The organism is Inquilinus limosus (genome assembly GCF_051487185.1).
In the GTDB taxonomy this organism is placed as follows: domain Bacteria; phylum Pseudomonadota; class Alphaproteobacteria; order DSM-16000; family Inquilinaceae; genus Inquilinus; species Inquilinus limosus_F.
The window spans coordinates 112,169-167,687 of sequence record NZ_JAHVDK010000006.1; the positions used below are offsets into that span (position 1 = coordinate 112,169).

Consider the following 55,519-nt stretch of genomic DNA (forward strand, 5'->3'; position numbering starts at 1 on the left):
GGCTACCGCGGACGATCTCGAAGCTGTCGAGCAGGACGTCGCCTTCGGCGGACCCGCCGTGGTTGACGCCGGTGGTCAGGTCGACCGAGACGCCGGCATCGCTGTCGCCGTAGTTGAGGGTGTCGATCCCCGCCCCACCGCTCAGCGTGTCGGCGCCGGAGCCCCCATAGAGATTGTCGTCGCCGTCGCCGCCCTCGAGCCGGTCGTCGCCGCCCAGGCCGCGCAGCAGGTCGTCGCCGTCGAGGCCATGAAGGCTGTCGTCGCCGTCGCCGCCGAACAGCCGGTCGTCATCCTCGGTGCCGATGAGAATGGCCATCTTGCCCTCCAAATGCGTCGGACTATGCCGGTCGAACTTCAATCCGCTGCATGAAATCTATTTTTGGCGGGCAGTTTAGAGATTCCGGTAGGGAGAAGTCCATGGCGCCTCCATGAAATCTACTCCGGCGCCACCCGGGAGCCTGCGGGCTGGGTGACCGGGCGGCGCCGTCCGCATCAGATGTTTGGCGGATGCCCGCGGACGGTCCGGGAGGGTAGCATCGACGCCGGGAACGCCGCGAAGCGGTGTCGACCAGGGGGCGCTTCTATGGGCAACATCTACGGCGACGACAACCCAAACACCCTGTCCGGCACGGCCGCGGCCGATTCCGTGTACGGACGGGGCGGCAACGACACGCTGATCGCGGTCGACGGCTATGACGAACTCTACGGCGAGGCCGGCGACGACATCCTGTTCAGCGGCGGCAGCAACAATGATCTCTATGGCGGGGACGGCAACGACACCGTCGACTACAGCCATGCCGGTCTCCTCGAGGGAGGCGCGCGTGCCAGGATCGGCATGCAGGTCGCCGGCAGTGGAGCCTCACATGCCGACACGATCGGAACCGATGTGGAGAATCTCACCGGAACGCTGTTCAGCGATTGGCTGATGGGATCCGCTGCGGACAACATCCTCAAGGGCGATGAAGGCCTCAACGCCTCAGGCTCCGGCGACGAGCTCTACGGCGAGGACGGCAACGACACGCTCTATGGCTATCGCGGCGACGATAAGCTCTATGGTGGTGCCGGCGCCGATATTCTGTATGCCGGCCCGGAGGACGACAGACTCTACGGTGACGCCGGTGCCGATGGCCTGAGCGGCGAGGAGGGCGACGATGTCCTGCGTGGCGGCGACGGCGACGACGGGCTGGAAGGCGGTGCGGGGGCCGACATCCTGCTGGGCGGCGCCGGTTTCGACACCGCCCGCTACTCGACCAGCCTCGTCGGCGTGGCCGTGACGATCGGGGCGTATGGGGTCGGCGGCGACGCCGAGGGGGATTTCGTCGGGCCGGATGTGGAGAATATCGGCGGATCGAACCACGCGGATGTGCTGGTCGGCTCCGCCGCCGACAACCGTCTCGATGGCGAACCGTCCCGCACCCGCACGGGCGGGAACGACAGGCTTTCCGGGCTCGGCGGCAACGATACGCTTTCCGGCGGGCTGAGCGACGATGTCCTTTACGGCGGCGCCGGGGCCGACCGGCTCGACGGCGGCGACGGTATCGACACCGCCAGCTACTTCACCGGCACCACCGGGGTCGCGGTCAATCTCGTCAGCGGCACCGGTGTCGGCGGCGAGGCCCAGGGCGACACACTGACTGGGATCGAGAATCTCTCCGGCGGTCAGGCCAACGACAGCCTGGTCGGGAACACCCTCGCCAATGTGCTGCAGGGCTGGAACGGCAACGACGTGCTCGCCGGGGCCGGCGGGAGGGACGTGCTCACCGGCGGCGCCGGGGCCGACCGCTTCGTCTACGGCAGCGCGGCGCAGAGCGCGGTCGGGGCCGATGCCGACCGGATCACCGATTTCAGCCATGCCCAGGGCGATCGGATCGACCTCTCCGCCATCGATGCCAGCACCGCCGCGGCCGGCAACCAGGCTTTCAGCTTCATCGGTGGCGCCCTCTACACCGGCGTCGCCGGCCAGCTGCGCTATGCCGTCACCAACGGCGTCACCACCATCGCCGGCGACCTCAACGGCGACAAGGTCTCGGATTTCCACATCCAGCTCACCGGCAGCATCGGTCTCGTCACCGGCGACTTCGTGCTGTAGGGCCTAGAGAGGGATGAAACGAGGTAGGGTCACGTCAGGCATTCGCGCAGGGCTGAGAAAATGTCGAGCGTCTTCGCATTGCCTCTCCCGCCGGACGCGGGAGAGGTCGGACGTCCGTAGGACGGCCGGGTGAGGGCTGGTCCCGGCCTCGACGAAATCCCCTCACCCGGAGCCGCTTCGCGTCTCCGACCTCTCCCGCAAGCGGGAGAGGCAAAAAATAGTACTTTCGTCAATGGGATGACCGATCCGGCCTGAACTCATCCCGCTCTAGCTCAGCTTGCGCAGCAACTCGATCAGCGTCGCCCGTTCGGCCTCGCTCAGCGGCGCCAGGGTCTCCTCGGTGATGCGGCGGGCGTTCGGCACGGTGCGCTCGGCCAGGGCCTGGCCGGCGGGGGTCAGGGCGACCTCGAGGCGCCGCCCGTCCTCCGGGTCCGGGCGGGTCTCGATCAGGCCGCGCTTGCCCAGCCGGTCGACCACGCCCTTGATCGTCGCCGCGTCCATGGCGGTGCGGCGGCCGAGGCGGTTCTGCGAGCAGGGCCCGCGCTCCAGCAGCTTGGCCAGCACCGCCCATTGCGTCGCGGTCAGGTCGTCGTCGCCGATGCCGGCGGCGAAGATCGCGGCATGGCGCTGGCTGACCTGGCGCAGGATGAAGCCGACCTGGTCGTCGAGAATGTAGGGGCCGTTCTCGGCCTCGGGCCCGCGCGTAGCGGAAACGATGATGCTCATGATCGCTTCCTATCACACCGCGAGATAGGCGTCGCGGATCTCCGGTTGCGCCTCCAGCTCCGCCATCGTGCCGCTGAAGCGGATGCGGCCGGTCTCGATGATATAGGCGCGGTCGGAGATCAGCCGCGCGAAATGCAGGTTCTGCTCCGACAGCAGCACGCTGAGGCCTTCGCGCTTCATCGCCAGGATGGCGTCGGCCATCTGCTCGACGATCTTCGGCGCCAGCCCCTCCGACGGCTCATCCAGCAGCACCAGGGACGGGTTGCCCGCCAACGTGCGGGCGATGGTCAGCATCTGCTGCTCGCCGCCGCTCATCCGCCCGCCGGGGCGGCGCCGCATCTCGGCCAGGTTCGGGAACAGGGCATAGAGCCGATCCGGCGTCCAGCTGGGCGCGCCCGGCCGTGCCGGCTGATGGCCGACCGCCAGGTTCTCCTCCACCGTCAGGTCGGTGAAGATGCGCCGGTCCTCCGGCACATAGCCGAGGCCGGCGCGGGCGATCTCATGCGTCGGCCGGGCGGCGATGTCGGCGCCGCGGAACAGGATTCGGCCCTCCCGCCGCGGCACCAGCCCCATCAGCGCGCGGAAGGTGGTCGACTTGCCGGCGCCGTTGCGGCCGAGAAAGGCGACGACCTCTCCCGCGCCGACCTCGAAACCGACATCGAACAGGATCTGGGCCGGGCCGTAATGGGCGCTGAGGCCGGAGACCGTAAGCGTCATGCGGGCACCCCTTCCCGATGCCGGGCGTCGTAGACCAGGCCCTCGCCGAGATAGACGGCGCGCACCTGCGGGTCGCGGCGCACCGCCTCGGGCGCGCCCTCGGCGATCAGCGCGCCGCGGTTCAGCACCATGATCCGGTCGGCATGCTCGAACACCACATCCATATCGTGCTCGGTGAACAGCACGCCGATCCGCCGCTCCCGCGCCACCTGCGCGGTCAGGCGCATCAGCGCCGCCCGTTCCTTCGGCGCCATGCCGGCGGTCGGCTCGTCCATCAGCAGCAGCTTCGGCGCATTGGCCAGGGCGATCGACAGCTCCAGCCGCTTGACGTCGCCATAGGCCAGCTCGCCGCAGGCCCGCTCCGCCGCGTCGCCGAGCCCGACGAGGTCGAGCAAGGCATCGGCCTCTTCCCGATATGCGCGGCCGGCGAAGCCCAGGCCCCCAATACTTATCTTGGCCCGGCGGTGGTGCGACAGCAGCGCCACCTGCACGTTTTCGCGCACCGTCATCGAGGCGAAGGTGGCGGCGATCTGGAAGGTGCGGCCGACGCCCAGGCGCCAGACCCGGCGCGGGGCCAGGCCGGTGATGTCGTGCCCCTCCAGCCGAACGCGGCCGGCATCGGGCCGGATCTGGCCGTTCAGCATGTTGAAGCAGGTGCTCTTGCCGGCGCCGTTCGGGCCGATCAGGGCCAGGATGCCGCCGGCCTCGAGCGTGAAGTCGACGCCGCGCACCGCCTGCACGCCGGCATAGGATTTGGCCAGGCCCTCGACCTGCAGCAGCGGCCCCATCACTGGTTGAGACGTCATTCCGCGGCCTCCATCCGGGATGCCGCGGCCGAGACCGATGTCGCAGGCTTTCGCCGTCTCCCGCGGACCTCCTCGACGAAGCCGACGAGGCCCTTGGGGAAGGCCACCACCAGCAGCACGATGATGCCGCCCAGCACCAGCTTCGACAGGTCGGTCTGGCTGACCAGCCAGATCGCCAGCGCCTTGTAGACGATGGCACCGACCACGGCGCCAGAGGCGGTCTCGATCCCGCCCAGCAGCACCATGACGAGGCCGTCGATCGACAGCGGGATGCCGAGGTTGTCCGGGAACACGCTGCCCTTGAGGAAGGCAAACATCGCCCCGGCCAGCCCGGCCGTGGTGCCGGCGACCAGGAAGGCGGTCCATTGCACGCCCGCCCGGCCGATGCCGATCGCCTCCGCCCGCTGGGTCGAATCCCGCACCCCGCGCAGGGCGTAGCCGAAGGGCGAGAAGGTCAGGATGCGCAGCAGCGCGATGCCGGCCGCGGCGACCGCCAGCGCCAGCCAGTAGAAACCGGCCGGATTGGCGGCCCAGGCGGAGGGCCAGATCCCCAGCATGCCGTTGTCGCCGCCGGTCAGCTCGACCCATTGCGTCGCCACCGACCAGGTGATCTGGGCGAAGGCGAGCGTCAGCATGGCGAAATAGACGCCGGAGAGGCGCACGCAGAAGGCGCCGAACAGCGCCGCCCCGGCCAGCCCGAACAGCGGCCCGGCCAGCAGCGCCACCTCCATCGGCAGCCCGGCGGCCTGGACCGCGAAGGCGGCGCCATAGGTGCCGAGGCCGAAATAGGCGGCATGGCCGAAGGAGGCGAGGCCGCCGGTGGTCATCAGAAACTGCAGGCTGGCGGCGAACAGGGCGAAGATCGCGATCTCGGCCGCCACCGCCAGGGCATAGCCGCCGGCGACGGCCGGCAGCAGCGCCGCGGCCGCCAGGGCGACGAGCAGGGCGATGCGCTCACCCGTGCCGAAGGGCCGCCAGGGCCGGATGGCGATGCCGATGGTGGGTCGTGCCGGCCCCTCCGGCCTGCCCAGCAGGCCCCAGGGCCGCACCACCAGCACGCAGGCCATCACCAGGAACACCAGCACCAGCGAGATGGTGGGGAAGACCAGGATGCCGAAGGCGTTCAGCTCCGACACCAGCACCGCGGCGATGAAGGCGCCGGGGACGCTGCCCAGCCCGCCGATCACCACCACGACGAAGACCTCGACGATGATCCTGAGGTCCATGGTGTGGGTGACCGCGTCGCGCGGGATCTGCAGCGCCCCGCCGAGGCCGGCGAGGAACACGCCGAGCGCGAAGACGCTGGTGAACAGCCATTTCTGGTTCACGCCCAGCGCCGCCACCATGTCGCGGTCCTGCGTCGCCGCCCGCACCAGCACGCCCCAGCGGGTGCGGCGGAACAGGAGCCACAGAAGGCCGAGCACCACGGGGCCGAGGACGATCAGGAACAGGTCGTAGAGCGGCAGCCTCTGGCCCAGGATCTCGACCGCGCCGCGCAGCCCCGGTGCGCGGCGGCCGACCAGGTCCTCCGGCCCCCAGATCAGGACCGCGAGGTCTTGGACCATCAGGGTTACGCCGAAGGTGGCCAGCAGTTGGAACAGCTCCGGCGCCCGGTAGATCCGGCGCAGCAGCACGATCTCCAGGAGGGCGCCGAACGTCGCCACGATCAGGGCCGCGGCCACCAGCCCGCCCCAGAAGCCGAGGGCGCCGGAGAAGCGCTCGGTCAGGGTGTAGGCGAGATACGCGCCCAGCATGTAGAAGGCGCCGTGCGCGAAGTTCACGATCCGCGTCACGCCGAAGATGATCGACAGGCCCGACGCCACCAGGAACAGCGAGGCGGCGCTGGCGAGTCCGGTCAGGAACTGGGCGACGAGGAAATCCACCAAGCCTCTCCTGTTATTTGTTCTAGTCCCCCCTCCCCTCGCGGGAGGGGGGACGAGTGAGGCGTTATTCCGCCGGCCGCAGCTTGGCGACCTCGGCGTCGCTCGGCAGGTAATTGGCGCCGTCGCGGTAGTGGAAGTCGACCATCACCCCCTTGCCGTCCTCGACCGCGGTCTTGCCGACGAAGGCGCCGAGGGTCGACTGGTGGTCGATCTTGCGAAAGGTGATCGGGCCGAAGGGGCTGTCGACGCCGATGCCCTCGGCCGCCGCGATCAGCTTGTCGGTGTCGGTCGACCCGGCCTTGGCCAGGATCGCCGCGATCGATTTCATCGTGGTGTAGCCGACGATCGAGCCGAGGCGGGGATAGTCGTCGTACTTTGCCTGATAGGCCTTCAGGAAGGCGTCGTGCTCCGGCGTCTTGATCGCGTACCAGGGATAGCCGGTGACGATCCAGCCCTCCGGCGTCTCGTCCTTCAGCGGGTCGAGATATTCCGGCTCGCCGGTCAGGAAGCTGACCACCGAGCGGTCTTCGAACAGGCCGCGGGTGTTGCCCTCGCGCACGAACTTCACCAGGTCGGCGCCGAAGGTGACGTTCAGGATCGCCTCCGGCTCCGTCGCGGCCAGGGCCTGCACCACCGCGCCGGCGTCGATCTTGCCCTGCGGCGGCCACTGCTCGTTGACCCATTCGATATCCGGCCGCTTGGCCGAGAGCAGCTGCTTGAACACGGAAACGGCCGACTGGCCGTATTCATAGTTCGGCGCCACCGTCGCCCAGCGCTTCGCCGGCAGCTTCGCCGCCTCCTCGGCCAGCATCGCCGCCTGCATGTAGTTCGACGGGCGCAGCCGGAAGGTGTAGCGGTTGCCATTGGCCCAGGTGACGGCGTCGGTCAGCGGCTCCGCCGCCAGGAAGAACACCTTCTTCTGCTTGGCGAAGTCGGAGACGGCGAGGCCGATATTGGAGAAGAAGGTGCCGGCCAGGAGCGCCACGCCCTCGCCCGAGACCAGCTCGTTCGCCGCGGTCACGGCGTCGGCCGGCTTGCCGCCGTCGTCCTTGGAGATGACAACCAGCTTCTGCCCGTTCACCCCGCCGGCGGCGTTGATCTCCTCGACCGCCAGCTGCCAGCCCTTGCGGTAGGGCTCGGTGAAGGCCGGCAGGCCGGAATAGCTGTTGATCTCCCCGATCTTGATCTCCTGCGCCCCGGCCGCCGCCGGGCCGCAGAGGGCGGCGGCCAGCGCCAGGACCGCCGCGACGTGAAACCCTGCCTTCATCCCTGTCTCCTTCGTGTCCCGGCCCGTTCAGCCATTCCCTGTTTTCTTACCACCACCGTTCCGCCCCCTCACCCTCCCGCCGCCCTCGGCGTCGGGCCCCTCCCTCTCCCCAAGGAGAGGGGCGGGTCACCTCTCCTTGGGGAGAGGTCGGAATCGCGTCAGCGATTCCGGGTGAGGGGGCGGCGCAGGCCTCGCCGTTCTTGCGGCGTACCCGTCAGCGCAACCCGTCCTCTCCCTTGATCTGGTCCTTGGTCAGGCCGCCGACCCGGGGCAGGGGGCGGCCGCTGTCGGTCACCGCCACCGCGACCATGATCTCGCCGGCCCGCGGCGCATCGGCGATGCGCACCTCCATGCCATCGAAATGGCTGCGCACATAGGCCGCGTCCTTGTGGCCCAGCGGGATGTCCAGCGGAACGCCGGGGCCGCCTCGCTTCTTCGAGGACGGGATCAGCGCCGCGCCCTTGCCCAGCACCCTGCGCACCGGCGTGCCCAGCTTCGGATGCAAGATGGCGGCGGCATGCTCCAGCTCGCCATTCTCGCCCACCGCCGCGGCCTTGCCGTAGCTCTCCGCCGCCGGCCCCTCGATGCCCAGCGCCGCGACGGCCTTTTGGGCCAGCAGGCCGCCCAGCTCCTCGCCGATCTCCATCAGCTCGGTCAGGTCGTCGACATAGCGGCCGGCGAAGGGGTTCTCGATCACCGCCACCGCGGCGGCACGGCGGGTCGGCGCGGTGACCGGCCGGCCCATCTCGGTCACCGTCTCCTCGACCACAGTGACGATCTTGCGGATCTTCGCACTCATCGGAGGCCGTCCTCGCCCTTGATCTCGCTGGCCTTCAACCCGCCGACGCGGGCATGGATGCGCGGGCCGGTGGTCATCACCAGCACCAGTGCCATCTCATCCGCCTTCGGCCCGTCCGGCACGCCCACCTCCATTGCGTCGAAATGGCTGCGGACATAGGAGGCGTCGATGTGGGTGACCGGCACGTCCAGCCGCGCGCCGGGCCCGCCGACCTTCTTGGCCGAGGGCACGATCGCCTTGGCGCCGCCCAGCGCCTCGCGCATGGCGTAGCCGCCGGGCACGTGCCACAGCGCGCCGTGCTCCAGCTCGCCGGCGGCGCCGACGATGGCGCCCTTGCCGTAGCCCTCGATCGCCTTCGGGTCGCCGCCCAGCGCCCGGATCAGCTGCTGCGCCATGGCGAGGCCCAGCGGCTTCAGGTCGTCCATGAAGCCCGCGATCTCCTCGACATAGCGGCCAGCGAAGGGGTTGCGGATCACAGTGACGATCGCCCCGCGCCGCAGCGGCGTCGCGGCCGGCGGCCCGCCCTCGTGGAAGATCTCCTCGACGGTCACCAGGCGTTTGCGGATCTCGACCTCAGGCATGGATCAGGCTCTCTGCTTGCGGAGATGTACGCGCATCCAGCCCCACCGTCCGCGTCTCGCCCGCCAGATGCAAGGCGGCGGCGCGGATCAGGCCGCGGGCGATCAGGGCCTCGGCCCGGGCGGCGCCGGCGGAGAGGGCGGCGTCGATCTCGGCCGGCGCCAGCGGGCCGACGCCGCGGGTCACCGGGCGGTCGCCCAGGTCGCTGTCGGGCTGCAGCTCACGCGCCGGAACGCGCTGGATCGCGGGATGGCCGGGCAGGTCGACGGCATTGGCCACCACCGTGGCCGCGGCGTCGGCATCCGCGGCCCCGGCCGCCAGGATTGTCACCGCATCGGCGATGCCGAGCGAGAAGCTGCGGCCGCGCCAGCCGCTGGTGGCGATGCCGCGGATCCCGTCCCCGGCCGCGAGCACGGTGGTGCCGAACAGGCCGGGGCGGCCATGGTCAAGTTGATCGGGCCGGTCGACCAGGCCGACGGTGAAGCTCTGCCCCGGCGTCAGGTGCAGGGCGATGTCGCCGCCGTTGTTGACATAGGCGCGGGCCAGGGGCGCCGCCGTGGTCATCGCCGCCAGCACCGCCTCCGCCACCGCGCCGGCCACCGCGGCCATCGGGGTGATGAAGGTCTCGCCGGCATAGGGTGCCACCGCCTGGTGCATGCGGCGGGCGACCGGGCCCTCGAGCGGGCAATGGTCCGGCCGCGCTGGCGCGCGCAGTAACGTGAGCTCGTCGCACAGCTCGTCCAAGAGGCCGGTGAAGCGCCGCGCCGCCGCCTCATAGGCCGCCCGCACCGAATCCGCCCCCCCGGCCGCCTCGACGATCAGGTCGATCGGCCCGTCCTGCAGGTGCAGGCGCCGTCCGTCGGGCAGCAGGGCGATCTGTGGGCGGCGGGTCATCGGCGGATATCAGCCGTGCGACCGCTTCGCACCCTGCGGCGCGAAGGGCCAGGGGTTGTCGCGATAGGGCGCCACCGGCCGCCGCGCCGTGTCGACGCCGAGGGAGGAGAGGGGGCGGACATACTCCATATGCCCCTCCAGCGCCTCGTAGTCGGACAGGCGCAGGGTGAACTCGATCGGCGCCACCAGGGCCGGGGTGGGGACGTAGCCGAAGGCGTTCTCCGGCACCCGGGTGACGTCGACCATGAAGGTGATGCCGCCGCCAGGCCAGACATAGACCGGGGCGCCGCCGCAGGTGACATAGGTCAGCGCCTCCTTGACCGACCGGGTCAGCCGCACCGGGTTCTCGGTGACGCCGGCGCGCAGCGACCCGCCGGCGCCGCCCATGAACAGCACGGTGCACAGCGCCGGCTCGCAATTCTCCTCGATCCGAGCGATCGACTGCTGCAGTGCCACCGGCAGCTCCTGCTGCACCGGCCGCAGCTCCTGGTCCAGCACGTAATAGGCGTGGTGCTCGCCGGTGGTGCTGACCATCAGCATGGTCAGGCCGGGCCGCGCCTTCTTCGGGTCGAACGGACCCAGGATCGACAGCGGGTCGGAGATGTCGGTACCGCCCCAGCCGGTGCCGGGCTGCGCCACCTGGAAGTAGCGGCCGGGGGTGGAGCGCCGGCCCTTCACATGGATGCCGGTGTCGGGGATGCCCAGGACCTTGCCGGCCTGGTGCTCCGACAGCACGCCCGTGATGTGGTCGTCGACCACCACCACCTCGTCGACCTTGCCCTGCCATTGCTTGGCGAACATGCCGATGGTGGCGGAGCCGCAGCCAACCCGCATCCGTTCCTCCACCGCGCCATTGACGATCGGCGGTTGGCCGGCCTGCACGATCACGGTGACGCCGTCGTCGATGGTCAGCTCGACCGCGCGGCCGTTGCTCAGCTCCAGCAGGGTGTCGCAGGTGACGCGGCCTTCCTTCTTGCTGCCGCCGGTCAGGTGGTGCACGCCGCCCAGCGACAGCATCTGCGACCCGTATTCGCCGGTGGTGACGTGGCCGACCGGCTCGCCCTGGGCCCGCACCAGGCTGCGCTCCGGCCCCAGATGGCGGTCGGTGTCGATCTTCACCTTGACGCCGCAGTAGCTGAAGATGCCCTCGGTCACCACCGTGACCATGTCGACGCCGTCGACCTCGGCCGAGACGATGAAGGGCGCCGGCTTGTAGTCCGGATAGGTGGTGCCGGCGCCGATCGCGGTGACGAAGGTCTCCGGCCCGCGCACCAGCTTGCCGTCCCAGTCGCCGCCGCCGCGGCTGAACGGCACCACGCTGCCACCCTGGGCCAGGGTGCGGTCCAGCACCACATGCGGGTCGACCCGGACCAGCGTGCCGTCGTGGTTGGCGTAGCGGTCGCAGGCCCCGGCGGCGCCGGGCTTGATGTAGCACATCACCGGGCAGGCATCGCAGCGGATGCGGCCGTCTTCGGTTTTTTCGGTCGGCTGGGACATGTCAGTCTTTCTGTCCGGCCGCCAGGATCGCGGCGCGGACGCGGTCCGGCGTCGCCGGCACCCGGCGGATGCGCACGCCGGTGGCGTCGTGGATGGCGTTCAGGATGGCGGGGGCGGTCGGGATCAGCGCCTGCTCGCCGATGCCTTTGGCGCCGAAGGGGCCGACCGGGGCGGCGTCCTCGATCAGGATCGATTCCACCGGCGGCATGTCGCCGGCCGAGGGGATCAGGTAGTCGTGCAGATTCTCGCCGCGGCCGGGATGGAATTCCTCCATCAGCGCCAGGCCCAGCCCCTGGGCTGCGCCGCCCTCGATCTGGCCCTCGACCAGGGTCGGGTTGATCGCCCGGCCGACGTCGTGCGCCGCGGTGATCTTCAGCACGCGGACGGTGCCGAGCTCGATGTCGACCTCGACCTCCGCCATATGGGCGCCGAAGCCGTAGACGGCGTAGGGCACGCCCTGGCCGTCCGCGTCCAGCGGGCTGGTCGGCGGGTCGAAGGTGGCCTCCGCCGCCAGGACATAGCCGCGCTCGTCCTGCGGCAGCACCGCCAGGTCCAGGCTGCGGGCGTGCTCGCCCTCGGTCACGGTCACCCGGCCATCGGCGAAGGCGATCGCGGCGCCCTCGCCGGCATTGGCCAGGCGCAGCAGGGCGCGGCGCAGGTCGCGGCCGGCCAGCTCCGCCGCCTTGCCGGTGACGAAGGTCTGGCGCGAGGCCGAGGTCTTGCCGCAGTCCGGCGTCAGGTCGGTGTCGGCGGAGACCAGGTCGAAGCGCTCGATCGGCGCGCCCAGCGCATCGGCGCAGATCTGGGTGACGACAGTGTTGGAGCCCTGGCCGATATCGACCGCGCCCTGATGCAGCGCGATCCGCCCGTCCGGCTTCAGCCCGATGCGGATGGTGGACGGGTTGGGCAGCGAGGTGTTGCCGCAGCCATACCACATGCCGGCGACGCCGACGCCGCGCCGCAGTGGACCGGTGGCGCTCTTGTTGAACGCCGCCGCCTCCTCCCGCGCCCGCCGCCAATGCGGCCGCAGCGATTCCAGACAGGCGCGGATGCCGGTGCCTTCGCCCAGCACCTGGCCGGTGACGGTCGGCTGGTCGGGGCGCAGGGCGTTGGCGATGCGGAACTCCAGCCGGTCCATGCCGAGGCGGTCGGCCAGCTCGTCATAGAGCTGCTCCTGCGCCACCCCGGCCTGCGGCACGCCGAAGCCGCGGAAGGCGCCGGCCGGCACCAGATGAGTGTGCACGGCCCGGGTCAGGGCCCGGTAATGCGGCACGAAATAGGGGCCGGAGGCGTGCACCGGCACCCGGTTCGCCACGGTCGGGCCCCAGGAGGAATAGGCGCCGGTGTTGAAGTCGGCGGCGAAGTCCATCGCCACGAGCCTGCCGTCCTTCGTGGCCCCGACCCGGGCGCGCATCCGCGCGGGATGGCGCTTGGTCGTGGTCATAATGGATTCGGTGCGGGAATAGACCATCCGCACCGGCCGCCTCAGGTGCCAGGCCGCGATCGCGATGAAAGGCTGGATCGACAGGTCGAGCTTGGAGCCGAAACCGCCGCCGACCGCGGTCGGGATGATCCGCACCGCCTCCGGCGCGATGCCCAGGATCTTTGCGACGTCGTCGCGATCCATGTACGGCGCCTGGGTGCAGGCCTGGATCTCGATCCGGTCGCCGACCCGGCGGGCGAAGCCGGCCTCGGGCTCGATATAGGCGTGCTCGACGAAGCCGGTCTCGAACTCGCCCTCGACCACGACGTCGGCCGCGTCCAGCGCCGCCTCGGCATCGCCGCGAACGACGCGGCCGCGCACCAGGATGTTGCCGGCGCGGTCGGCATGGACCAGATCGGCCCCCGATGCCAGCGCGTCATCGATGGTGGTGTGGCCCGGCAGCGGTTCCCAGGTGACCGGGAAATCGGAGAGGTCGAGCGACTCGATCGCCCAGCTCTCGCCGACCACCGCCGCCACCGCCTCGCCGCGGAACCGGGCCTCGGCCTCGGCGAAGGCCGGCTGGTCGGCGAAGGGGCCGATCACGCCGAAGCGGTTCTCGCCGGGCACGTCCTTCGCCGTGAACACGCGGACGATGCCGGGGTGGGCGGCGACGAAGCCGTCGATGTCGCCGAAGGCGAAGCGGGCGCGGTGGTGCGGGCTGCGGATCGCGCGCAGCGACAGGGCGCCGGACGGCGTCTCGTCGGCGCCGAACACGTCGCGGCCCTCGACCTTGCGGCGGCCGTCCAGCCGGTCGATCCGGGCGCCGACGGCGCGGCCGGCCGCCGGCCCTTCCGCCATGGTGGGCTCGGTGCGGGCATCCAGCACGGCGGCGACGATCTTGCGGTAGCCGGTGCAGCGGCACAGCACCCCGCCGATCGCGTCCATCACCTCGGCCTCACCCGGCTCCGGAGTGCCTTCCAGGAGGGCGGCGGCGGCCACCAGCATGCCGGGGGTGCAGATGCCGCACTGGGCGGCGCCATGGCGCAGGAACGCGGATTGCAGCCGGGCGGCGACGGGCGTGTGCGCCGGCAGCCCTTCGATGGTGGTGACCCGGCGGCCTTCGACCTGGCCGGCGGCCACCAGGCAGCCGCAGACCGGGGCGTCGTCCAGCAGCACGGTGCAGGCGCCGCAATCGCCGGCGTCGCAGCCGACCTTGGTGCCGGTCAGGCCCAGATCGTCGCGCAGCAGCCGCGTCAGCCGGCCGGACGGATCGGCCGGCACCTGCACCGGGCGGCCGTTCAGGGTGAAGCCGAGCACGGGACGGGCATCCAGCATCTCAGGCCTCCGCCGCGCAGGCGTCCAGCGCGCGGCGCACCAGGGTCAGGGCCGCGTCCAGGCGGTAGGCGGCGCTGGCCCGGACATCATCGATCGGCGACAGCGGCGCCAGATGCCCCGGCCGGGCCAGCGCGCCGAGGCCGGGCCGCGCCGGGGCGCCGACGAGGTCCTGCTCCAGCGTGGTCAGCCGTTGCGCGACGGCGGAACAGGCGCCGACCGCGATCCGGGCCTGCCGGACACGGCCGTCGGCGCCGGCCTCGACCACCGCCGCCATCATGGCGATCGAGATCACGAGATAGCGGCGGGCGCCGAGCTTGAGGAAGGCCGAGGCGCCGGCATCGATCGTCCGCGGCACGATCACCGCGGTCACGATCTCGTCGTCGCGGCGGGCGGTGCGGCGATTGCCGGTGATGAAATCGGACAGCGGCAGGGTGCGGGTGCCGGCGCAGGAGCGTAGCTCCACCTCGGCGTCCAGCGCCAGCAGCGGCGGCACGCCGTCGGCGGCGGGGGAGGCGTTGCACAGATTGCCGGCGATGGTGCCGGCGTTCTGGATCTGGATCGAGCCAACCTCCCGCGCGGCTGCCTTCAGCGCGTCCAAGCAGCGCGGCAGCGGCGTGGCGATGATGGTGCTCCAGCTGGTGCGGGCGCCGATGCGGATGCGGTCGTCACCGAGAACGATGCCGTCCAGCTCCGCCAGCCGGGAGATGTCGATAACCGGTCCGGTCAGCGGCCGCTCGCCCGCCGCCGGAAAGAGGTCCGTTCCGCCCGCCAGGATGCGCCCGCCCGGCGCCGCAAGCGCCGCGACCGCCTCATCCAGCGTGCCTGGCCGGAGGTACATGCCTGATCTCCCTGGCCCCGATCCTGTTCGAAAATCCCGCCGCTGTCCGGCAGTTATTTCATTCGTATACAAACGATCTTCATCCGCGCCGATGGGGCTGTCAAGGCGGGATCCCATTTCAGCGGAATCCCGACGGCCGGATGACATCCGACGGATTGACCGATTCACCAATGCGAGGCAGCTTACGGCATATTTCACATGGAGCATTTTGATGAATGCCAGTTCTGCGATGCCTTGGGGGGCAGAGGCGAAGGGCGACGGATGCCGGGTGTGCAAATCCAAGTTCGGATTGATCCTGTTGCTTGCTGCGGCTCTGGGAGGCTGCTCGACTTACGCCGCCCAGCGCTATTCCATTTCGGCCGATAACGTCATGGCGCTGCGGTCGCTGAACGGGCAGACCATCGCGGTCGGTTCCTTCAACTCCGCTCAGCCGCCCGCGACGGAGATCGGCTGCCGGGCCGTCGGCCCGATCAAGACGCCGGACGGCGAGACGTTCTCCGAGTACGTCCGGAAGGCATTCATCGACGAGCTGAAGATCGCCAATGCCTATTCCGAGGCGTCGCCGGTGGTACTCACAGGCGTCCTCGATCAGGCGAATTTCTCGTCGATGAACGGTGCCTGGGATCTCGGGCTGACGCTGAAATCGTCGAACGGCCGGTCCCTGGCGGTGAAGGAGCACTATCCGTTCACGAGCAGCTTCTACGGCGAGACCGCCTGCAACCAGACTGCCCAGGCGATGATGCCGGCCGTCCAGAACCTGATCGGGAAGGCGGTCAAATCGCCTCAGTTCAGGGATCTCGTGCGGCAGTAATCCTCGGCGCATTTCTCCGTCTAGCATTGGACGACGCGGGGCATCTCTATCGGATTCGCGGAGACGCAAGCTCGGCCTGCGATCGCTGGATCGGCGGGCTCCAGCCGGGCTTACGACACGGTGTCCAAGTCGGTGCCGCGGAACTCGTCATCGGTGGCGAGGATGGGGACCCGATGATATTTGGCGCAGGCGTAGTGCAGGCAGTCGCCCAGATTCAGGCCGCGACGTCCCGCCCTGTAACGATGTGCCGCCGACAGGGCGAGCCTTGTGGTCTCCTTGGCCGGCGGCATATCGCGGATGTCGATGCCGCGCTCGTCGAGGAATTCCAGGACGATCGGCTCGACGGCGTCGATCGGCAGGCCGAATTTGTCCGGCCGAGCAAGCGAGATTGTGGTTTCCAGCACGGCGACCGGAGATGTGAAGGGCGCCTCCGCCGCCATCAGCGAATCCGAAATGCGGGCGGCTTCCGGCTCGTCGGACAGCACCGCGATGATCGCGGACGCGTCCACGAACATCAGCGTTCGCCCCACATGTCGTCGAAGGCCTTCTTCGGCAGGGGCTGCCGTGCCGTGTCGCTGATACTTATTCCATGCTTCCGGCGTAGGCGGGCGGCCGTCTGCATCGGCGTCTCAGCCATCCGACGGCGCTCGATCGCCTCCTTCATGGCGATAACGATGGCCTCTGTGATGCTGACACCCTCCAGCTTGGCGAACTTCCGGGTCAACTCGTCGGCTTCCGGATTGTTGACATTGATCGCCATAGGGATATCGCAGTGTAGATGACTACATGAAGAGATGTAGTCAGCTTTATCTATGCAGGCAACAGCTCGATCCGCTTCTCCGCCGCTTGCTCCACCGCCGCGCGGCTGTAGAGCAGCGGCACCTGCTCGCCGCGGGCCCAGAGGGGGGCGAGGTCGCGGTAGTGCGGGGAGCGCGGGTCGCCGGACTGGCCGGGGGTGTTGATGCAGGTGCTGCGGTCCCAGTCGCCGACATCCATGACGATGCGGACCGAGGCGCCGGTGATCACCCGGAAGTCGTCCGGCCGGTAGGCGGCGTGCATGACGGTGGAACCGCTGCCGCCCTTCGGCAGCGGACCGACATCCAGCTCGGCGCGGCGTTCGGGGGCGACGGCGCTGGCCGGATGCTCGAAATAGCCGTGGTGCAGGTCGCCCCAGCGCCAGGCCGACGGGTCGTCGCCCAGGCGGCGTCTCGCATCCCTCATCGCCGCGGCCAGCGTCTCGATCAGTAGAAAATCCCGCGCGGCGGCGGGATCGGCGCCGAAACGGGCGTCCGGCTCCTCCAGCGCCGCCAGGATGCCGGCAACGTCGCCCGGCGCCAGCAGCCGCCGGATCGCAGGGTCGGGCACGAGGCGGGCGAACAGCACCGGCTTCAGGTGCCTGGTCCACCACAGCTCGAACAGCGCCGCGGCGGCGGAGCCAGCATCGAGCCGGGCGTTCCAGGTGCGCAGCATATCGAGGCCTAGCGCCGCTTCCGCGTCGCGCGCCTCGAGCGGCGCTAATCGGCGCTGCATCCGCTGCGCCGGAACCGACAGCGCATCGGCCTGCAGCGCCTGGGAATCGGCCAGGGTGTGGCGGCCCTGGCCGGCCAGGACTTCGCGGATGCGCACGGCCCGGCTGTTCTCCAGCCATTCGAAGCCGACCGGGATCCGGTCGTGAGGCCAGTCCGGCGGCAGGTTCATCTCGTTGGCGGTGGCGACGAAGCCCTCCGGCGGGTTGGCCCGCAGCGGCATCAGCGCCGGGTCGACCATGCCGTCCCATTCATGGCTGCCGTCGCCCGGCACTGGCGCCAGGCCGCGCCAGTTCGGCCGCCGCGGCACGTAGCCCGCGGGCAGCCAGGCGATGGTGCCGGAGGTGTCGGCATAGACCTGGTTCACCGAAGGCGCGCCCCAGCGCCGCATCGCCGCGCGGAACTCGTCGAGGCTGCGGCTGCGCATACCGGAGAGGCTGGCGAGATAGGCGGCCGAGCCCGGCTCGAACCAGACTGAGCGGATCGCCACGGCGCCGCGCCGCACCGGATCGGCATGGACCACGGGGCCGTGCCGGGTGAAGAGCAGCGTCCTCACCTGCTCCGGCGCGCCTTTGATCGAGAAGCGCTCCTCGACCCGCAGCATCCGCTCCCAGCCTTCGCCATAGCGATAGGATTCCGGATCGTCCGACCGGGTCTCGTAGAGATACACATCCTCCTGGTCGGCGCCGAAGATGGTCAGGCTGAAGGCGGCGGTGCCGTTGTGGCCCATCATGATGCCGGGCACGCAGGGCTCGCCGGCGCCGATCGCGTCGAAGCCCGGTGCGGTCAGGTGGACCAGGTAGCGCAGCGACGGCACGGCATGGGTGCGGTGCGGGTCGGTGGCCAGGATCGGCCGGCCGGTCGCGGTGCGGCTGCCATGCACCGCCCAGTTGTTCGACCCCTCCTGCGCCCGCAGCACCTCGCCGAGATCGGTGACCTCTCGCCACAAATGCGCCTCGTCCAGCGTCGCCGCCAGGCGCTCCGGCGGGAAGGTCACCGGCGCCATGGCTAGACGGAACAGAAGCAGCGCGTCGGGCGGCACCGCCGCGGGGTCGAAGCCCGGCACCGGCTCCACCTCGACCGGCGGCTCGATCGCCTTGCGCAGCCGGTCGGTGGCGGCGTCGGCCCCGGCCAGGACATGGGCGCGCGCCAGCTCCGACAGCGCGTTACGGGTCAGGCCGTGGCTGCGGATGCGGACCACATCCTCCGGCTGCCACCGCGCCGGCTTGGTGCCGAACAGCCGGAACTCCTCCGGCAGCCGTTCGGGCTCGCGTTCGGTCAGCGCGACATAGGCGTTGATGCCGGCGGTGAAGCGGGTGCAGATCGCCTCCGCATCCTCGGCGTAGCTGGCCCATTCCACCGCCATGTCGCCGCGGTAGAGGAAGTGCCGGCTGGCGATGTCCTGGGCCAGGTAGCCGGGGCCGAAATCGGCCGCCAGCAGGCCGAGCCCGCGCTTGCGCCACAGGTCGATCTGCCACAACCGGTCGCGGGCGGCATTGAAGCCCTGCAGGAAGAACAGGTCGTCCAGGCTCTCCGCGGTCAGATGCGGGATGCCCCAGCGGTCGACCAGGATCTCGGCCGGGGCGGTCAGGCCCGGAACGGCGATGCGGTCGGTCATGTCGTTCCGGGCTCCTCTCATTCCGCGGCTTCGAGCAGCTTGCGGCCGGGCCAGGTCCTGGCGCCGGCCCGGGCGTATTGCAGCGGCAGGGCCAGCTCGGCGCCCAGGGCCTCGGCTGCGTGCCAGCCCCAGCGTGGGTCGTCCAGCACGGCGCGGGCCAGCGCCACCTGGTCGGCGTCGCGGCGGGCGACGATGTCCTCCGCCTGATGCGGGTCGACGATCAGCCCGACGGCGCGGGTGATCAGTCCGCTCTTCTGCTTGATCTCACGGGCCAGCGGCACCTGATAGCCGGCGCTGACCGGAACGCGGGCATGAGCGGCGTTGCCGCCGGAGCTGGCGCAGATGAAGTCGAAGCCGAGGGCCTTCAGCTCGACCGCCAGCACCGCGGCGTCCTCGACCCCGAAGCCGCCGTCGACCCATTCCGAGGCGCTGACGCGGACACCCAGCGCGATGCCGGCCGGCACGACGTCGCGCACCGCCTGCGCCACCGCCAACGGGAAGGCACGCCGCCGCTCGGCGTCGCCGCCCCAGCGGTCGTCGCGCCGGTTCGACAGTGGCGACAGGAAGCTGTGCAGCAGATAGCCATGGGCCATGTGCAGCTCGATGGCATCGAAGCCCAGCCGCACGGCGCGTTCGCTGGCCGCGACGAAAGCGGTCTTCACCCGCTCCAGCCCGGCCTCGTCCAGCGCCTCGGGCGTATGCCAGCCGGAGTCGAAGGGCAGGGCGGAGGGGCCGACGGTCGGCCAGGGATCCTGGTCGGGCATCAGGGCGCGGCCGCCCTCCCAGGGGCGCTGGGCCGACGCCTTGCGGCCGGCATGGGCCAGCTGGATGCCGAAGCGGGTGCCGGGCAGGGCGACGGCACGGGCCGCGGCCAGGGTCCGGGCGATCGACCGCTCATTGGCGTCGGAATAGAGGCCGAGGCAGCCATGGGTGATGCGGCCGCGGCGCTCGACGCCAGTCGCCTCCACCACCACCAGCGCGGCGCCGGACATGGCGAGGGTCATCCAGTGCTGCAGATGCCAGTCGGTGGCGCTGCCGTCATCGGCCGAATACTGGCACATCGGCGCGATCACGATCCGGTTGGGCAGCGTGATCGGGCCGAGGGTGAGCGGGGAGAAGAGGGCGGACATGGGGATAGCTCGATCGGTTACGGGGCGTGAACGTCGACGGCGTCGGACCGGATGTTATGTCAGATCTTTCGATCCGCACCAGCCATCGGCGCAGGGCAGATCCGACCGGATCGCGGTCAATTGGGCCTCGCCCGCTGCGCCAGGGCGGGCGGCGGCGGGGCGGCCGGGCCGAAGGCGCGCAGGAAGGTGCGCACGGCGCCGGCCACGCCGGTGTCGATCTCCGCCTCCGTCGGCCTGGTGCCGAGCATGTGGGGGATGTGGAAATCGGCATGGATCAGGGCCAGGAACTGGCGCGCCGCCAGATCCGGATCCTCGATCTGTAGATATCCTGCGTGGGCCAGCTTGGCGAAGCGCGCGGCGATCGCGGCCCAGGCGGTGCCCGGCCCGTGCTCCCGCCAGGCGGCGAACAGCGCCGGGTAGCGCTCGCCCTCCGCCTGGATCAGCTTGCGCAGCGCCGCCCCCTCGCGGTTGTACAGGCAATTGCGCACCAGCCGCCCGGCGAAGGCGGCCAGCTCCGCCTCCAGGTCCTGCGGATGGTCGGGGAAGGTGGCGAGGGTGGCGAACAGCCCGGCATTGCAGCGCTCGGTCATCTCCCGCACCACGGCGATGAACAGCGCCTCCTTGTCGCCATGATGGTTGTAGACGGTCTGGCGCGACACGCCGGCCTCCGCCGCGATCAGGTCGATGCTGGCGCCGGCGAAGCCGTCGCGGCAGAACACGGCCGTGGCCGCATCCAGCACCGAGGCGTGCTTGGCCGCCTGGCCGCGCCGGGGCGGCAGCGGCCGCCCGATCTCCTCCAACTCCCGCATGCCGCCACCATAAGGAGGCTTGACGATTTGGACAATACTGTCCAAAGTTTTGGACAGAGAGTCGCGGCGATCCTCCGGAAAGGCGGCGCGCGTCTCCGTCATCGCCATTCCGGAAAGCCGCCATGTCCTCGTCGCTGCTGCGCTATGCGATCGTGCTCGGCCTGCTCACCGCCATGGGGCCGTTCGCGATCGACATGTACCTGCCGGCCCTGCCCGAGATCGGCCGCAGCCTCGGAGCCGGCACCGAGGCGGTGCAGGCCAGCCTGATGGCCTTCTTCGTCTCGCTCGGCGTCGGCCAGCTGGTCTTCGGGCCGCTCTCCGACATGTTCGGGCGCAAGCTGCCGCTCTATCTCGGCCTCGGCGTGTTCCTCCTCGGCAGCATCGGCTGCGTCTTCGCGCCGGATATCGAGACGCTGGTCGCCTTCCGCTTCGTGCAGGGGCTCGGCGCCTGCGCCGGCATGGTGATCCCGCGCGCCGTGGTGCGCGACCTGCACACCGGGACCGAGGCGGCGCGGCTGATGTCGCTGCTGATGCTGGTGTTCAGCGTCTCGCCGATCCTGGCGCCCTTGGCCGGCAGCTTCGTGATCGAGGCGGCGGGTTGGCGCGGCGTGTTCTGGGTGGTGACGATCCTCGCCGTGCTCGGCATCCTGCTGCTGGCGCTGTTCCTGGGCGAAACGCGGCCGCGGCACCACCGCGTGGACAGCAGCATTCTTGGCGCGCTGCGGGCTTACCGGTCACTGCTGACCGATTGGCGCTTCCTCGGCCTCACCTTCATCGGCGCCTTCGGCATCGCCAGCTTCTTCGCCTATCTCGCCAACTCCTCCTTCGTGCTGATCGAGCATTACGACCTGTCGCCGCGGCTCTACAGCGTGTTCTTCTCGATCAACGCCGTGTCTTTCATCGGTGTGTCGCAGAGCACGGCCTGGCTGGCCTCGCGCTTCGGCCTGGGCCGGATCGTGCGGGTCGCGGTCACCGGCTACGCCGCCGCGATGGTGCTGTTGCTGGCCGTCACCCTGACCGGCGTCGACCGGCTGGACGTGCTGGCGGCGCTGCTGTTCGTCGGCTACGGCTTCCTCGGCCTCGTCATCCCCACCACCTCGGTGCTGGCGCTGGAGGAGCACGGCAAGATCGCCGGCACGGCCTCGGCCCTGATGGGCACGCTGCAATTCGTCACCGGCGCCGTGGTGATCGCGGTGATCGGCCCGTTCTTCGACGGCACCGCGCTGCCGATGGTGGCGGGCATCACCACCTGCGCCGTCATCGCCTTCGTCCTGGCCCAGGCGACGCTGGGCCGCCGGCGGCCGGTCGAGGTGCCGGCGGAATAGCTGCCGCCGTCTGCATTTTCCTACCGCCTCCTTGAAACGGGCGACGAACGAAACCAGATCATTATAGACTTCGTGCAGTCGCACGAAGCGTTGTGGCTCGGTTGATCTTCATTCGTGGAGGTTGGTCATGGCTGCTACAACGACAGAAGGCAGGAAGCCGCAGGACTGGGCCAATCTGGTCTTGGCGGTCGTCCTGTTCATCTCTCCCTGGGTGATCGGCTTCGTGGGCGAGACCGCGCCCGCCTGGAACGCCTGGATCATCGCCGTGGTGCTCGGCGTCATCGCGATCGCGGCGCTCTCGATCTTCGCCGAATGGGAGGAATGGGTGAACCTGGTGCTCGGCGTCTGGCTGATCATCGCCCCCTGGGCGCTCGGCTTCGCCGCCAGCATGAACGCCATGTGGACCCATGTGGTCCTCGGCGTGCTGACGGTGGCCATGTCGGCCTGGGCGCTGTGGGACTGGCGTCACACCCCGCATGCCCACGCCTGAGGCGTGTGATTGCTTCCTCGTGAGACCCGCTGCCGCAAGGCAGCGGGTCTTTTCAGTTCTGGGATTACGCGTTCACGCCGCCGTCCACGGCGATCGACGCCCCGGTCACCCAGCGCCCGCCGTCGCCGGCCAGATGGGCGACCATGGCGGCGATGTCCGAGGCTTCGCCGTAATGGCCGAGGGCGATGCCCTGGCGCTGCCCATCCGCGCCCGGCCCGTCCGCCGGGTTCATGTCGGTGTCGGTCGGGCCGGGATGGATGATGTTGGCGGTGATGCCGCGCGGGCCGAGATCCCGCGCCAGGCCGCGGGTCAGGCCGGTCAGCGCCGCCTTGGTCATGACGTAGAGGGTCATGTTCGGCCCGCCGGCATAGTCGGCGAGGCAGGAGCCGATCGAGATGATCCGCCCGCCGCGGCCCATGTGCCGGGCGGCCGCCTGCGCCGCCAGGAAGCTGGAGCGGACATGGATCGCCAGCACGCGGTCCAGCTCTTCCTCGCTGACCTCCTCGATCGGGCCGTAGGGGAAGACCCCGGCATTGTTGACCAGGATGTCGATCCGCCCGAGCTCGGCCACGGTCCGCTCCACCGCCGCCTGCACCGCCTTGCCGTCGGTGGCGTCGGCCGCGATCGCCAGGCCGCGCCGGCCCGCCGCCTCGATCCTCCCGACCACGGCTCGTGCCTTGTCGGGCGAGGCGGCGTAGGTCAGGGCCACATCGGCGCCGTCCCGCGCCAGCCGCTCCGCGATCGCGGCGCCGATGCCGCGGCTGCCGCCGGTGACCAGCGCGACCTTTCCGGACAGTCCGGACATGGGTCTCTCCATTTCTGTGTTGATCGACACATAAATCCGTATCCAGCTTGCCGCCGTCTGTCCAGTGAATTATGTGTTGATCGATATAGAAAGGAGCCGCCATGGCCGAACGTGGGCGTCCCCGCAGCTTCGACCGCGCCGCCGCCCTGCGTCGGGCGATGGAGGTGTTCTGGGCGCGCGGCTATGACGGCACGTCGATGACCGACCTCACCGCCGCCATGGCCATCAACTCGCCCAGCCTCTACGCCGCCTTCGGCTGCAAGGAGGCGCTGTTCCGCGAGGCGCTGGACCTTTACGCGGCAGGCGAGGGGGGCACCGCATCCCGAACCCTGCAGGAGGCGCCGACGGCGCGGGCGGGGGTCGAGGCGATGCTGCGCGAGCACGCCGTCGCCTACACCGCGCCGGGCCAGCCGCCCGGCTGCATGATCGTGCTGGCCTCGGCCGTCGGCGTTCCGGCCAGCCTGGAGATCCGTGACTATCTGCTGGAGGCCGGGCGCCAGTCGGTGGCGCGGCTTAAGGCACGCCTCGACCGCGGCGTGGCCGGGGGCGACGTGCCGGAAGGGACCGACACCGCGGCGGTCGCCGCCTATTACGTCACCGTGCTGAACGGGCTGTCCATCCAGGCCCGCAACGGCGCCGACTGCGCCGCGCTGCAGGCGGTCGTCGACTGCGCCATGGCCGGCTGGGACGCGCTGGTGGCGCCGCGCGCCGCGGCCGTAAAGGCCGAAGCGCCCTGACCATGACCGTGCTGCTGGACCGCGAAGCGCCGCGGACCCTCGAGGCGCTGCTGCGCGACCTGTCGCGCGACCATCGCGGCGCGGTGGTCGAGGCCTGGCTGTTCGAGGACGGGGAGGCGCGGCGCACGGCCGAAGAGGAGTTGGCCGCGGCCGGCGTCTCGGCCCGGCTGCGCAGCGGCTACAAGCCGCTGCTGCACGCCTTCCTGGAGGAGATCGAGACGGAGGGGCTGGCGGCGGCGACCATCCGATATCCGGTGCACCCCGCCGCCGTGCCGGACCGCTTCCTCCTGGAGGCCTATCCGGTGGCGGCGCTGCTGGACGGCGTCGATCTGCGCTTCGAGCCGGGCGACGAAACGCTGCGCTACCGCGTGACTCTGGCCTATCGAGACGGCCGCGTCCTGACCACCGAGGTCTTCGCGCCGAACCATCTGGCCCTCGATCACCTCGGTGTTGCCAGCCTGTCGCCGACCGGCTGGCTGCGCGTCACCGGACGGTTCGGCGGCCTGCCGGACCTGGACGAGCGGCTGGAGACCGAGGTCGAGGCGCTGTTCCGCGCCGCGGTCGACGCGGTCCAGGCCCGTCCCTGGGGCAGCGACGAACCCTATTTCGAGCGGCTGTCGGTCGCGGTCGAGGCGCCGGCGGTCGAGCGGACGCTGCCCTTCCACGAAGAGGGCGTCAGCCTGCACGAGGCGCTGCACGAGGACCTCTACTTCACGCTGCTCGAGGTGTTCCAGCGCCATTCCGGCCGACCGGTCGGCGACCGCGGGCTGCAGCCGGGCCAGATCGTGCCGGAGATCCGGACGGCCTCCGCGGCGCCGCGGGTGCGGGTCGAGACCGTGCCCTTCGGCGATCTGGCCGACGAGGCCGGCGACTGGCCGGAGCAGCCGCTGGAAACGGCGGCGGCGCCGCCCTCGATCGCCCAGGTGCATCGCGAGCTGGCGGCACTCGGCGGTCAGCCGATCCTGGCCCGGTCGCGGCAGGGCCGGGCGGTGCCGGGGCTGATCCGGCCGGGCTCGCGCCCGGCGGTCGTGATCACCGGCGGTCAGCACGCCAACGAGACCACCGGCGTGGTCGGCGCTCTGCGCGCCGCCCGGGTGCTGCTGCAGGATCCCGAGCTGCATCTGGCGCTGATCCCGCTGGAGAACCCGGACGGCTACGCGCTGCACCGGCGCCTGTGCCGGGACAATCCGCGGCACATGCATCACGCCGCGCGCTACACCGCGCTGGGCGACGACCTGGAATACCGCACCGGCGCGGAGCTGTATGAGCGCGCGGCGCGGCAGCAGGCGATCGAGCGCACCGGGGCGCAGCTGCACATCAACCTGCACGGCTACCCGGCGCATGAATGGACCCGGCCCTTCACCGGCTACCTGCCGCGCGGCTTCGAGATGTGGACCATCCCGAAGGGTTTCTTCCTGATCCTGCGCCACCATCCGGGCTGGGAAGAGCCGGGCATGGCGCTGATCCGGGCGATCACGCGCCGTCTCGCCCGGATCGAGCCGCTTCTGAAGCTGAACCGGGCGCAGCTGGCCGCCTATGGGGCCCATGCCGGCGCCGGGCCCTTCACCGTGATCGACGGCATCCCCTGCCTGATCGGCCCGGACGAGCGCCACGCACCACCTCTGACGCTGATCACCGAATATCCGGACGAAACGATCTACGGCGACGGCTTCGTCCTGGGCCATACGGTCCAGATGGCGACGGTGCTGGCGGCCGTGGAGCACCACGCGGCGGTGATGGCGTGAGGCTCAGGTCCGCGTGATCGACACCCCGCCATCGACCAGCAGGGCGCTGCCGGTGGTGAAGCTGGAAGCGTCGGAGGCGAGATAGAGCGCCGACCGCGCCATCTCCTCCGGGGTGGCAAGGCGTTTCATAGGATAAAGGCCGGTGATGAACTCCCGCGCCTCCTGCGTCTGCGCGAACTCGCGATACATCGAGGTGTCGGTGCCGCCCGGCAGCAAGGCGTTGACGCGGATGTTCTGTCCCCCGAACTCGACCGCCAGCGCCTGCACCAGGCCGATCAGCCCGGATTTGCTGGCGGCATAGGCGGCGACGCCGGGGAAGCCGACGGTGTGGCCGACGAAGGTCGAGGTGAAGATCAGCGATCCGCCGCCCCGCCGCAGCATCGCCGGGATCTGGTGCCGGGCGGCCAGGAACGCGCTGGTCAGGTTGGTCTCGACCGTCTCGCGCCACGCCGCCGGCGTCACCTCCGGGGTCGGGGCCATCGGCCCGACCATGCCGGCAGTGTTGAAGGCGATGTCCAGGCCGCCGAACCGCTCCTCGGCCAGCGCCACCAGCGCGGCGGCATAGCCCTCGTCGGTGACGGTGCCGGCCAGCGCCGCGGCCCGGCCGCCGGCGGCCTCGATCTCCCCGACCAGCGCGTCGAGCTCCGCCTGCCGCCGGGCCCCGGCCACCACGGCCGCGCCTTCGCGCGCGAACAGCACCGCCGCGGCCCGGCCGATGCCGGAGCTGGCCCCGGCGACGATCGCCACCTTGCCCGCCAATGCACCCATCTCGTCTCTCCAAGCGTTTGTTCGATGCGACGGAGGATGGCTGTGGTGAGCGGCGGCCTCACTCCGCTTCTTGCCGCGGAATGACAGATGGGAGACCTGCGTCTCGGCCGCCCGGATGGCGGGTCTGAACGGCTTCTCGATACGGAGGTGCCCGGATGCGAGCTATCGCGGTTCTTCTCGATCGTCGCTGCGGATCGGCCATGCTCGGCGCGATCCTGTTATCGGCGGTGCTGCTCCTGTCGCATCCGGCCGCGGCGTGGATGCGCGTCGGGCACGAGGCCACCGGGGCGCTCGCCTACGACGTGCTGGAGCAGCGCGACCCGGAGGCGATCGCCGCCATTCTCCGGCTGATGCGGGCGCATCCGGAACGGTCCTACTTCGACGCCCAGCTCGGCGACCTGGCCGGCCGCACCCGCGATCGCCGGATCTTCGAGCTGATGGCGGTCTGGCCGGACGCTGCGCGGGGCGGTCCGTATGATCGCCCGGACTGGCACCAGAGCCCGCGGATCGTATCCTCGATGCGCGCCCTGATCCCCATCGCCTTCGGCAGCGCCCAGTGGGCGTTCGGGCACAATCTCGCGATTGCGCGCGACGCCACCGCCTCCGAAGCGGACCGGGCCGTGGCGCTCTGCTGGGTCCTGCACATCGTTGGCGACATGCACCAGCCGCTGCACACGGCGCTCTGGATGTCGTGGCGGTTCCCGTTCACCGACGCCGGTGGGCAGTGGTCCTGGGTCCGCGCCTCGCCGGATGCGGCCCCCGAGCGTCTCGGGCGGTTCTGGGACGCCGCGGGGCATCCGGGCGAGCTCGCCCTGGCGCAGTCGGGCGCGGTCGAGGCCGGGCTGTCGGAAGATCCCCCGCCCGATGCGGAGACGCTGGCGCCGGATCCGCAGACCGCCTTCGCCCGCTGGGTGGCGCACAGCCGGGAGCTCGCCTACGAGGTCGTCTATCGGCGTGGGGCCTTGAGGGTGGGCACCTCACCGGACTCCGCCCCCGTGCTGCCGCACAGCTATGTCGAACAGGCCCGGGCAGTGAGCCGCGACCAGATCACGGCGGCCGGACACCGGATCGGGGCGCTGCTCCTGGGCCTGCGCTGACGGGCCATAGCCGAACTCAGATATGCCTCGGGTATAGTGGTTGCTGGGAATCGGGCTGACGCCGGGGCGGAACAGCCGGGCGTCTTCCGCACGAAAGGGTGGGCAAGCCAGCATGCGCATCGTCGACGTCGTCGAGGTCACCAAGCCGATCGCCTCTCCGATCCGCAACGCCTATATCGACTTCTCCAAGATGACGGCCAGCCTGGTGGCCGTGGTGACCGACGTCGTGCGCGACGGCCGCCGGGTCGTCGGCTACGGCTTCAACTCGAACGGCCGCTACGGCCAGGGCGGGCTGATCCGCGAGCGCTTCCGCGACCGGATCCTGGCGGCGAACCCGGCCAGCCTGCTCGACGACGAAGGCGGCAATCTCGACCCGCACCGGATCTGGGCGGCGATGATGGCGAATGAGAAGCCCGGCGGTCACGGCGAGCGCTCGGTTGCCGTCGGCACGCTCGACATGGCCGTGTGGGACGCCGTCGCCAAGATCGCCGGCAAGCCGCTGTTCCGCCTGCTGGCGGAGCGGAAGGGCCGCGAGGCCAAGCCCCGCGTGTTCGTTTACGCCGCCGGCGGCTACTACTACCCCGGCAAGGACAACGCGGCGCTGCGGGCGGAGATGCGCGGCTATCTCGACCGCGGCTACACCGTGGTCAAGATGAAGATCGGCGGGGCCCCGATCGACGAGGACCGCGGCCGCATCGAGGCCGTGCTGACGGAGATCGGCAGCGAGGCGCGGCTGGCGGTCGACGCCAACGGCCGCTTCGACCTCGAGACCGCCATCGCCTACGCCAAGATGCTGCGGGACTATCCGCTGTTCTGGTACGAGGAGGCCGGGGACCCGCTGGACTACGCTCTGCAGGCGGCCCTGTCCGAGTTCTATCCCGGGCCGATGGCGACCGGCGAGAACCTGTTCTCACACCAGGACGCGCGCAACCTGCTGCGCTATGGCGGGATGCGGCCGGACCGCGACTGGCTGCAGTTCGACTGCGCCCTGTCCTACGGGCTGGTGGAGTATCTGCGCACCCTCGACGTGCTGGCGCAGTTCGGCTGGTCGCCGTCGCGCTGCATCCCGCATGGCGGGCACCAGATGTCGCTGAACATCGCCGCCGGCCTCGGCCTCGGCGGCAATGAGAGCTACCCGGACCTGTTCCAGCCCTATGGCGGCTTCCCGGACGGCGTGCGCGTCGAGGACGGCCACATCGTGATGCCCGACCTGCCGGGCATCGGCTTCGAGGGCAAGTCCGACCTGATCAAGGTGATGCGCGCGCTGGCAGAGTAGGGCCGGGGGCGCCTGCTCCCGTTCCGTACGGGAGCAGGCGCTTCCAATACCTACCGCCCCGCGGCGTAGGCCTGCATCAGCCGCGGCGTGGCGGCGGCGCGCAGCAGGCCGTCGGGGTCGCGGGATGCCGCCACCAGGCGGCCGACGGTCCATTCCGGCGCTTCCTCCAGATCATGGCCGCGGCGGCGCAGCTCGGCCAGCACCTCCGGCCCGAAGCTCTCCTCGGCCAGCAGATGGCCGGGCTTGCGCTCGCGCGGGTAGAAGGAGCTCGGGAAATGCGCCGTGTGGAACATCGGCTGCTCGATCGCCTCCTGCAGGTTCAGCCCGTGATGGACATGGCGCAGGAACAGCTGCAGCTGCCACTGCTCCTGCTGGTCGCCGCCGGGCGAGCCGAAGGCCATGTACGGCTTGCCGTCGCGCAGCGCGAGCGAGGGGGTCAAGGTGGTGCGCGGCCGCTTGCCCGGCTCCAGGCTGGCCGGCAGGCCCGGCTCCAGCCAGAACATCTGGGCCCGGGTATTCAGCATGAAGCCGAGCTCCGGCACCACCGGCGAGGATTGCAGCCAGCCGCCGGAGGGCATCGCCGCCACCATGTTGCCCCAGCGGTCGACCGCGTCGATATGGACCGTGTCGCCGCGGCGGGCCGACAGCATGTCGGCCATCGTCGGCTCGTTCGCCGCCAGATCCTTCAGGGCGGTGCCGCTGACCTTGGACAGCCGCGTCAGCGCCGCCGTCACCCGCCCGACCTGGGCCTCGTAGCCCGGCACCAGGCCCGGCCGCAGCTCGCGTGAGGCGGCGGCGCCGATCAGGTCCCGGCGGGCGTCGTTGTAGGCGTCGGACAGCAGCGCCTCGACCGGCACATCGACGAAATCCGGGTCGCCGTAATAGGCCTCGCGATCGGCGAAGGCGAGCTTCATGGCCTCTGCCACCGTGTGCACGAACTCGGCGCTGGCCGGGCCCATCGCGGCGAGGTCGATGCCCTTCAGCAGCGCGAGCGTCTGCAGGAACACCGGCCCCTGGCCCCAGGGCCGGATCTTGGCCAGGGTATGGCCGTGATAATCGTAGGTCAGCGGCGCCTCGTAGCGCGGCGCCCAGCCGGCCAGGTCGTCGCCGGTGATGACGCCGCGGTGGCGCCGGCCGCTCTCGTCCATCACCTCGGTCGTGCGGGCGAAGCGGTCGATCGCCTCGGCCACGAAGCCGCGGTAGAAGGCGGCGTAGGCCGCCTCGATCTGGCGCTCGCGGCCGCCGGCCGCGGCTTCGGATTCACGAATGATCCGCTTCCAGGTCTCGGCCAGGGCCGGGTTGCGGAACAGCTGCTTCGCCTTCGGCGCCGACCCGCCCGGCAGGAACACGGCGGCGGAGGTGGGCCACTCGGTCTCGAAGAAGTCCTTCAGGCCGGCGATGGTGTCGGCGACGCGCGGCAGCACCGGGTGGCCGCCCTCGAGATAATGGATCGCCGGCTCCAGCACCTCGCGCACGGTCAGCGTGCCGTAATCGCGCAGCAGCACCATCCAGGCGCCAAAGGAGCCGGGGACGACGGTGGCCAGCAGCCCGTTGCCGGGGATCAGGCTCAGCCCCTCGGCCCTGTACCGCTCGATGGTTGCGCCGGCCGGAGCCGGCCCCTGGCCGCACAGCACCTCGGTCCGGCCGGTCGTCGCCGAATGGAACACCACCGGCACGTCGCCGCCGGGGCCGACCAGATGCGGCTCCACCACCTGCAGCACGAAGGCGGTGGCGACGCAGGCGTCGAAGGCGTTGCCGCCGCGCTCCAGCATCGCCATGCCGGCGGCGCTGCCCAGCCAGTGGGTCGAGGTGACCATGCCGAAGGTGCCGAGCAGCTCGGGGCGGGTGGTGAACATGCGTGTCTCTCAGCTTTCGCGGGGGTCGAGGGCGTCGCGCAGTCCGTCGCCCAGCAGGTTGAAGCCCAGCACGACCAGGAAGATCGCGCCGCCCGGGAAGATCGACATCCAGGGCGCCTGGCTCATGAAGTTCTTGGCGGTGTTCAGCATCGAGCCCCAGGACGGGCTCGGCGGCTGCTGGCCGAGGCCGAGGAAGGACAGGCTGGCCTCGGCGATGATGGCGGTGGCGATGGTCAGCGTCGCCTGCACGATCAGGGGCGGCAGCACGTTCGGCAGGATGTAGCGCAGGATGATCCAGCGGTCGGGCAGGCCGATGGAGCGCGCGCCCTCGACATAGTCCTCGGTCTTCACGCTCAGCACCTGGCCGCGGGTCAGGCGGATGAAGAGCGGCATGGCCGACAGGCCGATCGCGATCATGGCGTTGGTCAGGCTGGGGCCGAGGAAGGCGGCCAGCGCGATCGCCAGGATCAGGAAGGGGATGGCCAGCATCGCCTCGGTGGCGCGGGAGATGGCGCCATCGATCAGCCCGCCGTAATAGCCGGCGATCAGGCCGAAGGGCACACCGACGGCGAGCGCGATGGCGACCGAGATCACCCCGGCCATGAGGGAGGCGCGGGCGCCGTAGGCCAGGCGGGTGAAGATGTCGCGGCCGAGCTCGTCGGTGCCCAGCCAGTGGGTGGCCGAGGGCGGCTTGCGGATGGACAGGAAGCTGGTCTGCATCGGGTCCTGCGGCGTGACCAGCGGCGCCAGCACGGCCAGCAGCACGAAGGCCAGCACCAGTACGGCGCCGACCACGGCGCTCCGGTTGCGCAGGAACTTCTCCAGGCCGCGGCTGCGCCGCTTCGGCGCGACGGCTTCGTGGCCGAGAGCGGTCGCGGTCATGACGGGTGCCTCAGCCGCGGATTGATCAGGATGTACAGGATGTCGGCCAAGAGGTTCATGGCGATGAAGCCGATGGCGGTGCACAGCACCACGCCCTGGACCACCGCGTAGTCGCGGTTGAACACGGCGTCGACGATCAGCTTGCCGAAGCCCGGGATGGTGAAGACCTGCTCGGTCAGCACGGCGCCGGCCAGGAGCTCGCCGAACAGCAGCGTCACCAGGGTGACGATCGGCACCAGCGCGTTGCGGAAGCCGTGCTTCAGCACCACGGCGGGGCCGAGCAGCCCTTTGGCCCGGGCGGTGCGGATGTAGTCCGACTGCAGCACGCCGAGCATGGCCGAGCGGGTGTGCCGCATCAGCGTGGCGGCCAGCGCGGTGCCCAGCACGAAGGCCGGCATCAGCATGGTCTTGAGGCTGAGCCACGGATCCTCCGACAGCGGCACGTAGCCGGAGGCGGGCAGCAGCCGCCATTGCACCGAGACCAGCAGGATCAGCATGATGCCGAGCCAGAAGTTCGGGATCGACAGGCCGGACAGGGCGAAGACATTGGCGCCGTAGTCGACCGCCGAGCCCTTGCGCACCGCGGCCAGGATGCCGGCCGGGATGCCGATCAGGAGCGCGATCACCATGGCGAAGCTGGCCAGCTGGATCGTCACCGGCAGCTTCTGGGCGATCAGCGTGGTCACCGGCGCGTCGGTGCGCAGCGAGATTCCGAAATCGCCCTGCACCACCTGGCCGACCCAGGCCAGGTACTGCATCGGGATCGGATCGTTCAGCCGATACTTGTCGCGCAGATACTCCAGGACCGCCGGGTCGCGCTCCTCCCCCGCCATGGCCAGCACCGGATCGCCCGGCAGCAGCTTCTGCAGCGTGAAGACCAGCAGCGACACCAGGACCAGGGTCGGCAGCGCGATGATGAGGCGGCGCAGGATGATGCTGGTCATGGGCGCATCCTCCCCGACGCAAACCCGTCTGAGTCCCCCCTCCCCCTAACCCCCTCCCGCGAGGGGAGGGGGGACTCGATTGGAAGCGGTCGGGCGGGAGAGAGCACCAGCATCCCTCAGCCCTCGACGCTCATGCCCTTCAGGCGGATCATGCCGTCTGGATAGGCGACGAAGCCCTTCACCTTCTTCGACAGCACGAAGGGCCAGGGCTGGTAGTAGGTGTAGATGATCGGCAGATCGTCCTCGAGGATGGCCTGGGCCTGCTCGTACAGCTCCTTGCGCTTGGCCTGGTCCGGCGTCTGCCGGGCGGCGTTCAAGAGCTCGTCGACCTTGGGGTTGCAGTATTTGCCGTCGTTCAGGTTGCCCTGGCAGGTGACGAAGGCGTGGATGTTGCCGTCCGGATCGACGCGGCCGGACCAGCCGACCTGCTCGGCCTCGAAATTGCCTGAAGCCCCCTCCTTCATCATCGCCGCGAACTCGGTGGCGCGCAGCTTGATGTCGAAGCCGGCTTCCGACGCCATCGCCTGGATCAGCTCGGCGATCTGCTGCGCCGTGGTGCCGGTGCCGAAGACCAGCTCGAACGACACCCGCTCGTGCCCCGCCTCCTTCAGCAGCTGCTTGGCCTTCTCCAGGTCGCGGGCCCGCACCGGGAACTTGTCGCTGAAATAGGGGCTGGCCTTGGGGAAGGGCTGCTGCGCCGGCGGGTAGATGCCGGCCCCGACCACCTGGTTGATCGCCTCGCGGTCGATCGCCAGCTCCAGCGCCTGGCGCACCCGCTTGTCCTGGCCCAGCGGGTTCTTCGACCGGTCGCCGTTGTTGGTGTTGATGGTGATGCCCTGATAGCCGATGCCGGTGACCGGCACGAACACCAGCTCCGAATCCGCCTTCACCGCCTCGACGTCGGACGGCGCCAGCCGCTCCAGCATGTCGAGGTCGCCGGCCTTGAGATTGGCCAGGCGCACGGTGGTGTCGGGGATCGGCTGGAACACGACCTTGTCGATCTTGTAGTCGGCCGCGTCCCAGTAGCCCGGATACTTCTCCAGCACGATGCGGTCGTTCTGCACCCGCTCGACGAAGCGGTAGGGGCCGGAGCAGACCGGCTTCTGGCCGAAGTCGCCGGCGGCGAAGGACTTCGGCGCCAGCATCATGCCGGCGCGGTCGGAGAGCTGGGCGAGAAGGGTGGCGTCGGGGCGGGACAGCTTGATCGCCACCGTCTTCGGGTCGACCGCCATGACCTCGGCGACCGAGGCCAGCTCGCTCTTGCGCAGGCTGTCCGGCAGGGTGCGGGCGCGGTCGAGATTGGCCTTCACCGCAGCGGCGTCGATCGGCTCGCCGTCCTGGAAGGTGATGCCGTCGCGCAGGGTGAAGGTCAGGGTCAGGTTGTCGTCGCTCCAGGCCCAACTGGTCGCCAGCTTCGGCACGAAGCCGAGCTCAGGGTTGATGTCGATCAGCTTGTCGCAGAGCGAGGCGAAGACGATGCGGCCGACGAAGGTGCGGGCCCGGTGCGGGTCCAGGACATCGGGGTCCTCGTTCAGGCCGATCCGGAGCGTGGTCTGGCCGTAGGCCGTGCCGCTGAGCAGCAGGCCGGCGAGGAGGGCAAGGACGGGGCGTGCGCGCATGGGGTGAGCCTCCTGTTCGGTTCTTATGGACGGGCCGCCGCGGCCTGGGCCTGGCGGGCGCGGTAAAGCGACAGCCGCGCGGCCAGCCGCGGTGGCGTGGGCGGCGCGGCCAGGGCGCCGGCCCCGGCGTCCCGGATCTCGCGCCAGAAATGGCAGGCGACGCTGCGCCCCGGCTCCGCCTCCTCGGCCGGCGGCCGGATCTGGCTGCAGATCGGCTTGGCGTGCGGGCAGCGGGTGTGAAAGCGGCAGCCGGGCGGCGGCGCGGTCGGGCTGGGCACGTCGCCCTGCAGCAGGGTCTTGGGGCGGCGCCCGGCCGGGCTGGGCACCGGTATCGCCCGCATCAGCGCCTGGGTGTAGGGGTGCAGGGGGGCGTCGAACAGCGCGTCGACCGGCGCCTGCTCCACGATCTCGCCGAGATACATCACCGCCACTCGGTCGCTCATGTGCCGGATCACAGCCAGGTCGTGGGCGACGATCATCAGCGTCAGGCCGAAGCGCTCCTTCAGCTCCTCCAGCAGATTGATCACCTGCGCCTGGATCGAGACGTCGAGCGCCGAGACCGGCTCGTCGCCGACGATCAGCACCGGCTGGCCGGCGAGGGCCCGGGCGATACCGATGCGCTGGCGCTGGCCGCCGGAGAACTCGTGCGGATAGCGGCCGGCGTGCTCGGGCAAAAGGCCGACGGTGCGCAGCAGCTCCGCCACCCGCTCGCGCTGCTCCGCTCCCCGCGCCAGGCCGTGCAGCCAGATCGGCTCGCCGACGATGTCGCCGACCGTCATCCGCGGGTTCAGCGAAGCGTAAGGATCCTGGAACACTATCTGCAACTCGCGCCTGAGGGCCCGCATCTCTTTGGGCGGCAGCGCGGTCAGGTCGCGGCCGCGATAGATCACCTGGCCGGCGGTGGGCTCGATCAGCCGCAGCAGCAGCCGGCCCAGGGTCGACTTGCCGCAGCCGGATTCGCCGACCACGGCGAAGGTCTCGCCCGGCCGGATCGCCAGCGATACGCCGTCGACCGCATGCACCACCGGCGAGCCGCCGAACAGGCTGCGGCCGCCGCCGAAGCGCTTGACCAGGCCTTTGCCTTCTAGGAGAGCGGCCTCGGTCATGCGGCGCCTCCTCGAAATGCCATCCCATCACCGTCATTGCGAGGAGGCGAAGCCGACGAAGCAATCCAGGGGCCAGGGCGAGCGGCCCTGGATTGCTTCGCTGCGCTCGCAATGACGATGGGGGGAGTTGCGAAGAACGCTCTCATCCCGTACCCCCTTCATGCTGCTCCAGCGGGGCGAACCAGCAGGCGGCGCGGTGGTCGGGTCCGACCGACATGTCGGGCGGCGTTTCGGCCACGCAGCGCGGCGCGGCGAAGGGGCAGCGCGGGGCGAAGCGGCAGCCCGGCGGCATGCGGTCGGCGGGCGGCACCGTGCCGGGGATGGTGGCCAGGCGCCCCTCGCGCCGGCCGAGCGACGGCACCGACCCCATCAGCCCGATGGTGTAGGGGTGCTGCGGGTCCTCGAAGATGGCCTCGACCGGGCCGGATTCGACGATCCGGCCGGCATACATCACCGCGACATGGTCGGCGACCTCCGCCACCACGCCGAGGTCGTGGGTGATCAGGATCATGGCGGTGCCGGTCTCGTCCTGCAGCCGCCGCACCAGCGCCAGGATCTGCGCCTGGATGGTGACGTCCAGCGCCGTGGTCGGCTCGTCGGCGATCAGCAACTGCGGGTCGTTGGCCAGCGCCATGGCGATCATGGCGCGCTGGCGCATGCCGCCCGACAGCTGATGCGGATAGGCGTCCAGCCGCTTCTCCGGCGCCGGGATGCGCACCCGGCGCAGCATCTCCAGCGCCCGGTCGCGCGCCTCGGCCTTGCTCACGGCCTTATGCCGGCGGATGCCCTCGGCGATCTGGTCGCCGATGGTGAAGGCCGGGTTCAGGCTGGTCATCGGCTCCTGGAAGATCATCGCCATGCGGCTGCCGCGCAGGTCGGCGCGCTCGCGGTCGGTCAGGCGGAACAGGTCGCGGCTTTCGAACCGGGCGCTGCCCGCGGTGATGCGCGCGACCGGCGGCAGCAATCCCATCAGCCCCAGCGCCGTGATGCTCTTGCCGCAGCCGGATTCGCCGACGATGCACAGCGTCTCGCCGCGGGCGACGGAGAAGGAGACACCCTCGACCAGGTTGCGGCCAGGCGACAGCGACAGGGCGAAATCCTGCACCTCCAGCACGGCCTCGCGCGCCGGCTCCGGCGCGGCGGCGGGGGCGCGGACGATGTGGGCGTCAGAGACCGAGGCCATCGGCCGCCTCCGCGGTGTCGCCGTGACGGGCGGTGCGGTCCTGCGCCGCGTCCTGCGGCGCCGGCTCGCCGTGCATCGCAGCCTCGAGATTGGCCTGCAGCGCCAGCAGGTGGCGCCGCATCGCCGCCTCGGCCCCGGCGCCGTCGTGCCGGGCGATCGCGGCGACGATCTCGCCATGCTGGCTGGTATAGGCGCGCAGTCGGATGCGGTTGCGCGCCGCCTCGCGCAGCCGGCGCCAGGAGGGCGACTGGCGGATCCGGTCGATGCAGTCGAACAGCGCCAGCAGCAGGCCGTTACCGGCGGTCTCGGCGATGTGGCGGTGGAAGGCGCTGTCCCACAGCTCGTGGCCGTCGCTGTCCATGCTGGCCGCGGTCTTGCGCTCGATCCGGCGCAGCGCGGCGATATCGTCGGGCGAGGCCTTCAGCGCCGCCAGCCGGGCCAGCGCCGGCTCGATCTGCAGCCGCGCCTCCATCACCTCCAGCGGGTTGGTGCGGTCGGCCAGGGAGGCGATCAGATGCGGCTGCACCGCCGGACGCCTGCCGGCGAAGGTGCCCTTGCCCTGATGGCGCCAGATCCGGCCCTCGGCCTCCAGCACCTCCAGCGCCCGGCGCACGGCGCGGCGGCCGACCCCAATCCGGCCGGCCAGGTCGCGCTCGGTCGGCAGCTTCCATTCGGCGCGGTCGCCCTCGGCGTCCAGGAGGGCACGCAGCCGCTCCAGCGCCACGCTGGAATTCGACACGCCTCGTGATGGGGATGAAACCACCTCAGCCATTGGTCTCCCAAAGGCTGCGTCCGCCGTTCCGGCTCCGAGCCATCTGCCAGTCCCTGCTTTGCGTGAGGGCATCCGGCCCGTCGGCCCTGAGGACCGATCATGACGCGCGACGCCGCTTCGTCTTGCCGAACAGCCAAGCGCAAAGGGAACCAATTTGCAAATGGTTTCCTGGGAGGTCGCGTCGGTTCGTGTATGCCGGGCGGGTTGGTGCACGCGTGCCCATTCACTCTCCCCCTCCCCCCGCGGGCTATGGCGTTCACACTTCGATCGGCGACACCGACGGCGGGCCTGAGAACAGATTGCCTCTCCCGCTTGCGGGAGAGGTCGGGCTCGCGAAGCGAGGCCGGGTGAGGGGGCGTCGCGGTCTCGCCGAGAAAGCGGCCTTGCCGCAAGCGAGCGGATGATCCGCGCACGATTCTGATATCGTGGTTCCTGGGATCGCGGCCGCTGCCCTCACCCGGAGCCGCTGGCGCGGCTCCGACCTCTCCCGCAAGCGGGAGAGGCAATCGGAGTGTGCCGGAGAGATGTGTGAATCCCGTAGCCCCCTGCGGGAGGGGGAGGATGGAAAGGGCGCTGCGGTGTGGTTCGCCCTACGGCTGATCCCGCTTCAGGTCCAGCCAGTCGCGCTCCGCCTCGGTCAGGGTGACCGACAGGCCTTCGATGTTGCGCCGGCTCTCCTCGACGGTGCGCGGGCCGGAGAGGGCGAAGGTGGCGAAGGGTTGGGACAGCACCCAGGCCATGGCGATCTGCACCGGGCTGGTGCCGTTGGCCTCGGCCAGGGCGATGGCCCGGCGGCGGCGCTCGAAGTTGTCTTCGGCGTGCCAGCAGCGCGCGATCTCCGGCTCCTCCTCCCGGCGGGACGGGTCGCCGCGTTCGGTGAAGAAGCCGCGGGCGGTCGAAGACCAGGCGAACAGCGCCGTGCCGCTCTCCTCCAGATAGCGCAGCCATTCCGGGTCGCGGGCGGAGACGCAGCCGCCCCAGACCGGCTCGACCATCCGGGCCAGGGCCAGGTTGTTGCTCAGCACCGTGAAGCCGGCCTTGCCGGTGCGGCGGGCGTAGTCGTTGGCCGCGCGGAACCGCTCCAGGCTCCAGTTCGAGCCGCCGAACACGCCGATCCGGCCCTCGCGGTGCAGCGCGTCGAGCACGTCGACAAACTCGCCGACCGGCACCTCGGGGTTGTCGCGGTGCAGGAAATAGATGTCGGCGCGGTCGGTGTGCAGCGCCTCCAGGCTCTGCTCCAGCTGGTTCCGCGCCGCCTCCGGCGTGCAGTTCGGCGTGTGCGCGCCTTTGCAGATCAGGACGATGTCGTCGCGCACCCCGCGGCTCGCCAGGTATTCGCCGAACAGCGCCTCGCAGCGGCCGCGCAGATAGATCCGCGCGGTGTCGAAGCAGTTGCCACCGCGCTCGATATAGTCGTCGAACAGCGGCGCCGCCGTGGCCAGCTCCTCCTGGTTGTCGACGCCCATCACCATGCGGGCGACCGGCCTGGCCACGCCCGGGATCGTACCGTAGATCATCGTTTCCCCTTCCGCTCGCGCCTTACTCCGCCCGCCAGCAGGCCACGCCCTGCGGCGGCACCACCGGTCCGCCCAGCAGATAGCGGCCAGCATCCTTCACCGGCGCGGCCCAATCGATCTCGCCGTAGTTGAAGGCGAAGGTCAGGTTGCCGCGGCGGCGCAGCCGCACCGCCTCCGGCAGCTCGGTCAGCGTCAGCCCGACGCTGCCCAGAAGGTCGGCCATGACGCCGCGCAGCAGCGCCGCGTCCGGCCAGCCGGCCAGGTAGAAGCGGTTGCCGTCGCCGACCAGGGCCGGGGTGCCGTCGGCGAAGCTGGCCTGCACCGGCAGGTCGGTCTCCAGCCATTCGCGCCAGCGGCGGACGGATCCCGACAGGCCGGGGCCTTCGACGGGCTCCGCCAGGTTCGGGCGCAGCGAGGCGATCTGGGTCACCTTCAGCGGCAGCAGCTCCTGCAGCAGGCCCGGCGGCAGCTCGTCCGGGATGCTGAAGTCGCGGGTCTTGGACCCGGTGCGCGGGCCGAACAGGATGATCGCGTCGGTGGCGGCGAAGGCCTGCAGCGCCGCCTCCGAGACATGCGCCAGGCACGGCACCACCACCGCCTTGTAGCCGGTCAAGGGCGCGCCGGGGCGGACGATATCGACATCCAGGCCGAGGCGGCGGATCGCCTCGTACCAGCGGAACGCCAGGTCGGTGTAGCGGAAGTCGCGGCCCTGCGGCTGGATCCGGGTGATCCAGGAGGTCTCGTAGTCGAAGACGAGCGCCACCGGGGCGGGGGCGGAGGTGGGCAGGGCGCCGATCCGGGCCAGCTCCTGCCCCACCTGCGTCGCCTCCGCGCCGCCCGGGGAGAGCTTGCGGTCGGGCCGGTTCAGCCCGGCATGCATCTGCTCCTGCGCGAAGGGGCACTGCCGCCAGCGGAAATAGCTGACCACCTCGGCGCCATGGGCCAGCGCCTCCCAGGTCCACAGCCGGACCATGCCGGGCTTCGGCACCGGGTTCCAGGAGGCCCAGTTCACCGGCCCCGGCTGCTGCTCCATCACCCACCAGCGGCCGCGGCCCACGGCGCGGTACAGGTCGTGGTTGAACGGCGCCAGGTCGGGATGCGAGGTGCGGGCCCAGCGCGCCCGCTCGTCGTCGTCGGCCGCGATCTTCTCCAGCGTGCCCAGCGGATAGCTGTCCCAGGACGCGATGTCGAGGTCCTCGCCCAGCGGCCAGTGGTCGAACTCCTGGAAGAAGCCCATGAAGTTGTGGGTGACGAAGCGGCCCGGCGAATGCTTGCGGATGATCTCGACCTGCATGCGGTTGTAGGCCGCGACCTGGTCCGAGGCGAAGCGCCAATAGTCCAGCCGCGCCGCCGGGTTGGTCTCGGTCACCGCATTGACCGGGGCCTCGATCTCGTCGAAGCCGCCCACCTCCATCGACCAGAAGACGTTGCCCCAGGCCTGGTTCAGCGCCTCTGGCGTCTGGTAGCGGTGGCGCAGCCAGGTGCGGAAGGCGGCGACATCCTCCCGCCCGTAGGACAGCACGGTGTCGTGGCAGCCGAACTCGTTGTCGGTCTGCCAGCCGGCGACCGCGTCATGGCTGCCGTAGCGCCGCGCCACCTCCTCGGTGATGCGGGCGCTCTCGCGCAGCCATGTGCGGCTGGAGAAGCTGGTGTGCCGGCGCGAGCCGAAGCCGCGGGTACCGCCATATTCGTTCACCGGCAGGATGTCGGGGTGGCGGTCGACCAGCCATTTCGGCGGCGTCGCCGTCGGCGTGCACATCACCACCTTCAGCCCGGCGGCGCCGAGCGTGTCGACGGCGCGGTCGAGCCAGGCCCAGTCGAACCGCCCCGGCTCCGGCTCGATCCGCGACCAGGCGAATTCGGCGATGCGGACGAAGGTGATGCCGACCTCGCGCATCCGGCGGGCATCGTCCTCCCACCACTCTTCGGGCCAATGTTCCGGGTAATAGCAGACGCCGAGCATGAAACAGCCTCGTCAGGAGCGAAGGGTGGGGCGCTACTTCACCGCGCCGGCGGTGATGCCGGCCACGAAATAGCGCTGCAGGAAGATGAAGACGACCAGCATGGGCAGGGTCAGCAGCATGGCCCCGACCATCAGCGCCCCCCAGGGCACGACGTTGAGCCCGATCAGGCTGCCCAGCGCCACCGGCGCGGTGCGGGCCCCGGACTCGGTCGCGACCAGCAGCGGCCACAGGTAGTTGTTCCAGGAGGCGAGGAACAGGATGATCGCCAGCGCCGCCATGCTGGGCCGCACCAGCGGCAGGGCGATGGTGAAGAAAATCCGGCCCTCGCGCGCGCCGTCGATGCGGGCAGCGTCCAAGAGCTCCTGCGGCAGCGACAGGAAGGTCTGGCGCATGAACAGCACGCCGATCGAGTTGAACAGCGGCGGCACGATCACCGCGATCCAGGTGTTGGACAGGCCCAGGTCGCGCGCCACCAGCACATATTGCGGCACGATCACCACGGCATAGGGCACGGTCAGGGTCGCGACCAGCAGGCTGAAGGCCGCCTGCTTGCCGACGAACTGGAAGCGGGCGAAGGCGTAGCCAGCCATGCTGGTCAGCAACAGCGAGAGCAGGGCCGAGACGGTGGCGATGCCGATCGAGTTCAGCATCGCCCGGCTGAACTTGGCCGTGCCGTCGAGGAAGCCCCAATTCTCCAGCAGGTTGCCGCCCGGTGTCAGCGGCAGTTCCGGCGAGAAGATGGCGTAGTCCGGCAGGGTGGCGAACACCGCCATCAGGTACAGGGGCGCCAGCCACAGCAGCGCCACGGGCGCCATGCCCCCGGTCAGGAGCAGGGTGCCCCAGCGCCGGCGCGAGTCCATGGAGCGGAGCATCGCCATCCTCCTCAGGCCTTCCGGCCGCGGGTGAGCATCAGGTTGAGCGCCGCCATCACCGCCGCCATGGCGGCGATGGTGTAGGCGATCGCCGCGGCGTAGCCGAAGTTCAGGCTGACGAAGCCCTGCTTGTAGAGATAGGTGCCGAGCGTTTCGGTGGCGCCGCCGGGCCCGCCGCGCTCGGTGATCAGCCAGGGTTCGGTGAACAGCTGCATGGTGCCGATGATCGACAGCACCAGGCAGAAGATCAGGATCGGCTTCAGCAGCGGCAGGGTGATGCGGAAGAAGCGGTCGGCCGGCGACGCGCCGTCGATCGCCGCCGCCTCGTACAGGTCGCGCGGGATCGACTGCAGCCCGGCCAGGAGGATGATGGCGTTGTAGCCGGTCCAGCGCCAGGTCACCGCCACCATGATCGTGGCCATCGCCGCGTTCGGATCGTGCAGCCAGTCGATCGGCGCCAGGCCCAAGGCGGCGAGGCCGTGGTTGACGGCGCCGAACTGGCCGTTGAACAGCAGCCGGAACACCACCGAATAGGCGACGTCGCTGACCACGACCGGGGCGAAGAAGGCGAAGCGGTAGATCGGCCTCAGCCTGAGGAGCGGCGAGTTCAGGGCCACGGCCAGCAGCGTGGCCAGGATCAGCATCACCGGCACCTGGATCGCCAGGATGATCAGCGTGTTCTTCAGCGCCCCCTGGAAGGCGCGGTCGACCAGGAGACGCCGCCAGTTGATGCCGATGTTCCAGGCCCAGGGATTGACCCGCGTGTTCTGCAGCGACAGCAGCGCCGAATCGATGATCGGCCAGCACCAGAACACGGCGAAGACGAGGAAGAAGGGCAGGAGGAACCAGTACGGCGCCAGGGCATGCCGCCGGCGCCGCCACCTGATGCTGGCCTCTGACGGCGCGGCGGCTGGGGCCCCGCGTGTCCGCGGGGCCTGGAGGCCGGCTCGGGTAGCGGTTCCCATCACGCGGCCCCCGTCACTCGGCGACGGGGAGGCCGGTGGCGGCGGAGATCTGCTCGGCCGCCTCGTCCAGGGTCTCCTTGGCCGATTTGCCGTTGCCCTTCAGGAAGGCCAGCAGGATGCCGTCGGCGATGTTGTCGGCCTCGGCGAAGTACTGGGTGCCGCGCGCCGGCTTGATCTGCGGCAGGGTGGACAGCACCACCTCCCAGACCTTCTGGCCGCCCCAGTAAGGCAGCGGCTGCTGGACAAAGGGATCCTGGATCGCCTCCGGCAGGGTCGGCACCAGGCCCGAGGCCTTGAGCTGGGTGATCTGGCTGTCCGGCCGGCCGTTCGCGAAGTTGATGAAGGCCAGGGCCGCCTGCGGGTTCTTCGACGAGGCCGGGATGGCGAGCGAGGAGCCGCCGATATTGGCGGCGCGGTTGCCGCCGGATTCGAACGCCGGCAGCTGGAAGACGCCCCATTTGCCGCTCAGCTCCGGCGCGTTGCCGCGGATCGAGCCCTCGTACCAGGCGCCGAAGACCGAGCTGGCCAGCCGGTTGGCCTTGATCGCCTGCAGGCTGCCGTCCCAGTCGCCCTGCATGAACAGGCCGGCGTCGGTGATCTTCTTAACCGTCTCCAGCGCCCGGACGCAGCCGGGCTGATTGACCGTGATGTTCTCGCCGCCGTCGTCGAAGAAGGCACAGCCGGCCTGGTTGGCCAGGATGCGGAACCAGGCCGTGTTGGTCGCTCCGCTGTTGGTGGAGACGAACTTCACATCGGGGCCGGCCTTGGCCAGCACCGCCTTGCCGGCGGCGATGAAGTCGTCCCAGGTCTGGATCTTGGCCGGGTCGACGCCCGCAGCCTCGTACATGTCGCGGCGGTAGAACACCACGGCCGGGCCGGAATCCCAGGGCATGGCGTAGATCTTGTCGCCGACGGTCAGCTCCGTGAGCTTGAATTTCGGGAATTTGGCGAGGAGGTCGGCCTCCTTCGGGTCCAGTGACTTCAGGTCCAGGAAGCAGTCGGGAAAGCGGGCCCAGAACACTTCGGATTCGTGGTTCTCGACCGAATAGACGTCCGGCATGTTGATGCCGCCGGCGGAGCAGCCGGCGAGGCCGCGGTCGTAGACCGGCTGATTGCCCAGATCCTCGACCGTCACCTTGACGTTCGGATAGGCCTTGTTGAATTCGGGGACAACGGCCTTCAGCGCCGTCGCCGCCACGTTCCAGCTCCAGACCTTGATCTCGCCCTTCAGATCCGACTGCGCCATCGCCGGCGCGGTCAGGGCTAAGACGGCTGCGCCGGCCATGCCGGACATCATGCCGGCGATCCTGCCAAGTCTGCTCATCAGGGTCCTCCCTCTGTTTGGCTCGTGTCTGGGTCCGGCGGACGGGTCCAGCCTGCCACAGGCGGGACCCGCTTCGCGGAGCTTATCGTCGCCTTGTGCGGGGAGTATGAATCCGATGGTTTCCGCATGTCGTCCCGTCCAGGGACGAATTTTTCCGGGATTCTAAGGTCGACGATGAGCCGAGCCTCGACTGCACGCATACCGAGACTGCCGGGCCTGTCCGAGCGCATCGTCGGTGCCGACGCGCGGCGCGAGGTCCTGGTGATGCGGCGGGCGCACCAGCACAGCCAGATCGAGCTGAACTTCATGCTGGAAGGCGCCACAACCTATCTGTTCAACGGCAGGCGGGTGACGATCGGGGCCGGCGACTTCGTGTTCTTCTGGGGCGCCATCCCGCACCAGACGATCGAGGTGTCGAGCCCGGCCAGCTTCGTCTGCCTTTATCTGCCGATCGAGATGTTCCTCAGCGCCGCGCTGGGATCGCGGCTGAAGAGCGCGGTGCTGGGCGGCGGCATGATCGGCGACCGGGCGCCGCTGCCCTTCGACGCCGCCCAGTTCGAGCATTGGCACGCCGAGTTGAACCGCGGCGACGATCGGATCACCGCCCTGGTGCGGCAGGAGATCGAGCAGCGGCTGCGGCGCACCGACCTGTGCGGCTGGGAGGTGCTGAGCGACACCGGCGATGGCGCCGCCGCCTCCGAGGGCCGGCACGCCAAGGTCTGGGCCATGGCCGGCTTCATCGCCGCGCATGCGACAGAGCCGATCTCGGTCTCCGACGTGGCCGCCTCGGTCTGCCTGCACCCGAACTACGCCATGGCGATCTTCCGCGAGGCGCTGGGCCTGAGCATCGGCGGCTATCTGACGCGCCAGCGCCTCTATGTGGCGCAGGCGCTGCTGCTGTCGACCGACACCGACATCGTCACGATCGCCTTCGAGTCCGGCTTCGGCTCGGTGTCGCGTTTCTACGAGGCCTTCAGCCGCCACTTCGCCATGCCGCCGCGCCAGTTCCGCATCCTCTACCGCGGCGGTGGATGAGGGGGCGGGGGCAGGCCAGTCGGATCCCGTACAGTCCCCTTCATCGTCATGGCGAGCCCCGCAGGGGCGTGGCCATCCAGGTTGGTCGGACCTGTTCCGGCTGCGGACTGGATGGCCACGCTTCGCTCGCCATGACGGTGTGGGGGCAGGTGTCGGCTCTCTAGATCAAATCGGGATACAGGTCCCGCCAGTCCGGATTCATGGCTTCGATCAGAGCCAGCTTCTTCTTTCGCGACCCGCTTTGGATCTGCTTCTCGCGGGCGATGGCGTCGATCATCGACGCGTGCGGCTCGTACCAGACCAAGAGCTTACAGCCGTATCGGGACGTGAAACCTGGGATGAGCCCCTCTCGATGCTCGTAGGCGCGGCGCTGGAGGCTGGATGTCACGCCGGTGTAGAGCGTGCCGTTGCGCCTGCTCGCCATGATGTAGACGACGGGCTGCATGGGCGCCCCACGGTCGTATCGATCGGTCTCATCCTATCCGAACTCGTCATGGCGAGCGAAGCGTGGCCATCCAGTCCTTCAGCCTCAGCGAAAGGCGGGATAAGTCTGGATGGCCACGCCCCTGCGGGGCTCGCCATGACGAGAGGGGACAGGCTTCGGGTCGACCCGGCACCATCAGCCTACAGCCCATCCCCCAAGCTCCAGTGCTGTCCCCAGCGCGGATCGGCCTCGTCGCGCACATCCTGGAAACGGATGTCGGCCGACAGGCGCATGGTCCCGTCCGGGTCGTCGTTGCGGGTGGCGGCGTGGATCATGTAGGGGCTGTGGAGCACCACGTCGCCGGCGGCGTAGTCGGCGGCCAGCCAGCGCGCGCCGAAGCGCTCCGCCATCGCCGGCAGGTCCTTCGAAATCCAGCCGGTCTCCGTCATGTTGCGGTTGTAGGCGCTGATCCGCTCCTCCGGCGGCAGGTCGGCGTTCTTGCGACTGAACTCCGCCTCCATCTGGCGGCCGAGGCGGTGCGACCCTTCGAGATACAGCAGCCCGCCCATCCGCACCGGCACGTCGCCGATCGGGATCCAGGCCGTCACCAGCCGGTCGGTGCCGGCGCGCAGATAGATCAGGTCGTAATGGGCGCCGGTGGCGGCCGGGTCGCCAGGCCGGGTGAAGCGCAGGATCTTGCGCCGGTGCAGCATGCTGATGCCACCGATCAGCCGGTCGATGAAGCGCCACAGCTCCGGCATCAGGCAGAAGGATTCGAAGGCCGAGGACCGCACCAGCTCCATCAGCCGGCCGCGGGCTGCGGCATCGGGCGGGCGGCCGGAAGCTCGGCCTTCCACCGGATCGGATCCGTCGGCCAGCAGGCCGAGCTCGGCGAACTGGGCGAAGACGTGGCGGCGGAACGCCAGCACCGCCGCGCGCGGCAGCAGCGACCGCAGCCAGAGATAGCCCTCGGCGTCGTAGCGCGACCGCAGCGCCGCGATGTCCTCCGCCGGGTCGCTCGGCGTCAGCCAGCCCAGCCGCGCCGGGCTGCAGTCCAGCGCGTAGCCGTTCGACCACAGCGCCGTCGGCAAAGGGGCTTCTCGAGGCATCGCCGATGTCCTTCGCGTGGACCTCCGGCCGGCAGTATGGCCCCCGTCGAACCGGACGTCAGCCGCCGGCGGCGGTGACCAGCACCTCGACCGTGCCGACGCCGTCGAACTCGGCCTGGGCCCGGGCGCCGGGCACGACCTTGTGGACGCCGGTGGTCATGCCGGTCAGCACCCAGCTTCCGGCCGGCAGCGCCCGGCCGCGGCGGCCGAGATGCTCAGCCAGGAAGGCGAGGGAGGCGATCGGACCGCCGCCGGCGACACGCGCGGCGCTGCCATCGCCGACCACCGCGCCGTCGACCCGCATCCGCACCGTCCAGTCGGAGAGCGGGCGGCCGTCCCAATCCGCGATTGCGGGGCCGATCACCAGGCCGGCATTGTTGCCGAAGTCGCTGGCCACGGCGCCGGGGCCGAGGTCGTTCAGCGTCGCCAGCGGGCTGCCGGCGATCTCCATCCCGGCATGGATCGAGTCGACATAGGGCCGCACCTCCTCGATGGTCCGCGGCCGGGCCTCGGCGGGGATGTCGCGGCCGATCCGCAGCACGAACTCGGCCTCGACCGCGCCGAAGCCGCCCGGGATCACCGGCGTCTCCACCGGGCCGCCGCGGGCGTCGCGCAGGTTGCGGGCGAACACCGGCCCGGCCAGGCGCGGCGCGTCATAGCGCGGGCGCCAAGTTTCGGCGATGCCGGCCACCTTCCAGCCGACCAGCGTGTCGGTCCACAGGCCGATCGCCTCCTCCTGCACCGCATAGGCGGTGGCGAGGTCCGGCGGCAGCGTGCCGGGATAATCCGGCAGGGCGCGGCCGGCGCGGCGGGCTTCGGTGAAGGCGATGGCCAGGTCGCGGCTCGAGCTCATGAGGTGGCTCCGTCGGGGCAATTGCATTCTTGTGTATGGTAGTATGGGCTGTTATGCAAGGCGGCAACGGAAGGCAGGATCCCGCGTGAAGATCGACCCCGGCCAGAGCTTCGAATCCGTCGCGCGCCGAGTGGAGCGCGAGCTGCGTCGCGCCATCGTGGCGCTGGAGCTGCCGCCCGGCGCCCGGTTGTCGGAGCAGGAGATCGCGCAGCGCCACGGCGTGTCGCGCCAGCCGGTGCGCGAGGCGCTGATCGCGCTGGCCAAGACCCGGCTGGTCGAGGTGCTGCCGCAGCGCGGCACGGTGGTGGTCAAGCTCTCGGTGCGGCGGATGGCGGAGGCGCGCTTCGTCCGCGAGGCGGTCGAGGTGGCGCTGGTGCGGCGCGCCTGCGAAGGCTTCGACCGGTCGAGCCGCGAGCGCATCGACGACCTGATCGAGGCCCAGGAGAAGGCCGCCTCCCGCTGCAACCACGGCGACTTCCAGCGCTATGACGAGCTGTTCCACATCGCCATCGCCGAGGGCGCCGGCTGCGGTTTGGCCTGGATGGCGGTCGAGGACATCAAGGCGCATATGGACCGGATCTGCACCCTGACGCTGCCGGGCACGGAGGCGATGCTGCCGCTGATCGACCAGCACCGCGCCATCATGGCGGCGATCGACGCCCGCGACCCCGACGCGGCCGAGCGGGCGATGCGCCACCACCTGACCGAGATCCTGCGCGCCCTGCCGCGGATCGAGGCCGAGCATCCCGAATTGTTCGACGAGCCCGCCCCGGGCCGCACCCGATAGACGCGAAGAGGACAGGCATGAGCGACACCCCGACCACCCGCCAGGCGGTGCATTACGAGCAGGCCGAGATGCTGGACGGCGAGGATCTGCGCCGGCATTTCCTGATCGAGCAGCTGATGGTCCCGGGCCAGCTCTCCGCCACCTACACCCATTACGACCGGATGCTGGTGATGGGCGCGGTGCCGACCGACAAGCCGCTGGTGGTCGGCGAGGACCTGGCGAAGCTGGTCGGCAGCGCCACCCTCCTGGAGCGGCGCGAGCTCGGCCTGATCAATATCGGCGGGCCAGGCCGCGTCACCGCGGACGGCACCGTCTTCGAGGTCGGGCCGCAGGACGCGCTCTATCTCGGCAAGGGCATCGCCTCGGTCGCCTTCGCCAGCGCCGACCCGGCCAACCCGGCGAAGTTCTACATCAACTCGACCCCGGCCCATGCCGGGCTGCCGTCACGTGTGGTCGCCAAGAATCAGGCGATCGTGAAGGAGCTCGGCGCGCCCGAGACCAGCAACCGCCGCACGCTGTACCAGTACCTGCACCCGGAGGTGCTGCCGACCTGTCAGCTGCTGATGGGGCTGACCTGGCTGCACACCGGCAGCGTCTGGAACACCATGCCGGCGCACACCCATGACCGGCGGATGGAGGCGTATTTCTACTTCGAGCTGCCGGCCGACGCCGTGGTGATGCATTTCATGGGCCGGCCCTCGGCCACCCGCCACCTCGTGGTGCGCAACGAGCAGGCGGTGCTGTCGCCGCCCTGGTCGATCCATTGCGGCGCCGGCACCGCGTCCTATGCCTTCATCTGGAGCATGGGGGGCGACAACCAGGCCTTCACCGACATGGATTTCGTCGCCATGGGGGACCTGCTGTGACCGCGAGCCTCTTCGACCTCTCCGGCAAGGTCGCGCTGGTCACCGGCGCGCGCACCGGCCTCGGCCGCGGCATCGCCCTGGCTCTGGCGGAGGCCGGGGCGGACATCGCCGGGCTCGGCTCCCGCCCGATGCCGGAGACGGCGGCGGCGATCGCCGCCACCGGCCGCCGCTTCGTCGAGGTGGTGCGCGATCTCGAGGACTCCTCCGGGCTCGATGCCGTGGTCGCCGACATCGTCGCCCGGCTGGGACGGATCGACATCCTGGTCAACAACGCCGGCATCATCCGCCGCGCCGACCTGCTGGAGTTCAGCGAGGCGGACTGGGACGCGGTGATGGCGGTGAACCTGAAGAGCGTCTTCTTCCTCAGCCAGGCGGTGGCCCGCCACATGGCGGGGCAGGGCATCCAGGGGCGGATCATCCATGTCGCCTCGGTGCTGTCCTTCCAGGGCGGCATCCGTGTGCCGTCCTACACCGCGGCCAAGCACGGCATCGCCGGGCTGACCCGGGCCATGGCGAACGAGCTGGCGCCGAAGGGCATCACCGTCAACGCCATCGCCCCCGGCTATATGGAGACCGACAACACCGAGGCGCTGCGCGCCGACCCGGTGCGCACCCGGCAGATCCTCGACCGGATCCCGGCCGGCCGCTGGGGCGTGCCGCAGGACCTGGCGACGGCGGCGCTGTTCTTCGCCTCGCCGCACAGCGGCTACGTCACCGGCGCGCTGCTGCCGGTCGATGGCGGCTGGCTGGCGCGGTGAGACTTTTCGTATTGAATTTATGTCGATCCGTTGACATAATTATCTATTCAATCGATTAAGATTGAAACTATATTTCTGTTCGTTTTATCATCGCTGATGCCGGTTCCGCAGCGATGCGGGACCGGCATCAGTTGTTCGTGCATTGCCGATCCGCCATTCCGAGGAGCATTTCGCATGGAAGCTTATCTCGCCACGATCATGGGCTGGGCGCCGAACTTCGCGCCGCGCGGCTGGGCCTTCTGCCAGGGGCAGATCCTGGCGATCTCGCAGAACACGGCCCTGTTCAGCCTGCTTGGCACCACCTATGGCGGCAACGGCCAGACCACCTTCGCCCTGCCCGATCTGCGCAGCCGCCTGCCGATCGGCGTCGGCCAGGGGCCGGGGTTGAGCTCCTATGTCCTCGGGCAGATGGGCGGCTCCGAGAGCGTCACCCTGACCACGAACAACCTGCCGGCGCACGTCCATGACGGGTCGCCTCTGGCCGCGGTCCAGACCGTCGCGACCAGCACGGGCAGCACCGTCCAGACCGCGGCGACCGAAACCTCGATCCTGGGCGCGCCGAACTTCACCGACCCCAGCACCGGTGGGTCCGTCGACGTCAACAGCTTCGCCAACAACACCGCCACGCCCGCGGTCGCGCTGAAGCTCTCCGTCAGCGGTTCGACCGGCGTGACCGGCGGCAGCCAGCCCACCCCGATCCTGCCGCCCTATCTGGCGATCAACTGGATCATCGCCCTCGAAGGCATCTACCCGCCGCGGGACTGAGGAAATCGATGCTCGCCGAGCTCAGCTTCGACGACTTCAAGGACCATCGCGGCCGCACCTTCATGATCGAAGGGCCGGGCGGGCGGGTGGAGGCGACGCTGGTCGCGGTCCGCCTTTCGCCCTATGGATCGCCTGGCCTGTTGCGGCGCCATCCCTTCGCGATCCTGTTCACGGCGCCGTCGTCGCCGGATCTCGGCTCGCAGGTCTACAACATCCGGCACCCGTCCAAGGGGCTGATGGAGGGCGTCTTCATCAGCCCGGTGGTGCCGGCGGCGGTGGACGCGCCGAAGGCGCAGGGGCTGCGCTTCTACGAGGCCGTGTTCAACTGAGGCGCGAGGCGTCGGGTGCCGGCCCGGTCACGCCGCCTCCCGCGCCGCGGCGGCGTCGAGGTGGATCTCCGGATGCCGGCAGCGGTGCAGGATGGTGGCCGGCCAGTCCGGCTCGAAGTCGCGGCTTTCCAGGAGTCGCCGCACCGCCAATCGCTTGTGGCCGCCATGGATGATCATCAGCGCCGCCCGCGACAGGCCAACGATGGTGCCGAGGCCCACGGTCACGCCCCGGCGCGGCACCTCGGCGATATCGGCGAAGCCCGGGAAGGTCTGCATGTTGTCGCGCCGTGTCGCCTCCGCCAGTTCGACGATGCGCGAGTTGCCCTCGGCCGGGCTGCCCGGCGGGTTCATGGCGACATGTCCGTCGCTGGCGCCGCTGGCCAGGAGGAACAGGTCGACCCCGCCGGCCTCGCGGATCCGCCGGTCATAGGCCTCGGGCCGCGCCGGGTCGGGGAACCAGACGGCCGTGTCGGGCATCTGGCGCGGCGCCGGCAGCCTGGCGTTCAGCACCGCCCGGATCTCCTGCTCGGCGAAGCGGCGGCAGCTGTAATGCGCCCGCGGATCGCACAGCGCCGGATCCACCAGCCCCTTGGCCGGCCCCTCGGCCAGGTACTCGTCCATCATCACCAGCACCAGCCGGGACAGGTCGAACCGCGTCATCCCGGCCAGGGCGCCGAGCGCTGTGTAGACCGGCTTCGCCGATCGGCCGGCAGGGCAGCCCAGCAGATAGGACCGCTTCTCCTCCGCCGCGCGCTCGATCCCGCCCAGGATCCGCTGGGCGACGGCATGGCCCAGCGCCTCCGGCGTCGGATGGACGGTGACCGGGATGGCGATGGTGGCGCGCATGGCAGGTCCTGGCGGTCGCCCGGGTGCGAAAGAGTGTGCAGGGCCTCGCTCCGCCGCGCAACCGCCGCGGGCTGGCTCAGGCCACCGCCGGCCGCGCCGCCGCGCCGCGCTCCCGCAGCCAGCGCTGCCCGAGAAGCGCGATCGTCAGCGCCGTCGCCCCGCCCGCGACCGAGACCCAGAATCCCGAGGCCGCGCCGAATTCGTCGATCACCCGGCCGGAGATCGATGAGCCCACGGCCATGCCGATGCCGACCCCGGTCATGGCCCAGGTGATCCCTTCGGTCAGCTGAGAGGGCGGCACCAGCCGCTCGATCAGCCCCATGGCGGTGATGACGGTGGGTGAGACGGCGGCGCCGGCCAGGAACAGCACCAGCGCCAGGGCCGGGATGCTGTCGACGACCAGCAGCGGCAGGGTTGTCAGCGCCGCCAGGCCGATCGCCAGCACGAACTGGGCGCTCAGCGAGACCCGCGGCTTCATCGCCCCGAACACCAGCCCGACGATCAGCGATCCGACGGCGTAGGCGGCCAGCACCAGGCTGGCAGCGGCAGTGTGGCCGTGCGCTTCGGCGAAGGCCACGGCGGTCACCTCGGCGGTGCCGAAGATGGCGCCGATCGCGACCATGGTCAGCCCGATCACCCGGATCGATCCCAGCCGGACGACGGAGCGGCCGCGCCCGGCCTCGGGCGCATGCACCGGCGGCTCGGTCGCCTTCAGCCGGCTGAACAGGGCCACGCCGGCGGCCAGCAGCAGGGTCGCCGCCAGCGGACCGGCTTCCGGAAACACGGCGACGCTGAGGCCGATCGCGAGGATCGGCCCGGTCATGAAGATCACCTCGTCGACCACGGATTCGAAGGCGAAGGCGGTACGCAGCTCCGGCGTGTCACGGTACAGCTCGGTCCAGCGCGCCCGCACCAGCGCCGTCATGCTCGGCATGGCGCCGGCGCCGATGGCGAACAGGTACAAGGTCCAGTCCGGCGCGCCGAGGCGGGTGGCCAGCATCAGCCCGGCCATCGCCGCCACGGTGACGACCGTGGCCGGGATCGCCACCCGGCCCTGGCCGTGCCGGTCGACCAGCCGTGAGATCTGCGGCGCGATCAGCGCGTTCGACAGGGCGAAGGTGGCGGAGACGGCGCCGGCCAGCGCGTATTCGCCACGGGCCTGCGACAGCATGGTGACGATGCCCAGCGTCACCATCGCCAGCGGCAGCCGGGCGATGAAGCCGGCGGCGGAGAAGGCCTTGGCGCCGGGGGCCCGGAAGATCTCGGCATAGGGGTTGGGCATGGCGGACTCCGCTGGTAACAGCAGTACTGGCATACGCGACGTATGTGAACCAGATAATTGCATACGCGGCGTATGTCAATTAGCATACGGCGAGTATATGAAAGGAGGGGCATGGCCCGCAGACCCCGCAGCGAGATGATCGCCGAGACCCGCGCCAAGCTGCTGCGCGCGGCCCGGCACGCCTTCGGCGCCAAGGGCTATGCCGAAGCCTCGATGGACGACTTCACCGCCGAGGCCGGCCTGACCCGCGGCGCCCTCTACCATCATTTCGGCGACAAGAAGGGGTTGCTGCAGGCCGTGGTGGCCGAGATCGACGCCGAGATGGGCGCGCGGCTGCAGCAGGTCTCGCGCCGCGCCTCCGATCCCTGGCAGGGCTTCGTCGCCGAATGCACCGCCTATCTCGAGATGGCGCTGGAGCCGGAGATCCAGCGCATCCTGATGCGCGACGGCCCGTCGGTGCTGGGCGATCCCTCGACCTGGCCCAGCCAGGGCGAATGCATCCGCTCGATGGCCGGAAGGCTGCAGCAACTGGCGGCGGACGGCGTGATCGTGCCGGTGCCGGCGGAGGCGACGGCACGCCTGCTGAACGGCGCCATGCTGCAGGCCGCGCTGTGGATCGCCAACGCCCCGGACCCGGAGGCGGCGGCGAGGGCGGCGGTCGAAGCGTTGGACACGCTGCTGCACGGGCTGCTGCGGAAGAAAGGTCGTGCGCCGGGCGTTGACTCCCTGTCCATCGCAGGGAGGGCCGGATGAGCGACTATCCCGTGCTGCGGCCGGAGCCGCGGGCCGATGCCGGCGGCGTGCGCCTGCGCCAGGGCGGCTGCAGCTGCGGCGCTGTTCGCTTCACCCTGCGCGGCGAGCCGCTGGTGGTGGGGATCTGCCACTGCAGCGAATGCCGCAAGGCCACCGGCGCGGTCGCCATGGCCTATGCCGACTGGCCGCGCGACGCCTTCACCGTGACCGGCGACGTGCGCACCCATCGCGGCCGCAGCTTCTGCCCGGTTTGCGGCTCGCGCCTGTTCCACCCGGCCGAGGACAAGGTGGAGATCTTGCTCGGCGCCCTCGACGAGGCGCCGGGCGACCTGCGGCCGTCCCGCGAGGGCTGGACCGTCCGGCGCGAACCCTGGCTGGCGCCGGTCGCCGGCGCCAGCCAGTTCGACCGCGATCCGGTGTGACAGAGCAGGACCGTCCGCCCACCCCCTGCGGCTCCGGGACTGGATGGCCACGCTTCGCTCGCCATGACGGCATGAGGGCCGGTGCCTGCTCAAATCAAATCGGGATACGGGTCCCGCCAGTCCGGATTCAGGCTTCGATCAAAATCCGTCATGGCGAGCCCCGGAGGGGCGTGGCCATCCAGCGACACTGGCCCTCGACCGCCTCGTCCCCCGGCTCACGGCCGTGTCCTTGTGATGAGGACGTCAAGCGAAGTCCCGGCCCGCCTCTGGCGCCCTACAGTTCTAGGAACACCTCGAACCCGCCATAGATCATGCGCTTGCCGTCAAAGGGCATGCTGGCCAGATCCCCCTTTAGCCGCGGGTCGGCAAACACCTTCTTGTTGATCTCGTCGCGCGCGGCGCGGGACTCGTAGACGATCCAGGCGAAGATCACGATCTCGTCCTCCTTCGCCAGCACCGAGCGCGGGAAGGAGGTCAGCTCGCCATAGGGCGTGTCGTCACCGATGCATTCGACATAGGCCAGCGCGCCGTGGTCCTTCCACACCGCGCCGGCGTTGCGCGCCATCTCCTTGTACTCCTCCAGCCTGGCCTTCGGCACCGCCAGCACGAATCCGTCTGCATAGGACATCCTGGGTCTCCTCCGTTTGGTCGCATCGAACATAGGACGATCGAGTGTGCGGAGAGCCGACAGGCCGGTCGGATTTTTCTGGCCGCTCACCCCCGCACCCCGATATACGCCGTCGTCCCCGGCCGCAGCTTGTCGTGCACGAACTGGATGAAGGCGCGCAGCTTGGGCAGGGCCTGCGCCCGGCTGGGATAGTACAGGAACAGGCCGGGGGTGGCAGGGCAGAACTCCTCCAGCACCGGCTCCAGCACCCCGGCCGCGACCTGCTCCTGCACGCTCGGCGCGGCGGTGTAGGCGAGGCCGATGCCCATCTCGGCCGCCATCACGTTCATCTCCCCGGTGTTGACGATCACCGGCCCGGCCACCGCCATGTCGAAGGCGCGGTTGCCCTCGACGAACTCCCAGCGATAGATCGGCCCTTGCGACGCACGCCTCGTGCCGATGCAGGCGTGGCGGTGCAGGTCCTCCGGCCGCTGCGGCCTTCCGTGCCGGGCGAAATAGGCGGGGGCGCCGACCACAGTGAAGCGGAAGGGCGGGGTCAGCCGCACCGCCACCATGTCGGCCTCCAGCAGCTCGCCCAACCGGATGCCGGCGTCGAAGCCCTCGGCGACGATGTTGGTCAGCCCGTCCTCGGCGAAGATCTCGACCTGCAGCGCCGGATGGGCGGCGCG

General features: G+C 70.3%; 54 protein-coding genes (2 of these 54 cut by a window edge). 16 read left to right on the forward strand and 38 right to left on the reverse strand.

Features of this window, described 5'->3' with window-relative positions; genetic code table 11:
* Positions 1–316, reverse strand: partial view of a calcium-binding protein gene (locus tag KXR53_RS08730; protein WP_437374725.1) — the beginning only. The gene continues 890 nt to the left of window position 1, outside the view; 316 of the gene's 1,206 nt are visible here — the first part of the coding sequence; the start codon lies at positions 314–316; its stop codon lies beyond the left edge, outside the window.
* Between the two features lie 267 nt (positions 317–583).
* Between KXR53_RS08730 and KXR53_RS08735 the strand changes: the two genes are divergently transcribed.
* Positions 584–2,089 (forward strand): calcium-binding protein, encoded by a 1,506-nt coding sequence (locus tag KXR53_RS08735; RefSeq protein WP_437374726.1) that lies wholly within the window; start codon positions 584–586, stop codon positions 2,087–2,089.
* Between the two features lie 267 nt (positions 2,090–2,356).
* Here KXR53_RS08735 and KXR53_RS08740 read toward each other — a convergent pair whose 3' ends face one another.
* The 11 genes from KXR53_RS08740 to KXR53_RS08790 all read right to left on the reverse strand — a co-directional run bounded on the left by KXR53_RS08740 (position 2,357) and on the right by KXR53_RS08790 (position 14,853).
* Complete coding sequence (locus tag KXR53_RS08740) at positions 2,357–2,815, reverse strand: MarR family winged helix-turn-helix transcriptional regulator (protein WP_437374727.1); 459 nt, start codon at positions 2,813–2,815, stop codon at positions 2,357–2,359.
* A 12-nt stretch (positions 2,816–2,827) separates the two neighbouring features.
* On the reverse strand, positions 2,828–3,532 hold the full coding sequence (locus KXR53_RS08745) for an ABC transporter ATP-binding protein (protein WP_437374728.1): 705 nt from the start codon (positions 3,530–3,532) through the stop codon (positions 2,828–2,830).
* Entirely contained in the window at positions 3,529–4,338 is an 810-nt protein-coding gene (locus KXR53_RS08750) for an ABC transporter ATP-binding protein (RefSeq protein WP_437374729.1), read from the reverse strand. Before KXR53_RS08750 ends, KXR53_RS08745 begins: the two co-directional genes overlap by 4 nt.
* Positions 4,335–6,221 (reverse strand): ABC transporter permease, encoded by a 1,887-nt coding sequence (locus KXR53_RS08755; RefSeq protein ID WP_437374730.1) that lies wholly within the window; start codon positions 6,219–6,221, stop codon positions 4,335–4,337. The genes KXR53_RS08750 and KXR53_RS08755 overlap by 4 nt, the downstream gene beginning before the upstream one ends.
* 64 nt (positions 6,222–6,285) lie before the next feature.
* The gene (locus KXR53_RS08760; RefSeq protein WP_437374731.1) at positions 6,286–7,488 is read right to left on the reverse strand and encodes an ABC transporter substrate-binding protein; all 1,203 of its coding nucleotides are present in this window, start codon (positions 7,486–7,488) and stop codon (positions 6,286–6,288) included.
* Positions 7,489–7,702: 214 nt separating this feature from the next.
* Positions 7,703–8,287, reverse strand: coding sequence for an amino acid synthesis family protein (locus tag KXR53_RS08765; protein ID WP_437374733.1), 585 nt, complete (start codon positions 8,285–8,287; stop codon positions 7,703–7,705).
* A complete protein-coding gene (locus tag KXR53_RS08770) occupies positions 8,284–8,868 on the reverse strand; it encodes an amino acid synthesis family protein (protein WP_437374734.1) in 585 nt (194 codons plus the stop codon). The genes KXR53_RS08765 and KXR53_RS08770 overlap by 4 nt, the downstream gene beginning before the upstream one ends.
* Positions 8,861–9,760: a UPF0280 family protein gene (locus KXR53_RS08775; protein WP_437374735.1), complete on the reverse strand. Its 900-nt coding sequence runs from the start codon at positions 9,758–9,760 to the stop codon at positions 8,861–8,863. Before KXR53_RS08775 ends, KXR53_RS08770 begins: the two co-directional genes overlap by 8 nt.
* Positions 9,761–9,769: 9 nt before the next feature.
* Positions 9,770–11,257 (reverse strand): 6-hydroxynicotinate reductase, encoded by a 1,488-nt coding sequence (locus KXR53_RS08780; RefSeq protein WP_437374737.1) that lies wholly within the window; start codon positions 11,255–11,257, stop codon positions 9,770–9,772.
* 1 nt (position 11,258) lies between these two features.
* Positions 11,259–14,015 (reverse strand): molybdopterin-dependent oxidoreductase, encoded by a 2,757-nt coding sequence (locus KXR53_RS08785; protein ID WP_437374738.1) that lies wholly within the window; start codon positions 14,013–14,015, stop codon positions 11,259–11,261.
* Between the two features lies 1 nt (position 14,016).
* The gene (locus KXR53_RS08790) at positions 14,017–14,853 is read right to left on the reverse strand and encodes an FAD binding domain-containing protein (RefSeq protein WP_437374739.1); all 837 of its coding nucleotides are present in this window, start codon (positions 14,851–14,853) and stop codon (positions 14,017–14,019) included.
* Between the two features lie 208 nt (positions 14,854–15,061).
* Between KXR53_RS08790 and KXR53_RS08795 the strand changes: the two genes are divergently transcribed.
* Positions 15,062–15,664, forward strand: coding sequence for a hypothetical protein (locus KXR53_RS08795; RefSeq protein ID WP_437374740.1), 603 nt, complete (start codon positions 15,062–15,064; stop codon positions 15,662–15,664).
* Between the two features lie 110 nt (positions 15,665–15,774).
* On the opposite strand, the gene KXR53_RS08800 is transcribed toward KXR53_RS08795, so the two are convergent.
* The 5 genes from KXR53_RS08800 to KXR53_RS08820 all read right to left on the reverse strand — a co-directional run bounded on the left by KXR53_RS08800 (position 15,775) and on the right by KXR53_RS08820 (position 20,747).
* Positions 15,775–16,179 (reverse strand): type II toxin-antitoxin system VapC family toxin, encoded by a 405-nt coding sequence (locus KXR53_RS08800; protein ID WP_437374741.1) that lies wholly within the window; start codon positions 16,177–16,179, stop codon positions 15,775–15,777.
* A complete protein-coding gene (locus KXR53_RS08805) occupies positions 16,179–16,424 on the reverse strand; it encodes a type II toxin-antitoxin system VapB family antitoxin (RefSeq protein WP_437374742.1) in 246 nt (81 codons plus the stop codon). Before KXR53_RS08805 ends, KXR53_RS08800 begins: the two co-directional genes overlap by 1 nt.
* Positions 16,425–16,474: 50 nt before the next feature.
* Positions 16,475–18,808 carry a penicillin acylase family protein gene (locus tag KXR53_RS08810; RefSeq protein WP_437374743.1) on the reverse strand — a complete coding sequence of 778 codons (2,334 nt, stop codon included), beginning with the start codon at positions 18,806–18,808 and terminating at the stop codon, positions 16,475–16,477.
* 17 nt (positions 18,809–18,825) lie between these two features.
* A complete protein-coding gene (locus tag KXR53_RS08815; protein WP_437374744.1) occupies positions 18,826–19,938 on the reverse strand; it encodes an NADH:flavin oxidoreductase/NADH oxidase in 1,113 nt (370 codons plus the stop codon).
* A 116-nt stretch (positions 19,939–20,054) separates the two neighbouring features.
* On the reverse strand, positions 20,055–20,747 hold the full coding sequence (locus KXR53_RS08820; RefSeq protein ID WP_437374745.1) for a TetR/AcrR family transcriptional regulator C-terminal domain-containing protein: 693 nt from the start codon (positions 20,745–20,747) through the stop codon (positions 20,055–20,057).
* A 122-nt stretch (positions 20,748–20,869) separates the two neighbouring features.
* Between KXR53_RS08820 and KXR53_RS08825 the strand changes: the two genes are divergently transcribed.
* Positions 20,870–22,072, forward strand: a complete 1,203-nt coding sequence (locus tag KXR53_RS08825) for a multidrug effflux MFS transporter (RefSeq protein ID WP_437374746.1) — start codon at positions 20,870–20,872, stop codon at positions 22,070–22,072.
* A gap of 127 nt (positions 22,073–22,199) precedes the next feature.
* Positions 22,200–22,562, forward strand: a complete 363-nt coding sequence (locus tag KXR53_RS08830) for an SPW repeat protein (RefSeq protein WP_437374747.1) — start codon at positions 22,200–22,202, stop codon at positions 22,560–22,562.
* A gap of 64 nt (positions 22,563–22,626) precedes the next feature.
* Here KXR53_RS08830 and KXR53_RS08835 read toward each other — a convergent pair whose 3' ends face one another.
* Positions 22,627–23,367 carry an SDR family NAD(P)-dependent oxidoreductase gene (locus KXR53_RS08835; RefSeq protein ID WP_437374749.1) on the reverse strand — a complete coding sequence of 247 codons (741 nt, stop codon included), beginning with the start codon at positions 23,365–23,367 and terminating at the stop codon, positions 22,627–22,629.
* 101 nt (positions 23,368–23,468) lie between these two features.
* Between KXR53_RS08835 and KXR53_RS08840 the strand changes: the two genes are divergently transcribed.
* Both KXR53_RS08840 and KXR53_RS08845 read left to right on the forward strand, forming a co-directional pair.
* Positions 23,469–24,104, forward strand: coding sequence for a TetR/AcrR family transcriptional regulator (locus KXR53_RS08840; protein WP_437374750.1), 636 nt, complete (start codon positions 23,469–23,471; stop codon positions 24,102–24,104).
* Between the two features lie 2 nt (positions 24,105–24,106).
* On the forward strand, positions 24,107–25,849 hold the full coding sequence (locus tag KXR53_RS08845) for a M14 family zinc carboxypeptidase (protein ID WP_437374751.1): 1,743 nt from the start codon (positions 24,107–24,109) through the stop codon (positions 25,847–25,849).
* A 3-nt stretch (positions 25,850–25,852) separates the two neighbouring features.
* Here KXR53_RS08845 and KXR53_RS08850 read toward each other — a convergent pair whose 3' ends face one another.
* Entirely contained in the window at positions 25,853–26,617 is a 765-nt protein-coding gene (locus tag KXR53_RS08850) for an SDR family oxidoreductase (protein WP_437374752.1), read from the reverse strand.
* 200 nt (positions 26,618–26,817) lie between these two features.
* Between KXR53_RS08850 and KXR53_RS08855 the strand changes: the two genes are divergently transcribed.
* Together KXR53_RS08855 and KXR53_RS08860 are read left to right on the forward strand one after the other, a co-directional pair.
* Entirely contained in the window at positions 26,818–27,714 is an 897-nt protein-coding gene (locus KXR53_RS08855) for a S1/P1 nuclease (protein ID WP_437374753.1), read from the forward strand.
* A 112-nt stretch (positions 27,715–27,826) separates the two neighbouring features.
* Positions 27,827–28,990: a mandelate racemase/muconate lactonizing enzyme family protein gene (locus tag KXR53_RS08860; protein ID WP_437374755.1), complete on the forward strand. Its 1,164-nt coding sequence runs from the start codon at positions 27,827–27,829 to the stop codon at positions 28,988–28,990.
* A gap of 50 nt (positions 28,991–29,040) precedes the next feature.
* Here KXR53_RS08860 and KXR53_RS08865 read toward each other — a convergent pair whose 3' ends face one another.
* From KXR53_RS08865 to KXR53_RS08920, 12 genes are all read right to left on the reverse strand, one after another.
* The gene (locus tag KXR53_RS08865; RefSeq protein WP_437374757.1) at positions 29,041–30,846 is read right to left on the reverse strand and encodes a gamma-glutamyltransferase family protein; all 1,806 of its coding nucleotides are present in this window, start codon (positions 30,844–30,846) and stop codon (positions 29,041–29,043) included.
* 9 nt (positions 30,847–30,855) lie between these two features.
* Positions 30,856–31,728 carry an ABC transporter permease gene (locus KXR53_RS08870; protein WP_437374758.1) on the reverse strand — a complete coding sequence of 291 codons (873 nt, stop codon included), beginning with the start codon at positions 31,726–31,728 and terminating at the stop codon, positions 30,856–30,858.
* Positions 31,725–32,672, reverse strand: a complete 948-nt coding sequence (locus KXR53_RS08875) for an ABC transporter permease (protein WP_437374759.1) — start codon at positions 32,670–32,672, stop codon at positions 31,725–31,727. The genes KXR53_RS08870 and KXR53_RS08875 overlap by 4 nt, the downstream gene beginning before the upstream one ends.
* Before the next feature lie 116 nt (positions 32,673–32,788).
* Positions 32,789–34,291 (reverse strand): ABC transporter substrate-binding protein, encoded by a 1,503-nt coding sequence (locus tag KXR53_RS08880; protein ID WP_437374760.1) that lies wholly within the window; start codon positions 34,289–34,291, stop codon positions 32,789–32,791.
* A 23-nt stretch (positions 34,292–34,314) separates the two neighbouring features.
* Complete coding sequence (locus KXR53_RS08885; RefSeq protein ID WP_437374761.1) at positions 34,315–35,397, reverse strand: ABC transporter ATP-binding protein; 1,083 nt, start codon at positions 35,395–35,397, stop codon at positions 34,315–34,317.
* Between the two features lie 142 nt (positions 35,398–35,539).
* On the reverse strand, positions 35,540–36,580 hold the full coding sequence (locus tag KXR53_RS08890; RefSeq protein ID WP_437374762.1) for an ABC transporter ATP-binding protein: 1,041 nt from the start codon (positions 36,578–36,580) through the stop codon (positions 35,540–35,542).
* Positions 36,564–37,319, reverse strand: coding sequence for a FadR/GntR family transcriptional regulator (locus KXR53_RS08895; protein ID WP_437374763.1), 756 nt, complete (start codon positions 37,317–37,319; stop codon positions 36,564–36,566). The genes KXR53_RS08890 and KXR53_RS08895 overlap by 17 nt, the downstream gene beginning before the upstream one ends.
* 623 nt (positions 37,320–37,942) lie before the next feature.
* On the reverse strand, positions 37,943–38,869 hold the full coding sequence (locus KXR53_RS08900; protein ID WP_437374764.1) for an aldo/keto reductase: 927 nt from the start codon (positions 38,867–38,869) through the stop codon (positions 37,943–37,945).
* 22 nt (positions 38,870–38,891) lie between these two features.
* Positions 38,892–40,832, reverse strand: coding sequence for a beta-galactosidase (locus tag KXR53_RS08905; RefSeq protein ID WP_437374765.1), 1,941 nt, complete (start codon positions 40,830–40,832; stop codon positions 38,892–38,894).
* A 33-nt stretch (positions 40,833–40,865) separates the two neighbouring features.
* Entirely contained in the window at positions 40,866–41,705 is an 840-nt protein-coding gene (locus tag KXR53_RS08910) for a carbohydrate ABC transporter permease (RefSeq protein WP_437374766.1), read from the reverse strand.
* Between the two features lie 11 nt (positions 41,706–41,716).
* Positions 41,717–42,670, reverse strand: coding sequence for a carbohydrate ABC transporter permease (locus KXR53_RS08915; protein ID WP_437374767.1), 954 nt, complete (start codon positions 42,668–42,670; stop codon positions 41,717–41,719).
* Between the two features lie 13 nt (positions 42,671–42,683).
* The gene (locus KXR53_RS08920; RefSeq protein WP_437374768.1) at positions 42,684–43,994 is read right to left on the reverse strand and encodes an ABC transporter substrate-binding protein; all 1,311 of its coding nucleotides are present in this window, start codon (positions 43,992–43,994) and stop codon (positions 42,684–42,686) included.
* A 174-nt stretch (positions 43,995–44,168) separates the two neighbouring features.
* Here KXR53_RS08920 and KXR53_RS08925 point away from each other — a divergent pair, with 174 nt between their 5' ends.
* On the forward strand, positions 44,169–45,029 hold the full coding sequence (locus tag KXR53_RS08925; protein WP_437374769.1) for a helix-turn-helix domain-containing protein: 861 nt from the start codon (positions 44,169–44,171) through the stop codon (positions 45,027–45,029).
* A gap of 160 nt (positions 45,030–45,189) precedes the next feature.
* Here the strand turns inward: KXR53_RS08925 and KXR53_RS08930 are convergent, their stop codons facing one another.
* From KXR53_RS08930 to KXR53_RS08940, 3 genes are all read right to left on the reverse strand, one after another.
* A complete protein-coding gene (locus tag KXR53_RS08930; protein ID WP_437374770.1) occupies positions 45,190–45,474 on the reverse strand; it encodes a GIY-YIG nuclease family protein in 285 nt (94 codons plus the stop codon).
* A gap of 179 nt (positions 45,475–45,653) precedes the next feature.
* Entirely contained in the window at positions 45,654–46,562 is a 909-nt protein-coding gene (locus KXR53_RS08935; protein ID WP_437374771.1) for a phytanoyl-CoA dioxygenase family protein, read from the reverse strand.
* A gap of 58 nt (positions 46,563–46,620) precedes the next feature.
* On the reverse strand, positions 46,621–47,415 hold the full coding sequence (locus KXR53_RS08940; protein ID WP_437374772.1) for a 2-keto-4-pentenoate hydratase: 795 nt from the start codon (positions 47,413–47,415) through the stop codon (positions 46,621–46,623).
* 85 nt (positions 47,416–47,500) lie between these two features.
* On the opposite strand from KXR53_RS08940, the gene KXR53_RS08945 reads away from it, so the two are divergent.
* The 5 genes from KXR53_RS08945 to KXR53_RS08965 all read left to right on the forward strand — a co-directional run bounded on the left by KXR53_RS08945 (position 47,501) and on the right by KXR53_RS08965 (position 50,920).
* Complete coding sequence (locus tag KXR53_RS08945) at positions 47,501–48,202, forward strand: GntR family transcriptional regulator (RefSeq protein WP_437374773.1); 702 nt, start codon at positions 47,501–47,503, stop codon at positions 48,200–48,202.
* A gap of 17 nt (positions 48,203–48,219) precedes the next feature.
* Positions 48,220–49,068, forward strand: coding sequence for a 5-dehydro-4-deoxy-D-glucuronate isomerase (kduI, locus tag KXR53_RS08950; RefSeq protein ID WP_437374774.1), 849 nt, complete (start codon positions 48,220–48,222; stop codon positions 49,066–49,068).
* Positions 49,065–49,826 (forward strand): 2-dehydro-3-deoxy-D-gluconate 5-dehydrogenase KduD, encoded by a 762-nt coding sequence (gene kduD, locus KXR53_RS08955; protein WP_437374775.1) that lies wholly within the window; start codon positions 49,065–49,067, stop codon positions 49,824–49,826. The genes kduI and kduD overlap by 4 nt, the downstream gene beginning before the upstream one ends.
* 174 nt (positions 49,827–50,000) lie before the next feature.
* Complete coding sequence (locus tag KXR53_RS08960; RefSeq protein ID WP_437374776.1) at positions 50,001–50,591, forward strand: phage tail protein; 591 nt, start codon at positions 50,001–50,003, stop codon at positions 50,589–50,591.
* A gap of 8 nt (positions 50,592–50,599) precedes the next feature.
* Positions 50,600–50,920 (forward strand): DUF6916 family protein, encoded by a 321-nt coding sequence (locus tag KXR53_RS08965; RefSeq protein ID WP_437374777.1) that lies wholly within the window; start codon positions 50,600–50,602, stop codon positions 50,918–50,920.
* 27 nt (positions 50,921–50,947) lie between these two features.
* Here KXR53_RS08965 and KXR53_RS08970 read toward each other — a convergent pair whose 3' ends face one another.
* Positions 50,948–51,766 carry a 6-phosphogluconolactonase gene (locus tag KXR53_RS08970; protein ID WP_437374778.1) on the reverse strand — a complete coding sequence of 273 codons (819 nt, stop codon included), beginning with the start codon at positions 51,764–51,766 and terminating at the stop codon, positions 50,948–50,950.
* A 76-nt stretch (positions 51,767–51,842) separates the two neighbouring features.
* Positions 51,843–53,048, reverse strand: a complete 1,206-nt coding sequence (locus KXR53_RS08975) for an MFS transporter (RefSeq protein WP_437374779.1) — start codon at positions 53,046–53,048, stop codon at positions 51,843–51,845.
* A 111-nt stretch (positions 53,049–53,159) separates the two neighbouring features.
* On the opposite strand from KXR53_RS08975, the gene KXR53_RS08980 reads away from it, so the two are divergent.
* Both KXR53_RS08980 and KXR53_RS08985 read left to right on the forward strand, forming a co-directional pair.
* Complete coding sequence (locus KXR53_RS08980) at positions 53,160–53,801, forward strand: TetR/AcrR family transcriptional regulator (RefSeq protein WP_437374780.1); 642 nt, start codon at positions 53,160–53,162, stop codon at positions 53,799–53,801.
* Complete coding sequence (locus tag KXR53_RS08985; protein WP_437374781.1) at positions 53,798–54,223, forward strand: GFA family protein; 426 nt, start codon at positions 53,798–53,800, stop codon at positions 54,221–54,223. The genes KXR53_RS08980 and KXR53_RS08985 overlap by 4 nt, the downstream gene beginning before the upstream one ends.
* A gap of 274 nt (positions 54,224–54,497) precedes the next feature.
* On the opposite strand, the gene KXR53_RS08990 is transcribed toward KXR53_RS08985, so the two are convergent.
* Together KXR53_RS08990 and KXR53_RS08995 are read right to left on the reverse strand one after the other, a co-directional pair.
* A complete protein-coding gene (locus tag KXR53_RS08990) occupies positions 54,498–54,851 on the reverse strand; it encodes a DUF1428 domain-containing protein (protein WP_437374782.1) in 354 nt (117 codons plus the stop codon).
* An 86-nt stretch (positions 54,852–54,937) separates the two neighbouring features.
* Positions 54,938–55,519, reverse strand: partial view of a LysR family transcriptional regulator gene (locus tag KXR53_RS08995; RefSeq protein WP_437374783.1) — the 3' portion only. It continues 366 nt past the right edge of the window; the window shows 582 of its 948 coding nt (coding positions 367–948); the start codon falls outside the window, past its right edge — the gene reads right to left on this strand; the stop codon is at positions 54,938–54,940.

Bases quoted from the DNA above. Each gene is read 5' to 3' on its own strand.
- KXR53_RS08735 (WP_437374726.1), top strand. From the start codon at position 584: ATGGGCAACATCTACGGCGACGACAACCCAAACACCCTGTCCGGCACG.
- KXR53_RS08740 (WP_437374727.1), bottom strand. From the start codon at position 2,815: ATGAGCATCATCGTTTCCGCTACGCGCGGGCCCGAGGCCGAGAACGGC.
- KXR53_RS08745 (WP_437374728.1), bottom strand. From the start codon at position 3,532: ATGACGCTTACGGTCTCCGGCCTCAGCGCCCATTACGGCCCGGCCCAG.
- KXR53_RS08750 (WP_437374729.1), bottom strand. From the start codon at position 4,338: ATGACGTCTCAACCAGTGATGGGGCCGCTGCTGCAGGTCGAGGGCCTG.
- KXR53_RS08760 (WP_437374731.1), bottom strand. From the start codon at position 7,488: ATGAAGGCAGGGTTTCACGTCGCGGCGGTCCTGGCGCTGGCCGCCGCC.
- KXR53_RS08765 (WP_437374733.1), bottom strand. From the start codon at position 8,287: ATGAGTGCGAAGATCCGCAAGATCGTCACTGTGGTCGAGGAGACGGTG.
- KXR53_RS08770 (WP_437374734.1), bottom strand. From the start codon at position 8,868: ATGCCTGAGGTCGAGATCCGCAAACGCCTGGTGACCGTCGAGGAGATC.
- KXR53_RS08775 (WP_437374735.1), bottom strand. From the start codon at position 9,760: ATGACCCGCCGCCCACAGATCGCCCTGCTGCCCGACGGACGGCGCCTG.
- KXR53_RS08780 (WP_437374737.1), bottom strand. From the start codon at position 11,257: ATGTCCCAGCCGACCGAAAAAACCGAAGACGGCCGCATCCGCTGCGAT.
- KXR53_RS08785 (WP_437374738.1), bottom strand. From the start codon at position 14,015: ATGCTGGATGCCCGTCCCGTGCTCGGCTTCACCCTGAACGGCCGCCCG.
- KXR53_RS08790 (WP_437374739.1), bottom strand. From the start codon at position 14,853: ATGTACCTCCGGCCAGGCACGCTGGATGAGGCGGTCGCGGCGCTTGCG.
- KXR53_RS08800 (WP_437374741.1), bottom strand. From the start codon at position 16,179: ATGTTCGTGGACGCGTCCGCGATCATCGCGGTGCTGTCCGACGAGCCG.
- KXR53_RS08805 (WP_437374742.1), bottom strand. From the start codon at position 16,424: ATGGCGATCAATGTCAACAATCCGGAAGCCGACGAGTTGACCCGGAAG.
- KXR53_RS08810 (WP_437374743.1), bottom strand. From the start codon at position 18,808: ATGACCGACCGCATCGCCGTTCCGGGCCTGACCGCCCCGGCCGAGATC.
- KXR53_RS08815 (WP_437374744.1), bottom strand. From the start codon at position 19,938: ATGTCCGCCCTCTTCTCCCCGCTCACCCTCGGCCCGATCACGCTGCCC.
- KXR53_RS08820 (WP_437374745.1), bottom strand. From the start codon at position 20,747: ATGCGGGAGTTGGAGGAGATCGGGCGGCCGCTGCCGCCCCGGCGCGGC.
- KXR53_RS08825 (WP_437374746.1), top strand. From the start codon at position 20,870: ATGTCCTCGTCGCTGCTGCGCTATGCGATCGTGCTCGGCCTGCTCACC.
- KXR53_RS08830 (WP_437374747.1), top strand. From the start codon at position 22,200: ATGGCTGCTACAACGACAGAAGGCAGGAAGCCGCAGGACTGGGCCAAT.
- KXR53_RS08835 (WP_437374749.1), bottom strand. From the start codon at position 23,367: ATGTCCGGACTGTCCGGAAAGGTCGCGCTGGTCACCGGCGGCAGCCGC.
- KXR53_RS08840 (WP_437374750.1), top strand. From the start codon at position 23,469: ATGGCCGAACGTGGGCGTCCCCGCAGCTTCGACCGCGCCGCCGCCCTG.
- KXR53_RS08845 (WP_437374751.1), top strand. From the start codon at position 24,107: ATGACCGTGCTGCTGGACCGCGAAGCGCCGCGGACCCTCGAGGCGCTG.
- KXR53_RS08850 (WP_437374752.1), bottom strand. From the start codon at position 26,617: ATGGGTGCATTGGCGGGCAAGGTGGCGATCGTCGCCGGGGCCAGCTCC.
- KXR53_RS08855 (WP_437374753.1), top strand. From the start codon at position 26,818: ATGCTCGGCGCGATCCTGTTATCGGCGGTGCTGCTCCTGTCGCATCCG.
- KXR53_RS08860 (WP_437374755.1), top strand. From the start codon at position 27,827: ATGCGCATCGTCGACGTCGTCGAGGTCACCAAGCCGATCGCCTCTCCG.
- KXR53_RS08865 (WP_437374757.1), bottom strand. From the start codon at position 30,846: ATGTTCACCACCCGCCCCGAGCTGCTCGGCACCTTCGGCATGGTCACC.
- KXR53_RS08870 (WP_437374758.1), bottom strand. From the start codon at position 31,728: ATGACCGCGACCGCTCTCGGCCACGAAGCCGTCGCGCCGAAGCGGCGC.
- KXR53_RS08875 (WP_437374759.1), bottom strand. From the start codon at position 32,672: ATGACCAGCATCATCCTGCGCCGCCTCATCATCGCGCTGCCGACCCTG.
- KXR53_RS08880 (WP_437374760.1), bottom strand. From the start codon at position 34,291: ATGCGCGCACGCCCCGTCCTTGCCCTCCTCGCCGGCCTGCTGCTCAGC.
- KXR53_RS08885 (WP_437374761.1), bottom strand. From the start codon at position 35,397: ATGACCGAGGCCGCTCTCCTAGAAGGCAAAGGCCTGGTCAAGCGCTTC.
- KXR53_RS08890 (WP_437374762.1), bottom strand. From the start codon at position 36,580: ATGGCCTCGGTCTCTGACGCCCACATCGTCCGCGCCCCCGCCGCCGCG.
- KXR53_RS08900 (WP_437374764.1), bottom strand. From the start codon at position 38,869: ATGATCTACGGTACGATCCCGGGCGTGGCCAGGCCGGTCGCCCGCATG.
- KXR53_RS08905 (WP_437374765.1), bottom strand. From the start codon at position 40,832: ATGCTCGGCGTCTGCTATTACCCGGAACATTGGCCCGAAGAGTGGTGG.
- KXR53_RS08910 (WP_437374766.1), bottom strand. From the start codon at position 41,705: ATGCTCCGCTCCATGGACTCGCGCCGGCGCTGGGGCACCCTGCTCCTG.
- KXR53_RS08915 (WP_437374767.1), bottom strand. From the start codon at position 42,670: ATGGGAACCGCTACCCGAGCCGGCCTCCAGGCCCCGCGGACACGCGGG.
- KXR53_RS08920 (WP_437374768.1), bottom strand. From the start codon at position 43,994: ATGAGCAGACTTGGCAGGATCGCCGGCATGATGTCCGGCATGGCCGGC.
- KXR53_RS08925 (WP_437374769.1), top strand. From the start codon at position 44,169: ATGAGCCGAGCCTCGACTGCACGCATACCGAGACTGCCGGGCCTGTCC.
- KXR53_RS08930 (WP_437374770.1), bottom strand. From the start codon at position 45,474: ATGCAGCCCGTCGTCTACATCATGGCGAGCAGGCGCAACGGCACGCTC.
- KXR53_RS08935 (WP_437374771.1), bottom strand. From the start codon at position 46,562: ATGCCTCGAGAAGCCCCTTTGCCGACGGCGCTGTGGTCGAACGGCTAC.
- KXR53_RS08940 (WP_437374772.1), bottom strand. From the start codon at position 47,415: ATGAGCTCGAGCCGCGACCTGGCCATCGCCTTCACCGAAGCCCGCCGC.
- kduI (WP_437374774.1), top strand. From the start codon at position 48,220: ATGAGCGACACCCCGACCACCCGCCAGGCGGTGCATTACGAGCAGGCC.
- KXR53_RS08960 (WP_437374776.1), top strand. From the start codon at position 50,001: ATGGAAGCTTATCTCGCCACGATCATGGGCTGGGCGCCGAACTTCGCG.
- KXR53_RS08965 (WP_437374777.1), top strand. From the start codon at position 50,600: ATGCTCGCCGAGCTCAGCTTCGACGACTTCAAGGACCATCGCGGCCGC.
- KXR53_RS08970 (WP_437374778.1), bottom strand. From the start codon at position 51,766: ATGCGCGCCACCATCGCCATCCCGGTCACCGTCCATCCGACGCCGGAG.
- KXR53_RS08975 (WP_437374779.1), bottom strand. From the start codon at position 53,048: ATGCCCAACCCCTATGCCGAGATCTTCCGGGCCCCCGGCGCCAAGGCC.
- KXR53_RS08980 (WP_437374780.1), top strand. From the start codon at position 53,160: ATGGCCCGCAGACCCCGCAGCGAGATGATCGCCGAGACCCGCGCCAAG.
- KXR53_RS08985 (WP_437374781.1), top strand. From the start codon at position 53,798: ATGAGCGACTATCCCGTGCTGCGGCCGGAGCCGCGGGCCGATGCCGGC.
- KXR53_RS08990 (WP_437374782.1), bottom strand. From the start codon at position 54,851: ATGTCCTATGCAGACGGATTCGTGCTGGCGGTGCCGAAGGCCAGGCTG.